Origin of the sequence: Novosphingobium rosa NBRC 15208 (genome assembly GCF_001598555.1) — a bacterium.
Classification (GTDB): Bacteria; Pseudomonadota; Alphaproteobacteria; order Sphingomonadales; family Sphingomonadaceae; genus Novosphingobium; species Novosphingobium rosa.
Window position 1 is genome coordinate 1 of record NZ_BCZE01000032.1, and the last position, 57671, is coordinate 57671.

Genomic DNA, 57671 nt, shown 5'->3' on the forward strand with positions numbered 1-57671 from the left:
ATCTATCCTTCTTCCCCTTCAATTCCCTCCATCCAGCAACCGCCTTGCGATCACCTGCGCCTGGATTTCCCCAGCGCCCTCAAAGATGTTGAGAATACGCGCATCTGCGAGCAGGCGGCTCACGGTATATTCCATCGCGAAACCGTTCCCGCCATGGATTTGCAGCGCGTTGTCCGCCGCCGCCCATGCCACGCGCGCGCCGATCAGCTTGGCCATGCCCGCTTCCAGATCGCAGCGCTTGCCCTCATCCTTGCGGCGCGCCGCGAAATAGGTGAGCTGGCGTGCGCCCATGAGTTCCGCCGCCATCATCGCCAGCTTGTTGGCGACGCGGGGAAACTCGATGATCGAGCGGCCGAACTGCTTGCGGTCCACCGCATAGGCCAGGCCTACGTCCAGCGAGGCCTGGGCCACGCCGATTGCGCGCGCGGCGGTCTGGATGCGGGCGCTTTCGAAGGTGGCCATCAGCTGCTTGAAGCCTTGGCCCTCCACGCCGCCGAGCAAGTTGGCGGCGGGTACGCGGAAGCCATCGAAGCCGATTTCGTACTCCTTCATGCCGCGATAGCCGATCACGCCGATTTCGCCGCCGCTCATGCCCGGGGTGGGGAAGGGGGTGGTTTCGTCGCCGCGCTGTTTCGGGGCGATCAGCATGGAGAGGCCGCTGTAGTTGCGCGTGTCGGGATCGGTACGCACCAGCAGCGTCATCACATCGGCGCGGGCGGCGTGGGTGATCCAGGTCTTGTTGCCGCTCACCACATAATCGCTGCCCGACAGGGAGGCGCGGGTGCGCAGCGAGCCAAGGTCGGAGCCGGTGTCGGGCTCGGTGAAGACGGCGGTGGGTAGGATCTCGGCGCTGGCGATGCGGGGCAGCCAGTGTTGCTTCTGCTCCAGCGTGCCGCCGGTCAGGATGAGTTCCGCCGCGATTTCCGAGCGTGTGGCCAGCGAACCGACGCCGATCCACCCGCGCGACAATTCCTCGGAGACGACGCACATCGCCGTCTTGCCCATGCCCAGCCCGCCGAATTCCTCGGGGATGGTCATGGCGAAGACGCCCATCTCGCCCAGCTCGTTGACCAGCTCGATGGGGATCAGTTCGTCCTTCAGATGCCAGTCATGGGCGAAGGGCGCGACCTTGGCGTTGGAAAGGGCGAAGAACTGGTCGCGGATCAGGGTGAGCGTTTCGTCCAGCCCGCAGTTTTCCAGCGTAGGCCGCCCGCGCGCCTCGACCAGATGGCGGGCGATGGCGGTCTTGATCTCCTGCCTGCCGCCCTCGCGGATCAGGCGGGTGAGGGCCGGGCTGTCCAGCGCGGAGGTGTCCTCGGCCAGATCGGCGGGGCGGATCACCTCGCCCTGGTTCATCGGGATGCCGCCGCGCAATTGCGCGCCATATTCGGCGAAAAGAAGCTGGGTCAGCAGCGTTTCGACCTCGCCGAATTCGCCTTTGGCCTCCAGCACCTGCGCCCATGCGGCGACTTCGCGCAGCATTTCGGCATAGGCGGCATACCAGCCGAAGCCGTGGACGATATGCTGCTCAACATCGGCCAGCTTGCGGTCCACCTTGCCATCGGCCCCGGCGATCCGCGCCTTGACCTGAGGCTGGGCCACGGCCACGAAAGACGCCGCAGCATCCGCCGCTTCGCTCAGCAGGCGGCTGAGATCGGACAGCACCAGAGTCATGCCTTGTCCTCCGCCTGCTTCTTGTTGGCGGCGGCCATGGCCTTGGCGTCCAGCCCGCCCACCAGATTGCCGGTCATCAGCTGGTTATGGGCATGGGCCAGATGGTGCATATGGAACACGCCATCCATCGCCTGTCGTTTGCCGCGCAGATCCTCCACGAAGTTGAAGGCCTGCTTGGTCAGCGCCATGCCGAAACGGTCACGCTCGACCAGCTCGGCGGCGATCTTGGCGACCTCTTCGCGCAGGGTCTCACGCGGGAAAATCTCATTGACCATGCCGAACTGATAGGCGCGCGCGGCGGGCATGCGGCGGCCCAGAAACAGCAGCTCGCGCGCCACACGGGGCGGCAGCTCGAAGGCATGGGCGAAATATTCCACGCCGGGCTGGGCCATGCGCAGCACCGGATCCTGGAAGAAGGCATCCTCCGAGGCCACGATCAGATCGCAGACCCAGGCCAGCATCAGCCCGCCCGCGATGCAGGCGCCCTGCACCATGGCGATCATCGGCTTGGGGATCTCCTGCCAGCGGCGGCACAGGCCCAGATAGCCGTCCTGCTCCAGCACATATTGCCGCTCGGCGCCGCCCTTGTTGAGGTGATCCCACCACATGGTCGTGCGCGTGCGCGGCATATGGCTGTCTTTCTCGGGCGTGCCGATGTCATGGCCCGCCGAGAAATGCTTGCCCTCGCCGCCCAGCACGATGACCTTGACCTCATCGTCCTCCACCGCGCGCTTGAAGGCGTCATCCAACTGGCCGAGCAGGCGATAATTCTGCGCATTGCCCACCTGCGGGCGGTTCAGCATCACCCAGGCCACGCCATCGACGACATTGTAGGTGATGAATTCGGGGGTCTCGCTCATACCTGTTCTCCCGGTTCAGCGCGGCGCCATGCGGATGCCGCCATCAAGGCGGACATCCTCGCCATTCCAATAGTCGTTCTCGATCATGGAGAGCGCCATGGCGGCAAATTCGGGCGGGCGTCCGAAACGCTTGGGGAAGGGCACGCTGGCGGCCAGCGAGGCCTTCACCGCATCGGCGGCGCGCGCCATCAACGGCGTGTCGAAGATGCCGGGCAGGATGCAGTTGACGCGGATGCCGTCATTCATCAGGTCGCGTGCCATGGGCAGGGTCAGGCTGACGATCCCGCCTTTCGAGGCCGCGTAGGCCGCCTGACCGATCTGACCGTCCTCGGCGGCGACGCTGCCGGTGTTGATGATGACGCCGCGCGCGCCATCTTCTTGGGGTTCAAGGTCCAGCATGCCCTTGGCGGCCTTGGCGCAGCAGCGGAAGGTGCCGATGAGGTTGATCTGGATGATCCGCTCGAACTGGTCGGTGGGGAAGGATTTGGTTTCGCCGGTGGCCTTGTCGCGGCCGGCGGTCTTGATGACATTGCCGGTGCCCGCGCAATTGACCAGAATGCGCTCCTGCCCATGGATCTCGCGCGCCTTGGCGAAACCGGCCTCCACCGAGGCTTCATCGGTCACGTCCACCTTGCAGAACAATCCGCCGATGTCGCTGGCGACCTTCTCGCCGGTTTCCTCGTTGAAATCGAACAGGGCGACCTTCACGCCCTTGGCGGCCAGAGCGCGTGCTGTCGCCTCGCCAAGGCCCGAAGCGCCGCCGGTGACAATGGCGCTGACGCTGTTGCTAAGCTGCATGAAATTTCCTCTCAAATCTTGCGCTGGGCGATCACGCCATCGGCGGCGAGCGCATCGAGCGCCTCATCTGCGATGGGCAGCCAGTCGCGCAGAATGTCCAAAGTGTGCTCGCCCACGCGCGGGGGCTGGCGGCGGTAATCGGTGGGCGTGGCGGAGAGCTTGCCGGGATAGGCGACGGTGGGGATCTCCACCCCATCCTCGCGCCGGAAGCGATGCACCGTTTGGCGCGCCTCGATAAAGGGATCGGAAAAGATGTCCTTGATGGTGTTGACCGGGCCTGCCGGCACGCCCTTGGCCTCGAACCGATCGATCAGCGCGTCGCGGTGCTGGTCGCGCACCAGATCCTGCACGATCTGCTCGATGGCATCGCGGTTGATGGTGCGGGCGCGGCTGGTGGCAAAGCGCGGGTCTTCGGCCAGCTGCGGCTGGCCCAGTTCGTTGCACAAAGCGCGGAACTGGCGATCGTTGCCCACGGCGATGATCATGATGCCATCGGCCACCTCGAAGGTCTTGTAGGGCACCACGGTGGGGTGGCGGTTGCCCAGCCGCCCCGGCACAATGTCGCCCACCAGATAGTTCGAGCCCTGATTGGCCAGCATGGAAATCTGCGTGTCGAGCAGCGAAATGTCGATCTGCTGGCCCTCGCCGGTGCGTTCGGCATGGCGCAGCGCGGCCAGGATCGAGACGGTGGCATACATGCCGGTCGACAGATCCGCCATGGCCACGCCGGCGCGCAGCGGGCCGCCCTCGGCCTCGCCGGTGATCGACATGAAGCCGCCCATGCCCTGCGCCACGAAATCATAGCCGCCGCGCTGGGTGTAGGGCCCGGTCTGGCCGAAGCCGGTGATCGAGCAATAGACCGCGCGCGGGTTGAGCGCATGGATCGCCTCGTAATCCAGTCCGTATTTCTTCAGCCCGCCGACCTTGAAATTCTCGACGACGATGTCGGCCTGCTGCGCCAGCTGACGGATCAGCGCGGCGCCATCGGGATGGGCCAGATTGATCGCGGCGGAGCGCTTGTTGCGGTTGGCGCAGAGGTAATAGGCGCTTTCGCCCAGCTCGGGCTCGCCATCGGCGCCGATCAGATTGGGCGGGCCCCAGGCGCGGGTGTCGTCGCCATGGCCGGGCAGCTCGATCTTGATGACGTCCGCGCCGAAATCGGCGAGGATCTGCGTCGACCATGGCCCCGCCAGCACACGGGACAGGTCGAGCACCTTGATGCCGTCAAGCGCGCGCGCCGTCATGGCCGCACCTTGGTGCTGGGGTGGATCGCATAGGGCCTTGCCGGATCGCGCATCTCTCTCCCGTCCCGATTCTGTGTGGGTTGCTCTTGTGCCTTCCGCGATAGCTTGCGCCGCCGGCTAGGGCAAGGTATTTTGCACCTAAGGATACTTTTGATTTTCATATTTTGCGGAGATGGGCGCAAGATTTTCCCGGATTAACGGCGAAATTCAGCTTTCGTGTCTGCTATATTTCTGTACGATGGTGCAAAGATCGCGCAAAAATCATGGCGCGGCAGGAGAGGCCTTTCCCATGAACAAGCCCAACCACACACATCTGGGTCTGCCCGGCCTTGGCGTTGCCCTGTTGGTCAATCTGCTGTTCGCGCTCAATGTCATCGCGATGAAGGTGGTGGTGGATGCCACCTCGCCCTTGCTGTCGGTGGCGGCGCGGATGGGGGTGGTGGCGCTGGTCTGTGCGCCTTTTCTGCGCCTGCCGCCGGGGCGGGTGAAGGCCATCGCGGCCTATGGCATCCTGAATGGCGGGCTGTTCCTGCTGCTGCTCAATCTGGCGCTGCATCTGGCCACCAACGTGGGCGCCTTGGCCATCGTCGGGCAGTTGAGCGTGCCCTTTTCTCTTCTGCTCGGCGCGCTGATCCTCAAGGAGCGGCTTTCGGCCCGGCGCGGCTTCGGCGTTGTGTTGGCTTTCGCGGGGGTGATGGTGCTGGGCTTCGATCCACGCATTGCCGGAGAGCTGCCCGCTGTGCTGGTGATGGCCAGCGCCGCGATGATGTGGGGCGGCGCGGCGCTGATCCAGCGGCGGTTGGGCGGCATTGGGGTGATGACCATTCAGGCGTGGAACGGGCTGATGGGCTTTATGATGCTGGCGCCCTTCGCGCTGCTCTTCGAGCATGACCGCATCCACCGCTTGTTCCATATGCCACCAGTGGCGTTGAGCTGGTTCATCTTCAGCAGCCTTGGCTCGACGGTGGTGGGGCAGGGGGCGCTGGCCTGGTTGCTGCAGCGCTATCCCATCAGCGCGGTGATGCCGCTGATGCTGGCCTCTCCGGTGATGGCGACAGCTTTTGCCGCGCTTTATTTTCATTCGCCGATCACCATCGGCATGGTGGCAGGCGGCAGTCTGGCGCTGGCTGGTGTGGCGATCATCGCGATCGTCAGGGACCGGCCAGCGCCGGAAGCTCAGGCCCTTTCGAAGACGGCAGCCAATCCCTGACCGCCGCCGATGCACATGGTCTCGATGCCATAGCGCCCATCGCGGCGCTGCAACTCGCGCAGCAGATTGGCGAGGATGCGGCCCCCGGTGGCGCCAATCGGATGGCCCAGCGAAATGCCCGAGCCATTAACGTTGAGCAGATCGTGGCGGCTGTCATCCGCGCTCCAATCCCAACCGCGCAGACAGGCCAGAACCTGCGGCGCGAAAGCCTCGTTCAGCTCGACCAGATCGATGTCGGACCATGACAGGCCGGTGCGCGCGAACAGCTTGTTGACCGCGGGAACCGGCCCGATCCCCATGCGCGAGGGATCGCAGCCCGCCGCCGCCCAGCTGTGGAACCAGCCGATCGGCTCCAGCCCCAGTTCGTCCAGCTTATCCTCGGCCACCACCAGACAGGCGGCGCCCGCGTCGTTCTGCTGGCTGGCATTGCCCGCCGTGACCACGCCATCCTTTTCGATGACCGGCAGCTTGGCCAGCGATTCCGCCGTGGCATCCTCGCGAATGCCTTCGTCGCGCGCGAAGATCACCGGATCACCTTTGCGCTGAGGCACGGCGACCGGCACCAGTTCGTCCGCGAATTTGCCTTCCGCCCATGCTGCGGTGGCGCGCTGGTGGCTGCGCGCGGCATAGGCGTCGCACTCTTCACGCGAGATGCCGTAATCTTTTGCCAGATTGTTGGCGGTTTCGATCATGCCGCTGATCACGCCATAGCGCGCGATGGGCTGAGACATCACCCGGCCCCGCGTCAACCGGTCATGGAACTGCGTGGAGCCCGAACGCGCGCCCCAGCGATGATCCATCGAGTAATATTCGACGTTGGACATGCTCTCCACGCCGCCCGCGATCACCACATCGGCGGCGCCGGTCTGGATGCGCATGGCCGCATCGATCACGGCCTGCAGGCCCGAGCCGCAGCGGCGGTCCAGCTGCACGCCGGGGATCGATTCCGGCAGCCCCGCCGCCAGCGCCGACCAGCGCCCGATGCAGGGCGCCTCGCCATTGCCATAACCCTGGGCGAAGACCACATCGTCGATGCGTTCGGGATCGAGCCGCGTGCGCTCCAGCAGCGCCTTGATGACGATGGCGCCCAGATCGCCCGCGGCGATGGACTTCAAAGATCCGCCATATTTGCCGACGGCGGTGCGGATGGGGGCGACGATGGCGGCTCTGCGCATGGGATTGTCCTCTCGCAACTCAGGCGTTTTCGGCCTGACGGATCATCTGCTTGGCGATGATGGTCTGCTGGATCTGGCTGGTGCCTTCATAGATGCGCAGCAGGCGCACATCGCGATAGAAGCGCTCGACCTTGTATTCGGCCATGTAACCGGCGCCGCCGAAGATCTGCACCGCACGGTCGGCGATGCGCCCCACCGCTTCGGAGGCATGATACTTCAGCGCCGAACATTCGAGGCTGACAGGCAGCCCCGCATCGAACTTGGCCGCCACCGACTGCATCAGCGCCTCGGTGGTCAGCATATCGACCTTCATATCGGCCAGCAGCGCCTGCATCAGCTGGAAATCGGCGATGCGCTGGCCGAACTGCTTGCGCTCCATCGCGTAGCCCAGCGCCATGCCGATCAGCCGGTCGCACATGCCCATGGCGACGGCGGCGATATGGATGCGGCCCCGGTCCAGCACCTTCATCGCCGTCTTGAAGCCGCGACCCGGCACGCCGCCGATGATCGCGCTGGCGGGCACCACCACATCCTCAAGGATCACATCGGTGGTGACGGCACCCTTCTGGCCCATCTTCTTGTCGGGCTTGCCAAGGCTGATGCCGGGCGTGTCGGCGGGCAGGATAAAGGCCGAAATGCCGCCCGCGCCCTTGATCGCCGGATCAGTGCGCGCCATCAGCGTGAAGACGGAGGCGCGCGGCGCGTTGGTGATGTAGCGCTTGGTGCCGGTGATGCGGTAGGTCTCGCCATCCTTCACCGCCACGGTGCGCAAGGATGCGGCATCGGACCCGGCGTCGGGCTCGGTCAGGCCGAAGCTGGCGATGGCTTCCCCGGTGGCGAATTTGGGCAGCCATTCGGCCTTTTGCTCGGGCGTGCCGTCCATCACGATGCCCTGGCTGCCGATGCCCACCGTGGTGCCGATCACCGAGCGGAAGACAATCGAGGCGCGGGTCAGCTCGCGGATCAGTCCGGCTTCCTCGGCCATGGAGCAGCCGAGGCCTCCGAACTCCTCGGGCACGGAGATGCCGAAAAGCCCCATCTCGCGCATTTGCTGGATGATTTCGAGCGGCACGGCATCGGCTTCTTCCACCGCGTCTTCGGCGGGGATCAGGCGTTCATCGACGAAGCGGCGGACGGTGTCGCGCAGCATCTGGAAGGTTTCGGCGTCCATGGGGACTCTCCTGTTGGTGCGCGCTTGTCCGGCACTCGGGCTTTGGTTCAGGTGGAAAATTGAACGGTGGCGGCCATGGCCTCGGTGCCGTCGCAGCGCAGGGCGGCGAGGGCGCCGTCGCCCCCGTCGCGCAGCACGATGGAGGGGCCACAGAACAGTGGGGCCTTGGCGCGGAAGCTGAAACCTGTGGGGCTCAAGCCCTTGCGCCGCGCATGGCCGAAGAGGCGCGCGGCGGTGAAGGGGCCGTGCACCACCAGACCGGGATAACCTTCCTCGCCCGTGGCATAGGGCAGGTCGTAATGGATGCGGTGGCTGTTGAAGGTGACCGCAGAGAAGCGGAACAGATCGACCGGAGAGGGTGTCCACACGGCGTCGTCCGGCTGGGGGGCGATGTCGCCGGGGATCACGGCGGGAGTGGCGGCTCCGGCATCGCGATAGACGATGGTCTGGCGTTCGCTCACGCGGATGTCGCCCTGCTGCTCGATGGTGTGCTCCACCTCCAGCAGCACCAGCTCGCCGCTGCGTCCGGCCTTGTGCGTCAGGTCGAGGATGGTGGAGGTGCGGGTGGCGGTTTCACCCAACACCAACGGCGCGCCAAAACGCATCTCGCCTGCCGCGAACATGCGGCGCGGCAGCGAGACCGGCGGCATAAAACCGCCGCGCTTGGGATGACCATCCGGTCCGATCTGATCGGCGGGCGCGACAGGCAGGAAAAAGGCCCAATGCGCCAGAGAGGGCTGCTGCGCCTCCACATCAAGGCTTTCGCCAAGGGCGGCGGCAAAGCGGCGCAGCGCCTGCGCATCCAGCACTTCGCTGCGGCTTTCGCTCTTGCCGATCCAGCTTTGCCAATGGGCGATGTCGCTTGCGGGCAGGGTCATGCCACCAGTCCTTCGTCATGCAGGCGGCCGATGGCGCCGCTGTCCAGCCCCAGCACCTGCGCCAGCACCTCATCGGTGTGCTGGCCGAGGCGGGGGGCAACGGCGACGGCTCCGCGCGCCTCCTGCGCCAGCGTGGCGGCGGGGCCAGCGGTGGGATAGGTCAGCCCGCTGGGATGGCTTAGTGACTGGAACAAAGGGTTTTCGGTGAAGAGCCGGGGGTCTTGCGTCACCGCCTGATGCAGGCTCTGATACGCCCCCCATGTCACGCCTCCGGCATCGAAAGCGGGTTTGAGCGCGGCGCTGTCCCGCGTGGCGAAGGCGGCTTCGAACAGCGGCAGCAGAGCGGCGCGATGCGTGAAGCGCGCGCCTTCGTCACGGGCGAAATTGGTGCCCAGTTGCGTTTCCAGCGCCGCCACCGTCTCGCCCAGATCCAGCACCTTGACCAGCCCCGTCCATTGGCGCGGGGTGATCGCCACCACGATCAGGCGCTTGCCATCCATGGTGAGGAAATCGCGCCCGAACGCGCCAAACAGATCATTGCCCATGCGCGGACGGTCTCCGGCACTCAGCACCTCGGCCACCTGCCCCAGATGCGACAGGCTGGAAGCCGCCAGATCGGAGAGCGGCACGCGGATTTCGGCGCCCTCTCCGGTCAAACGGCGGCGCAGCAAGGCCGAGACAGCGGCAAAACTGGCATAGGCGCCCCCTAGCAGATCCCAGGCGGGCAACACATGGTTGACCGGGCGGTCATCGTCGGCGGGGCCGGTCATCAGCGGCACGCCCACGGCGGCGTTGATGGTGTAATCCACAGCTGGCGAGCCATCGGCCCAGCCCATCACGCGCACGGTGATGATGTCGTCGCGCCGCGCCTTGAGCGCCTCATGGCTGAGGAAGCCCTTAACCGGATAGTTGGTGAGGAAGACCCCGCCCTGCTCGCCGGGCGCGGTGGCCAGAGCGACGGCCAGTTCGCGCCCTTCCGGGCGGGCAAGGTCGATGGCGATGCTTTTCTTGCCCTTGTTCAGCCCCTCCCAATAGAGGCTGTCGCCCGAGGGGGCGAGCGGCCAGCGGCGGAAATCCGGGCCGCCGCCGATGGCGTCGAAGCGGATCACCTCCGCGCCCATCTGCGCCATATGCAGCCCGCAGGAGGGCCCCGCGATAAACGCCGCGCCTTCCACCACGCGCAGGCCTTTGAGAAGATCGTACATCGCGCCTCTCCCTCAGCCCAGTTTCACCAGCGTGCGACCCAGATTGTCGCCGCTGAACAGGCCGTGGAAGGCGTCCAGCGCATGATCGATGCCCTCATGGATGGTTTCGGCCTGACGGATCAGGCCGGCCTTGTGCCAGGCGGTCATATCGGTGAGGAACTGGGCTTCCAGATCCATATGATCCAGCACGATATAGCCCTCCATGCGGATGCTTTTTGTCATCAGCGCGGTGAGGTTTTTCGGCACGGTCGGCGCATCGGTGACATTGTATTGCGAGATCATGCCGCAGATGGCGAAGCGCGCATGCTTGTTGGCGAGCGCCAGCGCGGCCTGCAGATGATCGCCGCCGACATTCTCGAAATTGACGTCGATCCCGGTGACGCCGATGGCTTTCACCGCGCGGGCCAGCGCCTTGGTGAGGTTGGGCTCGGCCTTGTAGTCGATGGCGGCATCGACGCCCAGCACCTCTTCCAGAAAGGCCTTCTTGCGCGGGCCACCCGCGGCGGCGATCACCTTGCAGCCCTTGATGCGCGCGATCTGGCAGGCGATGGAGCCCACCGCGCCCGAAGCGGCCGAGATGAACACCACATCGCCTTCGCGCAATTGGGCGATGCGAAACAGGCCGGCATAGGCCGTCAGCCCGGTAGAGCCGGCGAAGCCCAGATAGGCGGAAGGGGGCAGGGCAGCGGCATCGCGATGCTGCAGGGCCTCGGCCGGGGCATTGAAGACCTCGCGCCAGCCCAGCCGAGAAAAGACCAGATCGCCCGGCTTGAAATCGGGATGCGCCGAGGCGGTGACCTCACCGATGGCGGGGCCTTCCATCGGCGCCTCCAGCACGAAAGGCGGGACATAGCTGGCGGCATCGCTCATGCGCCCGCGCATCGCCGGATCGACGGCCATATACAGGTTGCGCACCTGCACCTCGCCGGGGGCGGGCGGCGGCACATCGCGCGTGACCAGCGCGAAATCTTCGGCAACGGGCGTGCCGACCGGGCGGCGGATCAGTTGAATTTCGCGCGATTGCATCGTTCAATATCCGTTGAGGCGCGCCCAGCGCTCCTGATGGAAGGAGAGATTGCCATAGCTCTGTTCGGCCACGCGGGCGCGCTTGAGGTAGAGCCCGGCATCATGCTCATGCGTCATGCCGATGCCGCCGTGCAGCTGCACCATCTCGCAGGAAATGCGATGGGCCGTCTCATTGGCCATGGCCTTGGCCAGCGAGGCCAGCGACGAGGTTTCCGCATCGCCGGTGTCTATGGCCGTCAGCGCCGCTTCCACCGCCGAGCGGGTAAGCTGCACTTCGCCGAACATCTCGGCGGCGCGATGCTGCAAGGCCTGAAACGAGCCGATCAGCTGGCCGAACTGCACGCGGGTTTTGAGATATTCCAGCGTGGTTTCCAGCGCCTGCTCGGCCAGCCCCAGCAATTCGGCGGCCTGCCCGGCATAGGCGCGATCCAGCAAGGCCGTCAGCAGCCTGCCGCCCTGATGGACCTCGCCCAGCACGGCCCGCGCATCCAGCACCATGCCATCGAAGCGCAGATCGGCGGGGCGGCGCGCATCGATCTGGTCGAGCGCTTCGCGTGTCAGACCGGCAGTCTCGGCGGGGACCAGAAACAGCGTGATCCCATCGGCGGTATCGCTGGCCGGTGCGGAGCGCGCCGCCACGATGAAGAGATCCGCCCCCATGCCATCGGCCACGAAACGCTTGAGGCCATCGAGGCGCCAGCCTTCCGCAGTCTGCGTTGCGGTCATGGCGATGGTGTCTGGCGCATGATGCGCGCCTTCCTCCAGCGCCAGCGTGCCCACCGCCGAGCCATCGGCCAGAGCAGGCAGCCACAGCACTTTTTGCGCTTCCGTCCCGCCCAACACCAGGGCGCTGGCCGCGATCATGCCGCTGCTCAGCAGGGGCAGCGGGGCCAAGGTGCGCGCCAGTTCCTCCAGCACGAAGCCGAGGCTGAAACTGCCGAAATCGCTGCCGCCATAGGCTTCGGGCACGCAAATGCCGGTCCAGCCCATTTGCGCGATTTCACCATAGGCGGCGCGGTCGAAACCGGGGCCTTCGCCCTGTTTGCCGCCGCCGCCATGGTCGTAGAGGCTGCGGATCTGCGTCACCGGCATGCGCTCGCGCGCCCAGCCGGTGACCATGTCCTTCAGCATGATCTGTTCGTCGTTCAGCACCGCCACGGCACTCTCCCCCTCAGCGATCCGGCAGACCCAGCGAGCGTTTCGCCGTGATGTTGTTCTGGATTTCGTAGCTGCCGCCGTAGATCGAGAAGGCCTTGCTGTGCAGCAGCGCGCGCGTCGCCTCCAGCCCGTCCTTCGAATAGCCCTCGCCCGACCAGCCCAGCCCGTCGAAGCCCTGCACCTCGATCATCAGTTCGGCGCGGCGCTGGACGATGCCCGACCACAGGTTCTTCAGCGTGGAGACGCCATTGTTGGGGCCGCCATGGCGGGCCTCCTCGCTCAGGCGGCGCACGGTCTGGAGATAGGCGGCATGGCGCATCGCATTGTGCAGGATGCGCCCGCGCAGCAAGGGATCAGCGATGCGGCCTTCGGGATCGGTGCCCAGCATGGCATGGGCGATGGGGGCCAGCGGCACCACATCGGTCTTGACCTCCGACAGGCTGGCGCGCTCGAACTGCAGCAGGCGCTTGGCGATGGTCCAGCCCTTGTTGAGCTGCCCCACCAGATTGCCCTTGGGCACCTTCACATCGTTGAAGAAGACCTCGCAGAAATGGGTCGAGCCGCTGATCAGCACGATCGGGCGGGCCTCCACGCCGGGCGAGGCCATGTCGATCAGCAGGAAGCTGATGCCGTTATGCTTGACGCTGGTGTCGGTGCGCACCAGCGCGAAGCACCAGCCGGCCTGATCGGCGCCCGAGGTCCAGATCTTCTGGCCCGAAACCAGCCAGTGATCGCCCTTGTCGACACATTTCATCTGCAGCGAGGCCAGATCCGATCCCGCGCCCGGCTCCGAAAAGCCCTGGCACCAGCGCAGCTCATGCCGGGAAATCTTGGGCAGATGTTCGAGCCGTTGCTCTTCCGTGCCGAATTCCAGCAGCGTGGGCCCCAGCATCATCGTGCCGTACGAGCGGATCGGGTTGAACGCCCCGATGGCGGCCAGCTCCTGAGCGATGATCTGCGCCTGCGCTTCGGGCAGCTCGGCGCCGCCATAGCGTTTGGCCCATGTGGGCGTGCCCCAGCCCTTGTCGGCCATGGCCTGACGCCATGTCTGGAAATCGGTGCTGGCCGCGGCAGCGCGGGCGTCACCCTGAAAGATCAGCGGGTTCACCCCCGCCAGTGCGGAAGGGAAATGGGCGGAGAGCCACGCCCGGACCTCTTGTCTGAATTGCTGGTCGTCCATCGCTCCGCCCAGATGTTTGTGTTCGTTTTTGTGGGTCGCGTCGGTGTTGGGAAGGCGGAGGGGAAGTGTGAACATCCGCCCCATGCCTGCCTCATTCCGGCGTAACGGCCATGATGATTCTGTAAGCGAAGCCGGGCTGTCGCGCCAGCTATATTTTGCATCAAGGGGCAAAATTCGTTACGAGGATGAGGTGTTGCTGGTGTGTGAAAATTTCACGGATCGCCACTATTCTGCCATGGCATATAGGATGTGATTTCATTTAAATCATTATGTATCATGTATATGATGGATTTTCCGGGCTTTGCAATTGACACTTGCATCACGCCATCTAACTGTACTGTGGTATAGAATTGATAGGCGACGCCGGCTGGCAAGCGCCACATTGGAGAGGCTATGATGATGGCCAGACACGGCACCGAGCAGGACGATTGCGTGCTCTTCGCGGTGGAGCATGGCATTGGTCGGATCACGCTGAACCGGCCTGACCGGCTCAATGCTCTCTCACTGGCGATGCATCACCGGCTTTCGGCGATTCTGGACGAGATCGAACGGCGCAATGACCTGCGCGTGCTGCTGCTGATCGGTGCCGGGCGCGCCTTCTGCGCCGGGCAGGATCTGAGCGAAAGGCCTGTCGAGCAGACCGGCGCCCCGCTCGATCTGGGGGAAAGCCTTGAGCTGCGTTACAACCCGCTGGTCCGCCGCTTGATGGCGGTGAACGTGCCGCTGCTCTGCGCCGTCAATGGCGTTGCGGCGGGCGCGGGGGCAGGGCTGGCACTGCTGGCCGATATGGTGATTGCGGCGGAGTCGGCGCGTTTGATCCTCTCCTTCACGCGGATCGGCCTGATGCCGGACTGCGGCGTCAGCTGGCTGCTGCCCCGTCTGATCGGCCAGCCGCGTGCCCTGGGCATGGCGCTGACCGGCGATGCCATTCCCGCGCGACAGGCCGAGGCATGGGGCATGATCTGGCAGGCCGTGCCCGATGCGGCGTTCAGCAGCACCGTGGAGGCCATGCTGCAGACCTTGGCGCAGGCCCCGACTCAAGCCCTGATGGCCACGCGCCACGCCATGCGCGGCGCATGGCTGCGCGATCTGGACGCCCAGCTCGAACTGGAGCGCGACGAACAGCGTCGCCTTGGCCTGACCGAAGATTACCGCGAAGGCGTCAGCGCCTTTCGGGACAAGCGGCAGCCGCAGTTTCGCGCGCGTTGACTTGGGGATAATTTTGCACGATTGTGCAATTATCAGGATCCCGCGCCGAGATACGGCCCGCTGCGATCAAGGGAGAGTTCCAGTGACCGACCAAAGCGTGGCCGATGGCCCGACCTATCCGCGCGGGCCCATGGCATGGCTGACCGTGGCGGTGCTGTTCCTGCTCTATATCCGCTCGCTGGCGGACCGCTATCTGATGGCGCTGATGGTCGAGCCGATCAAGAAGGGGCTGCATCTCACCGATACGCAGTTCAGCCTGCTGCAGGGGCCCGCTTTTGCGGTGTTCTATTGCCTCTGCGCCATTCCGGTGGGGCTGATGCTGGACCGCTATCGGCGACGCATGGTGCTGTTCGTCTGCATTCTGGTGTGGAGCGCGGGCGCCGGGGCCTGCGGGTTCGCCGGAGCCTTCGTCATGCTGATGGCGGCGCGTGCGCTGGTCGGCGCGGGCGAGGCGGGCTACACCACCGGCGCCTATTCGATCATCGGCGACAGCTTTCCGCCTTCGCGCCTGTCGCTGGCGATGGCGGTTTTTGTGATGGGTGGCCTGATGGGGGCGGGGATCGTCTTCCTGCTAGGCGGCCCGCTGGTGGGCGTGGTGCTGGAGGGCGGCATCGCCCACTGGCCTTTCATGAGCCATTTCGCGCCGTGGCAGCAGGCTTTCGTCATCACCGGCATCCCCGGCATGGCCTTCGCCTTTCTGGTCTTCCTCTTCCCCGAACCCGCCCGCCATCGCCAGCCGGCAGGCTCCGCTTTGGGGGGGTATCGCGAGGCGCTGAACTTTATCCTTACCTATCCGCGTTGCTTCAGCGGCATCATCTTCGGCATCGGTTTCGTCTACACCGTGACCATCGCGCTGCAGATCTGGAGCCCCACCTTTCTGGCCCGTCTCCACGGCTGGAAACCGGGGCAGATCGGCATCGCGATGGGCGTGGCGCAACTGCTCGCCGCGCTCAGCCTGCCCTTGCATGGCTGGGTGGTGGACCGGCTCTACAATGCCGGTTATCGCGATGCCCATCTGCGCTGGTGCCTGATTTCGCTGACGGTGGCCGCGCCTCTGGCGGTGGCGGCCTATCTGGTGAGCAATCCCTGGGCCACGGTGGTGCTGTTCGGCCTGTTCATGACCTGCATCCATTCCGGTTCCTCGATGGGCCCGGCCTCGGTGCAACTGGTGACGCCTGCGGCCCTGCGCGGCCGCGTGACGGCGATTTTCGTGCTGCTGACCGGACTGATCGGCATGGGGCTGGGCACGTTTCTGGTCGGCTTCATGACCGACAGGCTGTTCGGCGATCCGCTCAAGGTGGGTGTTTCCATGGTGGTGCTGGTGGTGGGCGGACTGATTCTTGCCGGGGGCTTTTTCATCCATGGCTGTGCCGGTGTCCGCCGTCTGATCGCCGCGCGCGAGGGTTGAGGGGGGCGGCTGTCTCAGGAAAGCGCGTGATTTCAGCGATTGTGCATGACTATGCAGAATTGCATTGACGTGCAGAATTCATCGGCTTAGAAATTCTGCAACGCGGGGCAGAAAGTGGGGCGGTTGACCTTGCATGTTCCGATGGGAGGTTGGGATGCGAATTCACACCATATCTTTGCTTTTGGCCGGCTCGGCGCTCAGCGCAGCCATTCCTCTTGCGGCCCATGCGCAGGATGCGCAGCCGGACGCCGCGCAGCAGAAGGCCGATGCTGAAAAGAAACGCGATGCCGACATCATCGTCACCGGCACGCGCATTGTGCGCAACGGTTATACGGCGCCCACGCCGGTGACTGTGGCTTCGGCGGAAGACCTGAACAAGTCCACGCCCACGAGCATCCCCGATGCTCTGAACAAATTGCCGAATTTCCAGAATTCACTGGGGCCGGGCAAGTCGGCGAACAATTTCTCCGCCGTCCCGATCCATGGCAATATTCTCAATCTGCGCGGCTTGGGCACGCCCACAGCCAACCCTAAGGGGCCGTTGCGCACGCTGATCATGGTCGATGGCGTGCGCGTCTCGCCCACCGAATACATTGGCACGGTCGATACCAATGTCATTCCCAATCTGCTGGTGCAGCGCGTCGATGTGGTGACGGGCGGCGCCTCGGCGGCCTGGGGTTCCGATGCCGTGGCCGGCGTTGTCAATTTCGTGCTGGACAAGAATTTCGTCGGGCTCAAGGGCAATGCCCAGGCCGGTGTGGCCCAGCGCGGCGACAATGCCAACCAGCGTATCGGCCTGGCCTATGGCGCCAAATTCGCCGAGGGCCGTGGCCATATTCTGGTCAGCACCGAATATTACAAGAATGACGGCATGTATCGCGATGCCCGCAAGGCCGGTCGCAACAGCCTGGGTTGGGTGGGGTCGACGGTGGGTTGCACCAACACCACCAGCGATCCCACGGCCTGTTCGCCGGGCGGCACGCTCAACCCTTACAAGATCGCCAGCAATGTGGTGATTTCGTCAGCCTATGAAACCGGCAAGCTCTATGCCGCGGGCAATCCGTACAATGGCTATCGCCTGAATGCGAATGGCACGGTGCAACCCTTCAACACCGGCACGGCGACCGGCTCGCCCGGCATCCAGCTGGGCGGTGACGGCTATACGATCCCGGCGCATACGTCGGCGATCTCGCCATCGAAGACGTTTCAGAACTTTGGTCGCCTCAGCTTCGATTTCAGCGACAAGCTCAGCGTCTATACGCAGCTGATCTATTCGCGCGCCGAGGTCGATTATGATGCCATGGCCAACACGCTGGTGCAGGGCAGCCCCACCGCGCTGATCTATCAGGGCAATCCCTATCTGCCCGCCAATCTGGCGGCCACGCTGGCGCCCGGCGGCTCGATCGGCATTTCGGCCTATTATTCCGATCAGCGCACCCATGTGCATGAGACCACCGATTTCATCCAGTCCACCAGCGGCGTGGAAGGCAAGATCGGCGATTGGAAGGTCAAGGCCGATTACACGCATGCCCAATCGACGCACAATATGGCCCAGTCCGGCCTGTGGGACTGGAAGAAGTTCTTTGCCGCTGTCGATGTCGTTTCGGTCAATGGCACGCCGACCTGCCGCGTGCTGACCGATCCCAGCGTGGCCGCGCAATATGCGGGATGCCAGCCGATCAACCTGTTCGCGGGCGCGCCCTCGCAGTCGAGCCCGGCGGGTTACGCCTATGCCACCGGCACGTCGCGTTATCGCGCTCGGTTCAACCATGACTCGGTGACCGCCAGCATCAGTGGCAGCCCCTTCAGCCTGCCTGCGGGCCCGGTTGATATCGTGCTGGGCGGCGAATATCGCAAACAGTCGATGACCCTGACCAGCAATGCCGATCCGGCGACGCTGGCCACCGCCGCGCAGCGCAGCGCCTATTTCGCCGGAGAACGCGGCGTGCAGGCTGCCTCGCTGTACTACTGGCTGACCAATGTCGGCGTGGCCAGCGGCAGTCTGGATGTGAAGGAAGGCTTCGGCGAAATCGCGGTGCCGGTGCTGAAAGACGCGCCGCTGGCGCAGAAGCTGGATCTGAACGGCGCCTTCCGCGTCACCGATTATTCCACGTCGGGCGCGGTCACGACCTGGAAGGTGGGCGGCACCTGGAAGCCGGTGTCTGACTTCCTGCTGCGTGCCACCTATTCGCGCGATATTCGTGCGCCCAATCTCTATGAACTCTATCGCGGGGACACCAGCGGCATCGGCATCGTGCTGGATCCGGTGTCGGGCCTCAATCAGAATGCTTCGACCGTCAGTGGCGGTAACCGTAACCTGAAGCCCGAAAAGTCCAAGACCCTGACGGTGGGCGGTGTGTTTACGCCGCATTTCATGCCCGGCTTCTCGATGTCGATCGACTATTACAAGATCGATATGACCGATGCCATCGACTCGCTGACCGCACAGCAGATCCTCGATCTGTGCGGCACGGGGGGCACGGCTCCGCAATGCGCGCTGATCCAGCGGCCTTCGGCGGGGGCTTTCCCCTCGTTGGTGCGGATCACAGAATCGAACATCTCCTACCTGAAGACCTCGGGCGTGGATTTCGATGCCAGCTATCGCAGCACGCTGGGCAAGGGCCTGCTGGGCGTTCGCCTTTACGCCAACTATCTCGATAAGTTCGACACGCAGCTTTATGCGGGCCAGCCGGTCATTCACTATGCGGGCGCGAATGTGGTCGGGTCGAACCCGGTGGCCTATCCGCACTGGCGCGGTTCGCTTCAGCTCGATTACATGATCGGCGCGGTCGGCGTGAACCTGTCGGAGCAACTGATCGGTGGCATGGGGCGCTATCTCAATGCTTCGGCGCCCAGCCTGTCGAACTTCGTCAATGGTTCGGTGCCTGCCTATGTCTACACCGATTTCTCGGTGCGGGCACGGATCAAGCAGAACAACAGTGGCTATCTCGAAGTCTTCGGCACCATCAACAATCTGTTCGACATCGATCCGCCGATCATTCCGGGCATTACGCCGGGCGTGAATCTGGCCACCAACATCTCGACCTATGACATGGTTGGCCGCGCCTTCACTGCGGGCGTTCGCTTCAAGTTCTGATGTTTTGACCCTTTTCCGGGGGGAGGTCGGCCGCGTTCATCTCCGGATGCACGCGGCCGACGCTTATGGGAGAATGACGATGCCGCACTGGCGATCCCTGCTCTTTGCCCCTGCCGACAATGAAGAGCGCTGCCGCAAGGCCGCCGCTGCGGGCGCCGATGCGGTGATCCTCGATCTGGAGGATGGCGTTGCCGCAGGCGGCAAGCCCGCCGCGCGGCAGGCGCTGGCCGAAGGCGCTCAGCAGGCGAGGTCGCAAGGTGTCGGCGTGGTGGTGCGGATCAACGCGCCCTGGTTGCTGGCGGTGGAGGATCTGCGCGCGGCGGTGGCGGTGGGGGCCGATGCGCTGATGGTGCCCAAGGCCGAAGATCCGCATCGGCTGGCGACGCTGGCGCAGATCGCCGCTGAGCTGAAGCGGGAGAGCATGCCTCTGATCGCGCTGGTCGAAAGCCCGCGCGGGGTGGCTCAGGCGCATGCTCTGGCGGCGCTGCCCGGGGTGATCGGGCTGGCTCTGGGCACCGAGGATTTCAGTCTGGACATGGCCGTGGAGCCCTCCGGAACCGTGCTGGACTGGCCTGCGCGGCAGATCGCGCTGGCGGCCGCCTGTTCCGGCGCGATGGCGCTGGCCGTGCCTTTGTCGATCGCCCGCTTCCGTGAGGAAGAGGCCTATCGCGATGCCGCGCAGCAGGCAGCAGCCTATGGTGTGAACGGTGCGATCTGCATCCATCCCAGGCAGGTGGCGATTGCCAACAAGGTCTTCGGCCTGAGCGAAGCCGAACGCGCCGAGGCCGAGCAGATTCTCAAGGCATGGGAAGCGGCGCGGGCGCAGGGTCTTTCGGTGATCCAGCTCGACGGGCGGATGATTGACCTGCCGGTGGCGGAGCGCGCCAGAAAGCTGCTGGCGCGCGCCTGAAAGCGCTCACTCCGTCCTGATCCACACGCCTTTGGTCTGGAGATAGGCATCGATGTGCTCGCTGCCGCCTTCGCGTCCGAAGCCGCTCATCTTGTAGCCGCCGAAGGGCACGGCGGGGTCCATCGCGAAATAGTGGTTCACCCAGACCGAGCCCGCGCGGATGCGTTTCACCGCGGCCATTGCCTTGTTGATGTCCTTCGTCCAGACGCCCCCGGCCAGACCGAAACGGCTGCTGTTGGCGCGGGCGATCACCTCGTCAAAGCTGTCGAAGGGCATGATCGAGGCGACGGGGCCGAAAATCTCCTCGCAGGCGATGCGCATGTCGTCGGCCACATCGGCATAGACGGTGGGCTCCACCCAATAGCCCTTGTCGAGCCCGCCTTCGGTGACGCGCGCGCCGCCCGTCACCAGCCGAGCGCCCTGTTGCGGACCGAGTGCCAGATAACCGGCCACCCGCTCATACTGCCGCTGCGACACCAGCGGTCCGATCTGGGTGGAAGGATCGAGGCTGAGACCGATTTTCAACCCCTGCGCGAAGCTGGCCAGACGGGCGACCACCTCGTCATAGACCGGCCTTTCCACGAACAGCCGCGTGCCCGCCGCGCAGACCTGCCCGCTGTTGTTGAACACGCCCATGGCCGCAGCGGGGATGGCCGCATCCAGATCGGCATCGGCGAAGATGATGTTGGGCGATTTGCCGCCCAGCTCCATCGAGACCTTCTTGAACGTCCGCGCCGAAGCCTCGACGATGCGCTGCCCCGTAGGGCCCGATCCGGTGAAGGCGATCTTGTCGACATCGGGATGGGCGGACAGCGCCGCGCCCGTGGCCCCCGCGCCGGTCACCACATTGACCACGCCGGGCGGCACGCCGGCCTCATGGCACAATTCGGCGAAGCGCAGCGCCGAAAGCCCGGCATCTTCCGCCGGTTTGAGCACCACCGTGCAGCCGGTGGCCAGCACCGGGCCGATCTTCCACGCCGCGCTGAACAGCGGGCCGTTCCAGGGGATGATCGCCCCCACCACGCCGACCGGTTCACGCAGCGTGTAGGACAGCAGTTCGACCGGGAAACTGTTGCCCAAAGTCTGGCCATGGATCGCGCTGGCCACCCCGGCGAAATGCCGCAGCGAGCGTTGCAACATGCCGCGCAGGCCCTTGGAGGCGGTGATCGGGCGGCCCATTTCCAGCGTATCCAGCATGGCCAGATCGTCGAATTCGGCATCGACCAGTTCGGCCAGACGCAGCAGCAGCGCTTGCCGTTCCGCCGGTTTGAAGCGGCTCCAAGGGCCTTCGAAGGCGGCGCGGGAGGCTTTGACCGCGCGGTCTACATCCGCTTCGCCCGCCAGCGCCAGTTCGGCCACCAGTTCGCCAGTGGAGGCGCTGAAGCTTTTGAAGGTTTCGCCCGATCGGGCCTCCACCGCCTGGCCGTCGATCAGCAGTTTCTTGCGTCCGTCGCCAAGCCAGGCAGGACGAAAACCGGCGATGCTGCTGTAGTCGGTCATTGGGGCAAATCCTCTCGGCTCTTTGCGCTTTGGTGGCATATTTCTGCACTTGAGGTCAATAATAAACGCGAGATCAGGGCTACCTTCCGCCATGCCGATCCGCTACCAACGCACAGCATGAGTGATGAAAAACCCCTCTCCCGCGCCAAGCGCGAGCTGCTGCTGGCCGCCGAGCGCCTGTTTGCCGCGCGCGGCATCGAAGCGGTCTCGCTGAGGGAGATCGCCGAGGCTGCCGGATCGCGCAACAACAACGCCGTGCAATATCACTTTGCCGGTCGCGAAGGTCTGATGGCGGCGATCTATGCGATGCGCGTGGCCGATATGGAAGACGCGCGCCAGACCATGTTGGCCAAAGCCGAAGCAGAAGGGCGGCTGGGCGACAGTCTGGTGCTGCTGCAGATCCTGTGCCTGCCGCATCTGGCGTTGCGGGCGGAGGATGGCAGCCATCCCTATGCCGGGTTTCTGGCGCATTATGTGATGCGCCACTGGCAGGCGCCTGCCTCCGAACTCGGCGCGGCGGGTGTCGGCCCGGCGCAGCAAAAGGTGCTGCGCCTGATCGCCGCCACGCTGGGCGATGTGCCGCCGGCGCTGGCCCGGTCGCGCAGCATGCTGGCCCTGCTGTTGTTTCTCAACGCCTTGCTGCGCTGGGATCATATCGACCGCAACCGCGAGGGCCTGACCGCCGCCACCATGTTGGGCGATGCGCTGTACAGCGCGCACGCCGCCCTGCGCCAAAGCCCAAGCGGCGAAGGGCCCTTGTTCTTCGCCGCGATGCTGGAAAGCTAATCGCGCCCCAGATCGAAGGTTACGGAATGCAGCGTGCCGCCGAAACGGCTCTGCGCCACGGTGTAGGCCGGGTCCACGGCGCTGATCGTGTCCTGCCCGATATCGAAGGTTTCGGTGTGTGAGATGACCTGCGCGAAGCTGCGCTCGATCCGGCCTTGCGCGGCTTCCTTGCCGTCCACCAGCAGGCTCACCATGCCGCCGCTGGTCGGCTTGTCCTGATCGAGCAGCAGGCGCATCTCCACCCGATGGCGGCCTGACGACAGCGCGGCGGGCGCCACCACGCGGGTGATATGCGCGGGGGTAAGGTTGAAGGTGAAGACCGGCCTGCCATGCTCCAGATGCAGGCTGTAGCCGCCGAAACGGCCGCCCTGAGCCACGATCACGCCCTGCTCGCCGCTCTTGACCGACATGTCGGCCGTGATGCGGAAAGAGTGGCCCACCGTGGCGGGGGCGGCGCTTTCGGCGATGCCGGTCATCGGCATGGTGTAGGTGAAATGGCGGCGATCCCGGTTGAGATCGGGGCGGCCAACTTGCCCGCCTTCGCTCGAATGGATCGGCAGGATTTTCGCCTTGGCGGCCTCGGCCCAGAATTCGGCCTTCATGCGCTCCAGCCGGGCGGGGTCTTCCGCGGCGAGGTCATGGGCCTCACTGAAATCCTTGTCGATGTTGTAGAGTTCCCACTTGCGCTTTTCGACCGCGATGCGCGGCGGGGGCGTGCGCTCCCATGGGGTGGCCATGGGCGTGGTCGCCGCCACCCAGCCATCCTTGTAGAGGCTGAGGTTCTCGGCCATGGCGAAGACCTGCGTGGTGCGGCGCGAGGGGGCGTCGGGCGCCTCGAAGGTGTAGCGCGCGCTGATCCCGGTGACGGGCTGCTGCGGCACGCCGTTGAACACATCGGGCACCGTGACCCCGGCTACATCGAGCAGTGTGGGCATGATGTCGCTGACATGCATGAACTGGCTGCGCACCGCGCCCGCATCCCTGATATGATGCGGCCACTCCACCACCATGCCGTTGCGCAGCCCCCCGAAATGCGAACCATAGCGCTTCGACCACTGGAAGGGCGCATTCATGGCCCAGCCCCAGCCGCCGGGGTAAAGGTTGTAGGCCGCTTTCGTGCCGATCTCGTCACGATGGGCGATGGAGCGGGCGAGGTCTTCCTTCACCCCCGTCAGCGCGGATTGTTCGTAGAGTTTGCCGTCGAAGCTGCCCTCGGCGCTGGCGCCATTGTCGCCCTGAATGTAGACGATAAGCGTGTTGTCGTACTCGCCGCTGTCCTTCAGGCTCTGGATGACGCGGCCCACCTGATCGTCGGCATAGGAAAGCGCGGCGGCATAGGCTTCCATATAGCGGGCATAGAGCTTCTGCTGATCGGGTGAGAGGCTGTCCCAGCGCGGCAGCGTGGAGGGCCGGGGAGATGGCTCGGTGTTGGCGGGAATCACGCCTTGCGCCTTTTCGCGGGCGAAGATTTCGTCGCGCAGCACGTCCCAGCCCTTGTCGAAGCGGCCCTTGAATTTGGCGCGCCATTCGGCTGGCGCATGGTTGGGGGCATGGGCCGCGCCGGTGGCGTAATAGACGAAGAAGGGGCGGTCCGGGGCCTGCGCCTTTTGCTCGGCGATCCAGCGAATGGCGTGATCGGCCAGATCATGTTCGAGGTGATAGCCGGGCTGGTTGGCGGGCGCTGGCACGGCGCGCGTGTTCTCGACCAGCGAGGGTTCGAAGGCGCTGGTGTCGGCGCCCAGGAAGCCATAGTAATAGTCGAAGCCAAGGCCGGTGGGCCAGCGATCATAAGGCCCGCTGGCGCTCATCTCCCATTCGGGCGTGATGTGCGATTTGCCGAACATGGCGGTGGCATAGCCCCCGCTGCGCAGCAGGGCGGGCAGGGCGGCGGCGCTCTTGGGGATGGTGCTGTTGTAGCCCTCATAGCCGGTGGCCCAATTGGCGACATAGCCCATGCCCACGGCCTGCGGATTGCGCCCCGTGAGCAGCGCGGCGCGGGTGGGCGAGCAGATCGCCGTGGTGTGAAAACGGTTGTAGCGCAGCCCTTCGCGGGCCAGCGCATCGAAGGTGGCGGTGGGCACCGGCCCGCCAAAGGCGCTGGAGGCGCCAAAGCCCACATCGTCGGTCATGATCAGCAGGATGTTGGGCGCGCCCCTGGCGGCATGCACTTGCTGCGGCCAGGCGGGCGGGGAGGAGTCTTGCGGGGTCAGGCCATAGACGCGCGGTGCTTCAGGCGCCTGCGCCAGAGCGGGCGCCACAGTCGTCAGGGCCAGCACGGCGAGGATCACCGGCAGGCAGGATCGCAGAGGCTTGCGGCGCATCGTTTCCGTCTCCCGCAAGGGCATCCGATGCGCCCTTGTCGGGAGACAGAGTATGGTTCTTAAAATTGCACGTCAATATAAATTACATCACGTGACTTAAATCTAGAGCAGCTGGGTTTTTGGCAGTTGCACCACCATCCCGTCCATCGCCGCGCCGACCGGAATCTGGCAGGACAGGCGGCTGCCGGGCTGGGGATCGGCGGCGAACTCCATCATCTCGGTTTCATCGGCGGCGGCGGGGGTGAGGCGCGCCAGCCAGTCCTGCGGGATCACCACCTGACAGGTGGCGCAGGCGCAGGCCCCGCCGCAATCGGCCAGAATGCCGCGCAACCCGTTCTTGATGGCGCCTTCCATCAGGGTCCAGCCCTCGGGCACGTCCACGATCTGGTCGGTGCCGTCGGCCAGGCGGTAGTTGATTGTGGCCATGGGCTCAGTCCTTCACGATCTGCAGCGCGCGTTCCGGGCAGGCGCGTACGGCGCGGCCCGCCAGCTGTTCCTGCTCGGGCGGGATGGGGATGTCGCCGGGGAGGATATAGCCCTCGTCATCCAGCTCGAAGAGGTTCGGGGCCAGCACCCAGCAGCGGGCATGGCCGGCGCATTTGTCGCGATCCGCCTTGACGATCATGGTCATGCCTCCTCTCAGCTCCAGTCCAGCACCAGATTTTCCACGCCGAAGACGAAGCCGCCGTAGGTGATCGGCGCGGTCCCATCCTTGATGCGGAAAGGCGGGATGCGGGCGAACCATTCCTGCAGCGCGATGATCAGCTCGCGCCGCGCCAGATGCGATCCCAGGCAGCGGTGCGGGCCATAGGCGAAGGCGGTGTGGCGGTTGTCCTCACGGTTGAAATCGACGGTTTCGGGGTCGGGAAATTCGGCCGGATCGCGGCTGGAGGCCATCGAGGGGCAGGAGACCAGATCGCCCTTGCGGATCGGGCAGCCGCTCAGCTCCACATCGCGGGTGGCGGTGCGGATGGGGGTGACGCTGGGGAAGGCGCGCAGCATTTCCTCCACGGCGCTGGGCATGATGTCCGGGTTGTCGCGCAGCTCCTGCTGGCGGTCGGGGTTGCGGGCGAGGTAATAGAGGTCGAGCCCGATGGCGGTGGCCACCGTATCGAGCCCGCCGATGAACAGCAGCACCGCGATGGAGCGGATTTCCTGATCGTTCAGGGGGCGGCCCTCCAGCTCGGCCTGCACGAGGAAGGTCATGAAATCCTCGCCGGGCTCGGTCTTGCGCTTGGCGATCATGCCGTCGAGGAAGCCGAGGATCTTGTGCGCGGCGGCGGTGCGCTCGGCGGGGCCCATATGCAGCAGCTCGTTGGCCCAGCCGACGAATTCCATCAGCCGGTCATCGGGAATGCCCAGGAAGGCGAGGAACACGCTGACCGCCAGCGGGAAGGCGAATTCGGTCATGATTTCGGCGCTGGTGCCGCGCGCCTTCAAACCCTCGATCAGCTCCACGGCCTTGGCGGTGACGAAGGGCTCCAGCGCGGCGATGCGCTTGGGCGACATCAGCGGGTTGAGCATCGAGCGGTATTTGCCATGCTCGGGTGGGTCGAGTTCGAGGGGGATCACCGGCCAGTCCTCGCCAATCGCCGAGGAAAAGATGCGGCGGTAGGAGGAAAAGGTGGTGCCGTCCTGCAGGACGGTGCGCTGGTCTTCCGCCGAGGTGACGATCCAGGCGCCTTGCCCGTCGCGCGTGGTTTCGGGCGAATAGAAGACCGAGGGGCCTTCGTGCAGCTTGCCCACGGCGGCGAAAGGGTCGCCGAAAGGGGTGGGGCGCATCTCGGGCGATTTGTAGAGGTTGAAGCTGCCCACGCATTCGGGCGGGACATGAGCGGGCACATTCGGCCCCTTGTTTGGCGACTGGCTGGCCACGGCAATCCTCCATTTTCATCTTATAGAGCGCAGCAACAAAACTGCACATGAGTGCTAGATACAACAGATGTTTTATCTGTACAACGCCTGTTTTATCTGCTGGTGTCGGCGTCACCATGAATGAGCTTGCCCTGCCCCCCAGCGCCAATGATCTGCGCCGCGCCGAAGTGATCGCCTGCGCGGCGGAATTGCTGGTGGAAGGCGGAATGGGCGCGATCACGGTGCGCAACATCGCGCGGCGCATGGCTTGCTCCACCACCGTTGTCAGCCATCATTTCCGCAACAAGGATGAGGTGGTGCTGGAGACCTATCGCCATGTGAATGCGCGGGCGGCGGCGTTGCGCGATGCGGCGCTCTCCAACCGGGCCTATACGGCGGTGCGGGCGCTGGAGGAGCTGCTGCCGATCAGCGACGCCCAGCGCGACAATTGGTCGGCCTGGCTGCATTTTTGGAGCGCGGCGCTGCACAATCCGGCGCTGGCGGCGGAGCATGCGCGCGGCCTGCAACAGACGGTGGGGCGGGTGCTGGATTATCTGCGCTCGATCGGCATGGATGATGCGCAGGCGCGGGGAGCGGCGCAGGCGATCGGCAATGCGCTGTATGGCATTGCGATTCAGGCGCTGTTCGACCGCGACCATTGGGACGAGGCAAGGTTGAGGCGGGAGTTCCGCCGCACCACCACCTATGCGCTGGGGCCCGATATTGCGGGACGGCAGATCTAGCACCCGCTGCAAAGCAGCCTTAAAAAACGGCGTGCCAAAACCAACACCGTCGATCAAGCGCACGCTTGGTGGTAGGCCTATTCCCCTTCCAAAAACGCCTTCACATCCTCGATAAAGGTCGAGAGCCGGTCATGGTGCAACCAATGGCTGGCCTGAGCATATTCGATCAGCCGCGCATCTCGGAAATGCCTGATGCGGCCATCCTTGCCAGGGTTGGGCATAAAGGTGTTGCTGCCGTGGAAGAACAGGACGGGGCAGGTGATAGCCTCCCACATGGCGATCACCTCGGCTTCGGGGAAATCCAGCAAAGACCAGATGTTGAGGCGCGGATCGAATTTCCAGCTGAAGGTGCCGTCTTCGTTCCGCCGCAGCGCGTGGTGCGTGAGATGGCGCACCTGATCGTCGGTGAGGTAGGGGTTCTTGTCACGCATGCGTGAGAAGGCGGCTTCCTCGCCGGGGTAGCGGCGCGGGGCGCGTTGCGGCGCCTGCTGGTGCCGGTCGATCCAGCCGCGCACGCGGGCGGCGTAGGGGTGGATCCTGCTGAGTGAATTGCGGCCGGGGGCAAGCGTCAGCCCCTCGATGTTGATGTAGCGCGCCACCTTTTCGGGATAGAGCCCGGCATAGCGCGTGGTGACGATGGCGCCGAGCGAATGGGCGCAGATGGTGACCGTCTCCTGTCCCAGCGCCTCGACCAGATTGGCGAAATCGAGCAGGAGGGAGGCCAGTGTGTAATCGGAATCGGGGGACCAGTCGCTGTCGCCATGGCCGCGCAGGTCCGGGCAGATGACCCGCCAGTGGGTGGAGAATTCGCGGGCGATCCAGTCCATCGAGCGGGCATGGTCGAAGCCGCCATGCTGCAGGATCAGCACCGGCGCGTCAGGATCTCCCCATTCGAGATAATGCAACTGCAGCGACTGGCTGACGATATGGCGCGAGCGGGGTTGGGTGGCATCCGGCATGGAGCGATGTTGGGAAAAGCGCAGGCCTGCGTCAACGGCTTTGGCGGCAGGTCTGGGCGATGGCCTCGATCACGGCGGGGTGAAAGGGGGCGGGCAGATCGTGGCCCATGCCCGCGACGATGAGGAAGCGCGCGTCAGGAATGGCGCTGGCCGTATCCTGACCGTGGGGCGGGGGGAACAGCGGATCGGCGCTGCCGTGGATCACCAACGCAGGGGCTGTGATGGTGGCCAGCCGGGGGCGGCGGTCGCCGTCCATGGCGATGGCGGCCATCTGGCGGGCGGTGGCGCTGGCTTGCCAGCCCCGGCGCAATTCGGCCAGTGCCAGCGCATGGTGCTCGGCCTCGTCAAAGGGGGGCGCTGGGGCGGCGATGCGCCTTGCGAAGGCCAGCCGATGGGCGAGGAAACCGGCTTCGTCGCGATGTGGATCAGGCGCGGGGCCCATCAGCATGGCCAGCACCTCGGGCGCTGGCGGGGGGAGGGAGGGATTGCCCGAACTGGCCATGATCGAGGTGAGCGACAGCACGCGCGGCGGCCACTGGCTGGCCATGATCTGCGCGATCATCCCGCCCATCGAGCGGCCCACGATATGCGCCTGCGCGACCCCCAAAGCGTCGAGCAGGCCGATCGCATCGCCTGCCATATCGGTCAGCGTGTAAGGCAGGCCGATGGGGCGGCCCGCCATCATGGCGACGAAATCGGGCGCGGGGGCGTCGATGTGCGTGGAAAGGCCGGAATCGCGGTTGTCGAAGCGGATAACGCGCAGGCCATGTGCGGCAAGCGCCGTGCAGAAGCTTTCCGTCCAGCGGATCATTTGTGTGCCCAGGCCGGCGATCAGCAGCAGGGCCGGGGCATCGGCATCGCCAAAGCTGTCATAGGCCAGATCAAGGTCTTGCACGCGTGCAAAAGGCATGGCGCTTAATCCTGCGCGGCGGGCCGGGCGAGATGGAGCAGATGCTCGCGCAGATCCTGCGGCCATGCGGCGGTCTCTTGCGCCAGAGCGGCGAGGTCATCGGCAAAGAGGGCGCGGCTGGCGGCTTCGAAACCGGGGTAGTCCCCCGCCAGGGCCGACATAAAGCGATAGGCGCGTTCGCGGGCGAGGCGGGTTTCGGTGCGGCCCTCATCGGCCTTGCGCGCGTGATCGACAAGGCGGCGCAGGGCTTGGGACGCGCCGCCCGGTTGCAGCGCCAGCCAGTCCCAGTGGCGGGGCAGCAGCGTGACCTCGCGCGCCACCACGCCCAGCCTGGGGCGCCCTCGCTTGCGCGCCTCGGGCGCAGGCCCCTGCCATGCGGCGAGGCGCGAGATGATTTGCGCTGTGCTGCCGCGCAGGTCGATGTCGATCTGGGAGCCGGTGGCATCGTCGAAGATCAGGATGGCGGCGGTCGCGGTGGCGATCTGCGCGTTCACCGAAAGCGCCACATCGGCCAGATCGCCCGAGGCCAGCCTTTGGGCGCCCATAAAGGCGGTGCAGCGGGTGGCGAGCGGATGATCTGTCGGCTGTTCCATTAGGCCGGGTTAAAATATTGCATCTTGCGAGTCAATATATCCGGGTAATATATGGCTCACTCTGATCGATGCGAGGAAGGCCCCATGAAAGGACAAGACCGACGCGAGGCGCTGGCCGCCTATAAGGAACGCAAGGTGGAGGCGGGGATTTACGCTTTGCGTTGCGCGCCCACGGGAGAAATCTGGATCGGCAGGGCGCCCGATCTCGGCACGATCCAGAACCGGCTGTGGTTCACGCTGCGTCAGGGTGGCAACCCGCATCGCTCGCTTCAGGAGGCGTGGAACCGCCATGGCGCTGAGGCTTTCGCCTTCGAGGTGGTGGAGCGGATCAAGGAAGAAGATCTGGAGTTTGGCCGGGACCGGGCCCTGAAAAGCCGCCAGACCCACTGGCTGGCGGCGTGGGGCGGGATGGCGATCTGAAGCCGCATAGCCCTCTCACGCGCGCATGGCGGACCAGGCATTGCCGTTGAAGGCCGCTCAGGTTGCAGCCCTTACGACTTCGCGCTAGTGAAAAGTTTGAGAGTGCTTCGCAATTGCATTGCGGACATCGCAGGCAGACGGTTCAGGGCATAAACGGCGCGTGACGCAGAAGGGCAAAGCGCTGGAATTCTTCCTCTCCCATCGCGGGGGGCTGGTGCGCTATGCCCATGGTATTCTGCGCGATTCCGCCCATGCCGAGGATGTGGTGCAGGATGCCTGGCTGCGTTTCAGCGCGCTTCCGGGGCCGCAGGCTGCGCCTGAGGAGCCGGTCGGCTATCTTTATCGCATCGTGCGCAATCTGGCGATCGATGTCACCCGTCGCCTCGGCCGTGAAGGGCGTTATCTGGTGCCTGTGGCGGATCATCCCGTGGCCGAAGCGGTGGACGACAGCCCCGCCCCCGATGCCACCGCCGAGGCGCGCGACGATCTGCGCGTGATGTGCGCCGCCATGGACGAACTGCCCGAGCGCACGAGGATCGCGCTGGAAATGCACCGTTTTGGTGAGGTGAAGCTCAAGGATATCGCCGCGCATCTGGGCATTTCGGTGGGGCTGGCCCATGCGCTGGTGGCTGATGGGCTGGAGCATTGCCGGGAGCGGCTATGTCGCCGTTGACCATGGTGCCCGATGCTTTTCTGAAAATCTTCCCCACTGCCAACGTCTCTTTCCCGGAAGACGCAGGCTTGGAGGCGTGGCATGGATAAAGTCCGGACATCCTATCGTGCCAGCGCCTGGCTGATCGCCCTGCAGGAGGCGCCTGACGACGCCGATTTGCGCGCCGCCTTTGCCCTCTGGCTGGAGCAGGACCCGGCCCATCGTCAGGACTGGCGGGAGATGCTGCACACCCATGCGCTGATGGGCCTGATCGAGCCTGCGCATGCCGAGCAATGGGAGCATTGGACGCAGAGCAAGCCTGCGCCCCGCCATGGTTTGCCGCCATGGCGCTGGGCGGCGGTGGCCGCGATGGCGGCTTGTGTGATGTTGGCCTTTGCGCCTCAGGCGATGCTGCGCTGGCGCTCCAGCGTCTCCACCGCCACCGCCGAGCAGCGGTTGGTGGCTCTGCGCGATGGCAGCCGGGTTAGGCTGGCGCCGGAAAGCGCGATCGCCATCGATGAAGCCTCGGGCGAGCGCCATATCCGTCTGCTCAAGGGCGAGGCCTTTTTCGAGGTGGCGCATGATGCGCGCCATCCTTTCCGCGTTTCCGCGCGAGGCACGGAGGCGGTGGACATCGGCACCGCTTTCGATCTGCGACTGACCGCCCATGGCGCAGCGCTGGAGGTGCGCGAGGGCGAGGTGCGGGTGAACCATGCCCATGGCGCCAGCCCGGTTCATGCGGGTGGCTGGCTGCATCTGGGCGATGATGGCGTGCTGGCTCAAGGGCAACGACCGGCCACCCAGATCGGGGCGTGGCAGGATGGCCAGATCATTGCGCGGGATCAGCCGGTGAGCGATGTCGTGGATGCGATCACCCCCTATTTTCATGGCATTGTTCTGCTGCGTGGCGCAAGCCTGCGGCGGCAGCCTCTGACCGGCGTCTATCGCGCCGCCGATCCCGTTGGCGCCCTGCGCGCCGTGGCTGAGGGGCAGGGCGCCCGGTTCTATCAGATCACCCCATGGGTGCTGGTGATCGCCGGGGATTGATACGAAAAGGCGCTCATGCCCCAAATTTTCTGAAAATTGCCAAGCCTCCCAACGTCAGTTGCTGAAATGATGCTTTTGCGACGCGTTTGCAAAATTTCGCAACGACACTTGAGGATTACACGGCAATGGTACGGTCTATCGGATGCGGGATGCAGCGGCGTATGGCGGCATGGCTCTGGACGGCGATGCTGACGCCTTCGGTTCTGGCCCAACCGGCTCTGGCGCAGGCGGGGGTTCAGCCGCAAGCAGCGGGTTTCGCCATTCCACCCCAACCGCTGGCCGACGCAATCACGCTGTTTGGTCAGCAATCGGGCATGCAGGTCTCGGTGCATGGCGATCTGGTGCGGGGCCGGGCCTCGCCGGGGGTGAGCGGTCGGCTGGCGCCGGCGGATGCGCTCTCGCGCCTGCTGGCCGGAACCGGGCTGACCTTCCGCCTGCTGCCTGACCGCACGGTGACGCTGGAACCGGCGCCCCAGACCAGCGGGCAGGCGGTGCAACTCGGCCCGGTGCAGGTGCAGGGCAGCGAGCAAAACGGCTCTCTGGCCATCACCGACACGCCCCGCACCGATCGCGCCGCCACGGACCGCAGCCACAGCTATGCCGCCCGCGCCGCCACGGTGGCGGGCAAGGAGGCGCAGGATCTGCGCGAGATTCCCCAATCCGTCAGCATCGTCACCCGGCAGCGGATGGACGATCAGAACATGATCACGCTGGAACAGGCCCTGCGCCAGACCACCGGCGTCACCGCCATTCCCTATGGCGATGGCTGGGCCTATTATCAGGTGCGCGGCTATGCGGCGGAGGTGCAGTATGACGGCATCCCCGCCAACAGTGCCGTGCAGTACCAGACCCAGTTCGACCTGGGCATGTATGACCGGATCGAGCTGCTGCGCGGCCCCTCCGGCTTGTTGCAGGGCAGCGGTCAGCCTTCCGGCACCATCAATCTGGTGCGCAAGCGCCCGCATGATACGTTCGGCTGGTCGGGTGATCTGATGGCGGGCAGCTGGGCCAATTTCCATGGCGATCTGGATGTGACGGGCCCGCTCGACAAAAATGGAGCGGTCCGGGCGCGGTTTGTCGCCTCGGGCGAGACGCGCGGCTATTTCACCGACCAGGAGCATCAAAAACATGCCATGCTCTATGGCATCGTCGAAGCCGATCTGACGCCGTCCACCACGCTGACTGTTTCGGGCAGTTGGCAGAATTCCCGGCAGGCGCCGCTCGATTACGGGCAGTCGACCTATATCAATGGTCAGGTGCTGAATGCGCCGCGCTCGGCGTTTTTCGGCACGAGCTGGTCGCGCAGCATCACCCATACGCGCGATGCCTATGCCTCCGTCGATCAGGATCTGGGGAATGGGTGGAAGGCGAGGGCCAGCCTCGATTACCGTCAGCAGCGGTTGACCGGACCCTATGGCTATATCGACGGGCCGGTGAATCCGGACAACAGCGCCGCCTATGCCCTGCAGAACCAGTATGTGCTCAACACATGGTTCGGATCGGATGCCAGTGTCAGCGGCCCGGTGGAACTGCTGGGGCGGACGCATAAGCTGCTGTTCGGGGTTAATTATGCCTGGCAGGGCGCGCTCAGCTATTCCGGTTTTCAGGATGTGGCGGTCGCCAATGTCTACAACATCACCCTGCCGGAGGTGGACGTGCCCCTCACCAGCGGATCGGACACCCACACCGAGCAGTTCGGCGCCTATGCGCAAGGGCGCTTCAGCCTGCTCGATCCGTTGACCCTGGTGGCGGGCGTGCGCGTCACCGATTACCGCGCGAAGGAGCGTGACGGCGTGGGCCGCTTCGGCGATTTCTACGCGACCTCGCGCAGCACCGGCCATGTGACGCCCACCGCCGGGCTGATCTATGACGCCACGCGGCAGATCAGCCTCTATGGCAGCTATGCCAGCATTTTCGTGCCGCAGGCCAATCTGGTGTTCGGCGGCGGCACGCTGAAACCGCGCACCGGCGAGCAGTTCGAGATCGGCGCCAAGGGCAGCTTTCTGGGCGGCGCGCTGACGGCCTCCGCCGCGCTGTTCAACATCATCGACCGCAACCGCGCCTATGCCGATGCGGCGCATCCCACCTATTACATCGCGGCGGGCAAGGCGCGCAGCCGCGGCGCGGAGGCCGAAATCAACGGCGAACCCCTGCCGGGCTGGAGCCTCTTTGCAGGCTACACCTATCTGGACACCAAATTCCTCGATGACAGCACCTATCAGGGGTTGCTCTATGACGCGGAGGAGCCCAAGCACACCTTCAAGCTGTGGAGCACCTATCGCTTCGGCCCGCTGGAGAAGCGCGGCTTCCAGATCGGCGGCGGCGTGCGGGCGATGAGCTCCACCACGCGCGGTGGTCCGGTGCAGGGGGCCTATGCGGTGGTGGATGCGCAGGTGGGGTATCGCCTGAACCGGCAATGGTCGCTGACGGTTTCGGTGAACAATCTGCTGGACAAGACCTATTACGCCCGCGTGCCCAACAGCTATTTCGGCATCTATGGCGAACCGCGCAGCGTGATGGTGGCGTTGCGGAAAGGGTTTTGACGCATTGGCGCCGGTGGAGCGTTGGCGCGCTTCGTTTCGGCGCCACCTGCCTTGCATCGGGAGACGTCCTGGGAGCGCGAGGGGTAAGCCCCTCGCATTTCTCTTTTGCTTTTATTAGACTGGCTCGGTGCCTTTCTCCCTCCCCACCACCGCCACCGCTCCCTTTTGCCCGTCGCAAGTGCGCGGTAGCGTGCCTGTGCCCTCCGATGGTGGTTGGCGCAAACGCCTGATCCGCTCGGCGGGGCCGGGGTTGCTGGTGGCGGTCGGCTATATGGACCCGGGCAATTGGGCCACGGATATCGAGGCCGGGTCGCGCTATGGCTATGATCTGCTGTTCGTGGTGCTGCTGTGCGGAGCAGCGGCGATCTTTCTGCAATGGCTGGCGGCAAGGCTGGGCATCGTGGGCCGCCGCGATCTGGCGCAGATGGCGCGCGAGCAGTACAGCCGCCGCGCCTGCCTGACGCTCTGGGCGCTGGCCGAGCTGGCGATCATCGCCACCGATGTGGCCGAGGTGCTGGGGGCGGCGCTGGCCTTCAACCTGCTGCTGGGCGTGCCGCTGTGGGCCGGCGTGCTGCTGACGGGGCTGGATACGGTGATCGTGCTGAGCCTGAAGGGGCACGGTTTCCGCCAGCTGGAGGCGATCGTGCTGGGGCTGATCCTCACCATTGCCGCCTGCTTTGCCGCGCAGCTGGCGATTGCCCCGCCCGATGCCGCGGGCCTGCTGCATGGGGCGGTGCCCAGTCTGGCCGCTCTGGGCCAGCCCCATGCGCTCTATCTGGCGGTGGGCATTCTGGGGGCGACGGTGATGCCGCACAACCTCTATCTGCACAGCAGCGTGGTGCAGACGCGCCAATCCACCCGCGTGGATGAGGGTGAGACAAGGCAGGCGCTGCGTTTCGCCACGGCCGATACGGTGGTGTCTCTGGCGTTGGCGACCTTCGTGAACGCCGCGATCCTGTGTCTGGCCGCCTCCACCTTTCATGCCCATGGCTTTGCTCAGGTGGCCGAGATCGAGGATGCCTACCGCCTGCTCACCCCGATCACCGGGGCGGGGGCGGCGACGCTGCTGTTCGGGATCGCGCTCTTCGCCTCGGGGCAGAGCGCCACCTTTACCGGAACGGTGGCCGGGCAGGTGGTGCTGGAGGGTTTCCTGAACCTGACGATCCCCTGCTGGCAGCGGCGGATCATCACGCGCGGGCTGGCGCTGATCCCGGCGCTGGCGGGCGTGCTGTGGCTGGGCGACCATGCGGTGGGGCGGCTGCTGGTGCTGACCCAGGTGGTGCTGTCGCTGCAACTGCCGTTTGCGATCTGGCCGCTGATCCGCTTTACCGCCGACCGCAGCATTATGGGAAGCTTTGCCAGCGGGGCGGCGGTTCAGGCGCTGGCCTGGGGGCTGTTCGTGCTGATCGCCGCCGCCAATCTGTGGTTGGTGTGGAACTGGCTGGTTTGAGGATCAGCGCTCGATCACTTCGCTGAACTGCATGATCGGCGTGATGTCGGTGTAATGGGCCACATCGGCCAGAATTTCCGCCGCATGGGGGGCGAAAGCCGCCTGAAACGCCTCCAGCGAGGGGCTGAAGATATGGCACATGCCCACGAAAGGCGCGGCGCTGCCGGGGGCGCCTCCGGCCAGACCCTTGTCGATCTCATAGCCCAGACAGGCCGCGCCGAGGCGCTGCCGGATCATCGGCATATGGCTCTCGCGGTAATAGGCATGATCGAAGTTTTTGCCGCTGTCTGCGGGGTAGAACACGCTGACCTTGATCACGGATGACGCTCCTCTCCGGGGTTATTGGCGCAGGATATCATGGCGATGGCGGCGATCATACTGGCCGAAGGGCCATAATCGGCTGTCCCTTCCGATATTGGAATTTATATTCTAGAAAAACGGCGCTTACAGACTACAGGATTCGGGAGATCTGCCTTGATTGATCGTCGCACCCTGCTGGCCGCCACCGCGACCGGCATCGCCACCATGGCCGCGCCTGCCGCGCGCGCTGCCAGACCGGCCAGCCCGTATTTCCCCAAAGGCTTCCTGTGGGGCGCCGCCACCGCCGCGCATCAGGTGGAGGGCAACAACACCAACAGCTGCGTCTGGGCGATGGAGCACGCCCATCCCACCGTCTATGCCGAACCCTCGGGCGATGCGGCGAACAGCTTCATGCTATGGCGCACGGACCTGGATCTGGTGAAGGCCATGGGGCTGAACTCCTATCGTTTCAGCCTCGAATGGGCGCGGATCGAACCGGCCAAGGGTGAGTTTTCCATCGCCATGCTCGATCATTACAAGGCGATGACCGCGGGCTGCCGCGAACGCGGGCTGACGCCGCTGGTGACCTTCAATCATTTCTCCACGCCCGTCTGGTTCGCGGCGCAGGGCGGCTGGGCCAACCCCGAGGCGCCCCCGCTGTTCGCGCGCTATTGCGAGCATGCCGCACGGCATCTGGCCGCGGAGATCGGCTATGCCACCACGCTCAACGAGCCCAATCTGAGCGGTCTGCTGGACATCGTGCTGCCCGGCGATATCGGCAAGCGCCTGCTCGATGCCGACCGCCAGATGCAGGAGGCCGCCGCCCGTGAGCATGGCGTGGCGCGTTTCCTGCCGGGCAATCCGCTCTATGTCGCCGATCCGCAGGTGGTGCAGGCCGGGCTGCTGGCGGGCCACAAGGCCGGGCGCGAGGCGATCAAGAGCGTGCGCCCCGATCTGCCGGTCGGCGTCAGCCTCGCCATCATCGATGATCAGGCGGCGGGCAGGAACAGCCTGCGCGATGCCATGCGCGCGAAGCTCTATCGCCCGTGGCTGGAGGCGGCGCGCGGCAATGATTTCGTCGGCGTGCAGAATTACGAGCGTTCGATCTGGACCGATACGGGCCGCTTGCCCGCGCCCAAGGGCGCGGAGCTGAACGATGCGGGTTCGGAGATCTATCCGCCCTCACTGGCGGGCGCGGTGCGCTATGCCCATGACGTCAGCGGCGTGCCGGTGATCGTCACCGAACATGGGCTGAATTCCGCCGATGATGCCAAGCGCGTCCGTCTGATCCCTGCCGCGCTGGCGGGGCTGAAGCGCGCCATGGAGGATGGCGTGCCGGTGCTGGGCTATATGCACTGGTCGCTGATCGACAATTTCGAATGGGTCTTCGGCTACAAGCCGCAATTCGGCCTGCACACGCTGGACCGCAAGACCTTCACCCGCACGCCCAAGCCCTCCGCCAGGGTGCTGGGCGACATCGCGCGGGCCAATGCGCTGCCGGGGTGACTGATGGTGAGGCTGCTGATTGCGCTAAAGGCTCCGCGCGATCAGCAGCTTCATGATCTCATTGGTGCCGCCATAGATGCGCGTGACGCGGGCATCGCGATAGGCCTGAGCGATGGGATATTCATTCATATAACCATAGCCGCCGAAGAGCTGCAGGCAGCGGTCGGCGATCTTGCCATGCAGCTCGGTCAGCCAGTACTTCGCCATGGAGGCGGTGGCATTGTCCAGCCGCCCTTCCAGATGCTCGGCCACGCAATGGTTGACGAAGGCCTTGCCGACACAGGCCTCGGTCTTCATCTCGGCCAGCGCGAACTGGGTGGTCTGGAAGTCGAGGATGGCCTGGCCGAAAGCCTTGCGCTCCTTCACATAATCCAGCGTGATGCCAAGAATATGCTCGATGGCGGCCATGGATTGCACGGCCAGGATCAGGCGCTCCTGAGGCAGCTTTTCCATCAGCTGATAGAAGCCGCGCCCTTCCTCCTCGCCCAGCAGGCAGTCGGTGGGAACGCGCATATCCTGAAAGAACAGCTCTGACGTGTCCGAGGCCGGGCGGCCGATCTTGTCGAGATTGCGCCCACGCGCGAAGCCCGGCGTGCCCCGCGCATCGACCGCCAGCAGCGAGATGCCCCGCGCGCCCGCCGCCGGATCGGTCTTCACCACCACCAGCACCACATCGGCGTTCTGCCCATTGGTGATGAAGGTCTTGGCGCCATTGACGATGTAATGCCCGCCCTCGCGCCGGGCGGTGGTCCGGATGCCCTGCAGGTCGGAGCCCGCGCCTGGCTCGGTCATGGCGATGGCCCCGATGGCCGCGCCGCTGGCCATGGCAGGCAGCCAGCGCTGTTTCAACGCCGGTGAGCCATAGCTCTCCAGATAGGGGCCGACGATGGCATTGTGCAGCGTGACATCCCACCCCTCGAAGCCACGGCGGCCCAGCTCCTCGATCAGCACCACCTCGTGGCGGAAGTCTCCACCGGCGCCGCCATGGGCCTGCGCCGTGCAGAGCCCCAGCAGGCCCTGCCGTCCCGCCAGCGCCCAGAAACCGCGCGAGACGATGCCTGCCTCGCGAAACCCGTCGATCACCTCGGGCGTGGCATGCCGGTCGAGGAAGCGGCCCACACTGTCGCGGAAGTGGGCGATCTCTTCATCCTGAAGCGGCAGGCAATCGGGAAAGTCGAGACGGTGCATGGGTGTTCCTCCGGCCTGCCGTGCGGGTTCAGCGCCCTTGCCACGCGGGCTTGCGCTTCTGGGTAAAGGCCAGCGGCCCTTCCACGGCATCCTCGGAGGATAGCAGGGTCTGCATGGCGGGAAAGTCCCACTGCGCCGCCATCGCCTCGGCCAGCGGCAGGGACAGTGACCTTAACACCGACTCCTTGGTCGCCCGTACCGACAGGGGCCCGCATTCCAGCAGCTGGGCGGCCCATCCGCGCGCTGCGGTCAGCACGTCGCCCTGTGCCACCTCATTGACGAAACCCAGCGCCAAGCCTTCGGTCGCGGAAACGCGCCGCCCGGTCAGCAGCATGCCCATCGCCTGCTTCAGGCCGATCTGTTGCGGCAGGCGTTGCAGCCCGCCCGCCAGCGCGGCCAGACCCACGCGCACCTCGGGCAGGGCGAAGACCGCCCTGCTGTCGGCGACCAGCAGATCGCAGGCCAGCGCCAGTTCGAAGCCGCCGCCCATCGCCACGCCATTGACGGCGGCGATCACCGGCTTGGGGCAATCGAAGCGCGCGGTCAGCCCGCCAAAGCCCTTGGGCGGGGTGGTGAGCCCGCCGCCCGCCGCCTGCTGTTTCAGATCATGCCCGGCGCAGAAGGCTTTTTCCCCCGCGCCGGTCAGAATGGCCACCCATTGGCTGTCATCCTCGGCGAAAGCGTCGAAAATCGCCTCCAGTTCGATATGCGCCTGCGCGTTGAGGGCATTATGCGCCTCGGGCCGGTTGATGGTGACGATGGTGAGCGGCCCTTCGCGCTCGACCGTGGCATAGGTCCAGGTCATGCTGTCTGCCTTTATTTCGCGGCCATGCGGATGGCGCCGTCCAGCCGGATGACCTCGCCGTTCAGCATGGGATTGGCGATGATCGCTTCGGTCAGTTTCGCGAATTCGGCGGGCTGGCCAAGGCGGCTGGGGAAGGGCACCTGTTTGCCCAGCGAATCCAGCACATCCTCCGCCAACACGCTGAGCACCGGGGTCCAGAAGATGCCCGGCGCTATGGTGTTGACGCGGATGCCATAGCGGGCGAATTCGCGCGCGATCGGCAGCGCCATGCTGACGATCCCGCCCTTGGAGGCGGCATAGGCCGGCTGGCCGATCTGCCCGTCGAAGGCCGCGACGCTGGCGGTGTTGATGATGATGCCACGCTCGCCATCCGCGTTCAGCGGATCGGCATCATGGATCGCCGCCGCAAATTGCGAGAGGACATTGAACGAGCCGATCAGGTTGATGGTGATGATCCTGGCGAAATCGGCGAGCGGCAGGGGCTTGCCATCGCGGCTGATGACCTTGCCCGGCGGGCCGATCCCGGCGCAATTGACCAGAATGCGCGCCTTGCCATGCAGGCCTTCCGCCTCGCTCAGGGCATGGCCAACGGCGGCCTCGTCGGTGACATTGACGGGGGCGAAATGCCCGCCCAACTCACGCGCCTTGGCCATGCCCAGTTCGGCGTTGAGATCGAAGATCGTCACCTTCGCGCCGCGCGCCGCGAGCATCTCGGCGGTCGCCGCGCCCAGCCCTGATGCGCCGCCGGTGACGATGGCCGCCAGCCCTTGAATATCCATGATTTTACCTCCTGAATGTTACGGGATCAGCACGGCTTTCACGCAATCCCCGCGATGCTGCGCCGCGACGGCCTCGTTGATCGAAGCCAGAGGGAAGCGGCGGATCAGCCGGTCGAAGGGGAAATGCCCGGCGCGGTAGAGCGCGACCAGTTCGGGAATGAAGCTTTGCAGATCGCTGTCGCCCTCCACGATGCCGATGATGCGGTGGCCATGGGTGATGAGCCCTGCCAGATTGACGCTGATTGTGCTGTCGGCCCGGGGCGGCACGCCGACCAGCCCCAGCATGCCATGGCTCGACAGGCTGGCCAGAGCGGCCTCCACCACCTCCACGCGGCCGCTGCTTTCCAGCGCGGCATCCACGCCATCGGGCAGGATGGCGCGGATGGCTTCGGCGATGTCGATGCCCGTGGGGTCGATCACCTCGGTCGCGCCCAGCTCCAGCGCCAGAGTGCGGCGCGCGGCCATGGGCTCGATCAGGAGGATGCGCGAACACCCCCGGTGCTTCGCCGCCATCACTCCGGCCAGCCCCACCGGCCCGCCGCCGAACACAGCGATGGTGCTGCCCGCCCGGCAGTCCATCGAGCGCAGCACCGCCCCCGCGCCGGTCTGCAAGCCGCAACCCAGCGGGCCGAGGATGGCCAGATCCTCTCCGGCGTCCACCTTCACCACATTGCGCCGGTCGGCCAAAGCATGGCTGGCGAAGGAGGACTGGCCGAAAAACGCGCCCGCAACCGGCGCGGCGCCGTCATGGAGCGGGGTGGTGCCGTCGGGCCGGGCACCGGCATAGTTGCGGGGAACGAACTCGCGGCAATAGGAGGGCAGATGGTCCGCGCAGCGCGGGCACTGGCCGCAGCTGGCAAAGCCCAGCACCACCGTGTCGCCCGGGGCAAGATCGGTGATATGGGCGCCCACGGCCTCCACCACGCCCGCGCCCTCATGGCCCAGCACGGCGGGCAGGGGGAAGGGGATGAACTGGTCGCGGAAGACCAAGTCGGTGTGGCACAGGCCCACGCCAGCGATGCGTACCAGCACCTCATGCGGGCCGGGCTGTTCCAGATCCAGCCTCTGGATTGTGAAATCGCTGTGAGGGGCCGTGGCGACGGCGGCGGTGATCTGCAAGATTTGCTCCTTCAGCCTGCGGTGTAGCCGCCATCGACGACATGTTCGGCCCCGGTGATAAAGCGGGACTCGTCGCTGGCAAGGAAGGCGACGAGCGGGGCGACATCCATCGCCTGCCCCAGCCGCCCCATCGGGATCATGGCGGACCATGCTTCCAGCAGTACCTCGGGCGGGATCGGCTTGCCGTGTTCGTCCAGTGGCGGGGCCCAGTCCGCGCCGAGGTTGGTCTGCACCGGGCCGGGCAGCACGCAGTTCACCCGCACGCCCGTCTTGGCCCATTCCAGCGCGGCGGCGCGCGAGAGGGCCCGCACCGCGCCCTTCGAGGCGCTGTAGGCGGCAAAGGCCGCGCCCGCCACCATGCCATAGACCGAGGAAATGTTGATGATCGAGGCGCCCGCCGCGCCCTTGGCACCCCCGTCTTTCAGGATGGTCTCCTGCATCAGCGGAAAGGCGGTCTGCATGCCGATGAACACGCTTTCCACATTGATGCTGTATTGCCGCCGCAGATGGTCGAGCGGGGCCTGTGCGAAAGGCGCGGTCATCATCACCCCCGCATTGTTGACCAGCACATCCAGTCTGCCGAAGCGTTCGGTGATGGCCTTGGCCCCGGCCTCCCAGCTTTCGGGCGAGGTGACATTGTGGTCGAGCACCAGCGGATCGCCGCCGATCAGGGCGGCGGTTTCCCGGGCGCCCTTGCTGTCGATATCGCCGATCACCACCTCCGCGCCAGCGGCGGCCAAAGCCTGAGCGGTGGCCCGCCCGATGCCCGAACCGGCGCCCGTGACCCAGGCCACCTTGCCGGAAAGCTGTGCTGCGGCACTCATCATGCGTCTCCCATATAGGCCAGCGGGTGGCGCGCTTGCGCCAGCTGCGGCAACCAGCTCCAGGCCCGGTCGCAATAGACTTCAAAAGCGGCGGGGAAGCGGTCGGGCTGGTCCAGCGTGCCCGCCTTGATAAAGCTGATCCCCGGCGCGGCGTCGGCGCGCGAGCGGATCGGCGAGCCGCAGGCGCCGCAGAACAGGCGATGCACCACCTGCCCGCTGTCGCCTGTATCGGCATATTCGCTTGTTTCGCCCTGCTGGGTGAAGGCGGCATCCGCCACGCCCCAGACCACCGAGAAAGGCGCGCCCGACTGGCGCTGGCAGTTGCGGCAGTGGCAGATGCCGACCATCAGCGGGTCGCCCGCAACGGTGTAGTGGATCTGCCCGCAGAGGCAGGCGCCCTTATGCGTTTCGCTCATCATTGTGTCCTAGATTGCCATGACCACGCTTTTGGGTTCCAGATAGGCGTCCAGCCCCTCGATGCCGTTTTCGCGGCCCAGGCCGGAGCTTTTCATGCCGCCGAAGGGAAAGGCCGGATCGGCCAGCATGATGCAGTTGGTGAAGACCGTGCCCGCCTCCAGCTGCGCGGCGGCGTGATGGGCCAGAGAAAGATCGCGCGTCCAGAGATGGGCGGCGAGGCCGTAGGCGCTGTCATTGGCCAGCGCGATGGCCTCCTCCACCTCGTCGAAGGGGGTGACGGCCAGCACCGGGCCGAAGACCTCCTCACGGGCGATTTCGGCGCTGGGGGGCACATCGCGCAGCACGGTGGGGGCGAGGTAATGGCCGGTGCCGGGCAGGGGGCTGCCTGCGCCGACGGCGGCGATCCCCGAGGCCTGCGCCCGCTGAACCAGCGCGGAGACGCGCTGATGCTGGCGCGCGCTGATCAGGGGGCCAAGCTGGCTCTTGCGGTCGGCGCTGGGGCCGATCTGCTGGCTGGCGGCAATTTGCGCCAGCCCATCCAGCACCTCCTCATAGATCGAGCGATGCACATAGGCGCGCGTCCCGGCATAGCAGACCTGCCCGGAGTTGAAGAAACAGCCCATCGCCGCCTGGGGAATGGCGGTCTTCAGATCGGCATCCGCAAACAGGATCGAGGGGGACTTTCCGCCCAGTTCCAGCGTGACCCGCTTGAAATCGGGAATGCTGGCGGCAAGGATCGCCTGCCCCGTCAGCGTGGAGCCGGTGAAGGCCACCTTGGCCACGCCCTTGTGGCTGGTCAGCGCCGCTCCGGTGCCGCCGTCGCCGGTCAGCACAGTGAAGACCCCAGGCGGAAAGCCGACCTGCCGCGCCAGTTCGGCGAGGCGCAGCGCGGATAAAGGTGTTTCCGCCGCCGGTTTCAGCACCAGCGTGCAGCCTGCCGCCAGCGCCGGGGCGATCTTCCACATGGCCAGCACCAGAGGGAAGTTCCATGGCGTGATCGCCGCCACCACGCCCACCGGTTCACGCCTTGTGTAGACATGGAAGGCGCCCGGCGTGGCCGCAAGCGTGCCCGCCCGCCCGGCGATCTTGCCCGGCCATCCGGCATAGGAGCGCAACCAGCCGATCGCGGCGGGAATGTCCACCGTTTCGGCGATGGCGACCGGCTTGCCGGTGTCCAGCGCCTCCAGCGCGGCGAGGCGGGGCAGGTCGGCCTCCATCGCATCGGCCAGACGGTGCAGCAGGCGCTCGCGGGCCAGAGGGGCCAGATCGCGCCATGCCGGATCGCGCAGGGCGCGCTGCGCAGCATCCACCGCAGCATCGACCGCCGCCGCGCCTGCCAGCGGCACTTGCGCGAAGGTCTGCGCGAGGCAGGGGTCTTCCAGCGCATAGGCGCCCTCGCCGGGCAGCAGTGTGTCGCCGCTGCGCAGGCGCAGGTCGGGCAGGGGAAGATCGGCAAAGCCTGGCTGCATGGGGTTCAGATCCTGACGCGTTTGCGAAAATCGCTGGGCGCCACGCCGGAAAACTGGCGGAAGGCGCGGGTGAAATGGCTCTGGCTGGTAAAGCCCAGACTTTCGGCGATGAAGGCGATGGAGAGGTCGGTCTGGTGCAGCATCTGCTGCGCCTTATCGAGCCTTGTCTTCATCACATATTGATGCGGCGAGAGGCCTGTCGCCTTGCGGAACACGCGGCAGAAATGCGAGGGCGTGAGCCCCGCCACCGCCGACATCTCCTCCAGCGAATGCTGCGCCTCCGGGTTCCGCAGGATGGTGTTCATCACATGATGGATGCGGTAGGCCGAAAAGGCCGAAGTCGGGATTTCCGAGGCCGAAACCGAATTGGCGCCGCGCAGGATATGCGCCTTGAGGGCATTGACCAGAGCCCCGATATAGACCTCGCGCTCGCTGCTGGGCGGGGCGTAGAGTTCGCTCAGCACCTGCCGGGTCAGCGCCGCGCCCAGCGGGTCGAAGAAGGCGAAGCGCATCTGGCGAAACTGGTCGGCGGCGGGCGCGTTGCGCAGTTGGTCGGACGAGACCGAGAGCGTTACCACATCCAGTTCTCCATCGATCAGCCAGCCCGTCTGCTGCCCCGCCGGCACGATGGTGGCGCAGCCCGGCATGGAGACGCTTTCGCTCCATCCGCCGTTCAGCCAGGTGCGGTTGTGCTGCTGCCCGGCGATATGCATGGTGTAGAGCGGTTCGGGCAGGGCGGGCACATCGTAGGAGCCGATGAACTGGCGCCAGCGCGACAATTGCCAGCCATCGGTCTTGGACCCCAGCTGCATGTCCGGCCCGCGCCCGATGGCGTCGGAGATGATCGCCTCGTTCGTGCCAGCCGGATGGTATGGTGCATCGGTGTGCATCTGTTCTCTCCCGTCAGCGCGGCGTCACAGCGGCTGCAGCTTCATGTCGAGGTTCTTGAGCCCGTTGATGAAGTTCGACCGGAACCGGCGCGGCGGGGAGAGCAGTTCGAAGCTCTTGACCCGCTCTGCCAGCAAGTGAAACGCCACGCGCAATTGCATTTCCGCCAGCCGCGACCCCACGCAGACGTGTTGCCCGCTGCCGAAGCCCAGATGCTGGATGTTCCCGCGCGCGATGTCAAAGGAGTCTGGGTTGACGAAGACGGTTTCGTCGCGGTTGGCGGCGGTGTACCACATGACCACCTTGTCGCCTTTGGCGATCTGTTTGCCGCCAAGCTGGGTGTCCTGCGTGGCCGTGCGGCGCATATGCATCACCGGGCTGGCGTGGCGCACCATTTCGCGCACGGCGGTCTTGAGCAGGTCGGGGGTGGCGCGCAACTGCTCCCATTGCTCGGGATGGGCGGCGAAATTGACCATGGTGTGGCTCAGCGAGTTGCGGGTGGTTTCATTGGCGCCCACAAAGGCCAGGATCATATTGCCCAGAAAATCGCGGTAAGGCACCGGTTTTCCATCGATTTCGGCATTGGCCAGCAGGCTTGCCAGATCCGGGCCGGGGTTCTGGCGACGTTCGTCGAACAGGCGCTGGGTAAGGGCGAAAAAGCTGGTGAGGACTTGCGCCATGGCTTCCGAGCTTTGGCGGAAATCGGGGTCGTCCTCGCCGACGAAGGCGTTGGTCCAGTCGTAGAGATCGTGCCAGCCGATCTCAGGGGGCAGGTCGAACAGTTCGCAAAGGGTCATCAGGGGCAGAGGCGCGGAGAGAGCCTGCACCATATCCACACCTTCACCCAGCGGGATCGCATCGAGCAGCATGCGGCAACGCTGGGTGATGCGTTCCTCGATCCCCGCCAGACGCGCGGGCGAGACGGCGGGCATCATCAGCTTGCGATAGGCGGTGTGAACCGGCGGATCGATCGAGATGAAGGGGATGCCGATGGCGCTTTCGCCCGCGCCGGTCAGGCCCACCTCGTTTTCGTTGAAGATGCGGTGGCCGCCCATCTCATGCGCCGAAGAGAAGAGGGCGGGTTGGCGCGAGACCTCCACGATGTCGGCGTAGCGCAGCACCGCCCAGAAGCCGGGGCCGTCGCTTTCGGGGTTCCAGTAGACGCCCTCTTCGCGCCGCAATTGCGCAAAAAGCTCATGCGGCACGGCATTGACGTAGAGGTCTGGATTCTTGAGATCGGGCATGGTGGACCGCTCCGGCTCAGAAGGTCACGCGGGCGCTGACGCCGTAGGTGCGCGGGGTGGAGGGCACGAGGTAATTGTAGGGGAAGCCCGCGCCGCGCAAGTCCAGCCCATAGGCATAGACCTTGGCGTTGAAGGCATTGTTGACCCAGCCGCGCAGCTGATAGCGGCCATGCTTCCACACCAGCTGGGCGTTGACCTTGGCATAGCCGGCCTGCTGCAACTCGCTGTTCTGATTGGCGGCAGAGGCATTGAGCAGGTTGAAGGGCGTGAAATAGACATGCCCCGTATAGGCCAGATTGGGCGAGAAGGTTACTTCGTCTCCCGCGCCGCGATAAAGCGTCCAGTCCATGCCCGCCTGAGCGGTGAAATGGGGTGCGAAGGGCAGATCCTGCCCGGCCAGATTGACGCCTTGCAGCGTCAGCTCCTTATATTTGGCATGCAGCACGCCCACCGAGCCGTTGAAGGCCAGCGTGGGCATCACGCGCCAGCTTGCCTCCAGTTCCGCGCCATAGATTTCCGATTTGGGCGCATTGACCAGCACCGCCACCGGGCCGGGCAGCGTGTTCTGCAGCTGCTGGTTGGTGTAATCGTAATAGAAACCGGCGGTGGAGAAGGTGATGGCGCGATCGAAAAGATGGCCTTTCAAGCCAACTTCATAGGCGTTGACCCGCTCTGGCGAGACATAATTGATCCCGGTCTGCGATGTATAGGCCCCGCCATTGAACGCGCCCGAGCGATAACCCCGGTTGTAGCTGGCGTAGGCAAGAAGCCCCCCGTCGAATTTGTAGCTGAGCGCGGCGCGGCCCGTCAAAGCGCTGTTGCTGCCGCGCAGGCCGAAGCGTGCATTGGGGTCATAGGCGCAGCCTGCCGCATTGTAGCAGGGCACGGTGGTGGCCAGCGGGGTTTCCGGCGTACCGCCCAGAATGCCGCCGGCATAGAGATAGGCATAGCCATCGCCGTAATGCGATTTGTCCCAGGTTTCGCGCAGGCCCAGGGTCAGGGTCAGGCGCGGGGCGATCTCGTAATCGCCTTGCAGGAAGGCGGCCAGCGAGAAGCGGTTCTGCTGGTAATGCTGGAAGAAGCCGCCGGGCGTGAGATTGGTGGTTGCCGAGACAGGCACCACGCCGATGTTGAAATCATTGTCGGTGATCGTGCGGTCCCAGCCATAGAACACACCGCCGACGAGTTTCAACTTGCCGGATTCGTAGTTGAGGCGGGTTTCTTCGGTGAACTGGCGGAATTTGGAATGCCAGTTGATGTAAAGGCCGGGATAGCCATTGGCGGCGGCATAGGCGCCATCCTCGGGCGTGCCATCGGATTGCGCGCCCATGTTGAGGCGGCCGCCGTCGTAAGAGGTGATCGAGGTTACCGTCAGGCCGGGTTTGATTTCATAGGCGATGTTGGCCATCACGCCCCAGGCGCTGGTGCGAAAGCGCCCCACATTGCCCATGTTGACGGTGAAGAAATCCAGCCCCTTGCGTGCCGATGCATCGCCGAAAATGGCAGAGCCAGTGGGCTGGTCGCGCCCGGCATAGGCGCGGATCTTGATGTCCAGCCCGCTGCCGGTGGGGCGATAGCGCAGGGACATCCGGCCTTGCAGCGTGTCCTGACTGTCCGGATCGGGCGAACCGGGATGGATATTCTTGATCTGCCCGTCGCCCTTCACGTAATTGACCGCGGCGCGGATGCCCAGTTGGTTGTCGTCGAAGGTGGTTTCCACCGCGCCCTGCGCCGTGAAGGTGTTGAAATTGCCATAGCCGACATCGGCATAGCCGTTGGAGCCTTCCAGCTTGGGGCCTTTGGTGATGAAATTGATCGCTCCGCCGGTGGTGTTGCGCCCGAACAGCGTGCCTTGCGGGCCGCGCAGCACCTCGGCGCGGTCGAGGTCGAACAGGCCCATGCCATGGCTGGCGCGCGCCGCCAGATAGACGTCGTCCATATAGACGCCGACCGGCGAGACCTGGTTGGAGTTGTATTCATTGGCGACCGAAATGCCGCGCATGGAGAAATTGGGCTGGGCCGCGCCGAAATTGGTGCTGACCTGAAGATTGGGCACCACCTGCGACAAGGCAACCGAATTGGTGACGCCCTTGGTGGCCAGAGCCGCGCCACCCACTGCCGAAATGGCCAGCGGAACGGACAGCACAGATTCCGAACGGCGCTGCGCCGTCACCACGATCTCGCCATCCGAGGGCGTGTTGGCCTGCGCGGCCGGCTGGTCCTCGGCCAGTGCCGGACTTGCTAGGGCGATCAACGAAACTGTCGCCAGAATACGGAGGCAATCATTCACACCAATGGGCATTTTCCGTCTCCCTCAGCCTTGTCGACCATCGCCGCCTTTTCGCTTGTTCGAAGGCGGTCGAGGGCCGTGGCTGTTGAGCCTTGTCTAGCCGTCCTGCCGCGTGCTGGCTTTAGCCTCACCTGCTTTGCTTTTTGACATTTCGTGCCTTGCCCTTGCGCCGGCGGGGCTTGGGCTGCTTCACCGGGGCTGCAACGCCAGAATAAAAGAGATGGAGAGGTTCCTTGCAGCATCCCCGCCACCATGCCGCAGCAAAGCCGGAAAGAATCGCCTGCCTCTGCGCTGAAACCGGCGCGAAACAGACCTATGCCGATCTGGAAGGCGCCGCCAACCGGGGGGCGCATCTGCTGCGCAGCATAGGCCTGCAGCGCGGCGATGTGATGGCGGTGATGCTGGACAATGAACCGGCGGTTTTCGCCATTGGCTGGGCGGCGGAACGGTCAGGGCTTTATCTCACCAGCGTCTCCACCAAATTGAGCATCGCCGATGCCGCCTATATCCTCAATGATTGCGGGGCGCGAGTGCTGGTTGTCTCGGACCGGCTGGACGCGATGGGCGCGCAGATCGTGGCGGCCTGCCCGGGCGTGACGCTGTACCGGGTCAGTGATTGGCAAAGAGCCTGCGCCGATCAGCCTGCCACGCCGATCCTCGATGAGAGCCCGGGGGCCGATATGCTCTATTCCTCGGGCACCACGGGGCGACCCAAGGGGATCAAGCCGCCTCTGCCCGAGGGTGCGCTGGGCGAGGAGACTGCCCTGATGCGCATGGGCGCGGGGCTCTATGGCATGGATGGCGAGATGGTCTATCTTTCGACCTCGCCGCTTTACCATGCCGCGCCGCTGCGCTGGGCGATGACGGTGCAGCGCTTTGGCGGCACGGTGCTGATCATGCCGCGCTTCGATGCCGAAACCGCGCTGGCGCTGATCGAACAGCACGGGGTGACGCATGGCACATGGGTGCCCACGCATTTCGTGCGGCTGCTCAAGCTGCCGGAGGCGGTGCGGGGGCGTTACGATCTCTCGTCCCAGCGCGCGGCGATCCATGCCGGGGCGCCATGCCCTGTTGCCGTCAAGCAGGCGATGATCGACTGGTGGGGGCCGATCATCGAGGAATATTATTCCGGCACGGAAATGTGCGGCATCACCGCTTTGTCCGCCGCGCAGTGGCTGGAGCGGCCGGGATCGGTGGGCAGAGCGGTGCTGGGCACGATCCGCATTCTCGATGATGAGGGCGTGGCATGTCCGGCGGGGCAGGTGGGCAACATCTACTTCGCCGATGGCCCGGCATTTGAATATCACAACGATCCGGCCAAGACGGCGGCAGCGCATAACAGCCAGGGCTGGGCGACGCTGGGCGATATCGGCCGGCTGGACGAGGACGGATTTCTGTTCCTGACCGACCGCAAGAACTTCATGATTATCTCGGGTGGCGTCAACATCTACCCTCAGGAGATCGAGAATGTTCTGATTTCCCACCCCGATGTCGCCGATGTGGCGGTGATCGGCGTGCCGGATGAAGAGTTGGGCGAAACCGTGCTGGCCGTGGTGCAGCCGGTCGAGGGTGTGGCAGGCGATCAGCGCCTTGCCGAAGCCTTGCGTGTCTATGCCCGCAACGGGCTTGGCGGGGTCAAGACGCCGAGGCATTTCGAATTCCGTCATGATCCGCTGCGTGAGCCGACCGGCAAGCTGCTGAAAGCCAAATTGATCGCCGAATTCAAGGCGCGGGGTTCAGTCCCCGGCTAACAGCCGGGCGTTTTTCGCCACCACATCCAGCAGCCAGTCCATGGTGACGCGGATGCGCTGCAGCCCATGCGTGTCCTTATGCGTCACCAGCCAGAAGCTGCGGGTGATGCGCTGCTGCGGCAGCACGCGCACCAGCGCCGGATCGGAATCGCCGATAAAGCAGGGCAGCACGCCCACGCCGACATGCGAGGTCAGCAGGATATGCTGCGCCAGAATGGAGGTCGATCGCAGGCTGGCCGCCAGATTGCTGTCGATGTCGCGCAGGTAATTGAGTTCGGGCGCATAAACCAGTTCGGGCACATAGCCGACCAACTGGTGCCCGCTGCGCAGGTCGGCAGGCGAAAGAATGGGCTTGTGGCGATCGAGATAATCCCGGCTGGCATAAAGCCGCAGCGCATAGTTGGACAATTTGCGCGCCACCAGCGGCCCGGTTTTCGGGCGCGAGAGCAGCACGGCAATATCGGCCTCGCGCCGCGATGGGCTGAGGAACCCGTTGGAAGCCACCAGATCGACCGTCAGCCCGGGATAGCGCGCGGCAAAATCGCCCAGATGCCGCGCCACCACCCAGCTGCCGAAGCCTTCCGACACGCTGATGCGCACCGTGCCGCTGGGGCCAGCCTGCGCATTGGCCTTGTCCCGCGCATTGTCCAGCTCGCTGGTGGCCATGGACATGCGCTCCACCACCTCCAGCAGCTTTTCGCCCGCCGGGGTCAGCACCTGTCCCTCGCGGGTCTGTTCGAACAGCGTGGCGCCCATCTGGCTTTCCAGACGGCGCAGCCGCCGCCCGATGGTGGTGGCGTCCATGCCCATGATCCGCCCGGCGCGCGCCAGCTGCCCGGTGCGCGCAATCGCCAGAAAAGCCTGAAAATCGCTCCAGTCCATTGCCTGCATAATTGCAGGTCTAGCGAGCATTCTTGCCTGTTGCCAGTATTTTTTGGCCCTATAGACTTCACCCAAAGTCAGACTCTGGGAAGGATTTTGGACATGCGTTTCATCGATCACCTGATCGTCGGCGGTGCTGGCGGGAATCCGGCTCGCAAGGCGTCGGTCTTCAACCCCTCGACCGGCCAGGTGCAGGCCGAAGTGGCGCTGGGCGATGCCGCCCTGCTGGACAGGGCCGTGCAGGCCGCTCTGGCCGCGCAGCCCGCCTGGGCCGCCACCAACCCGCAGCGCCGCGCCCGCGTGATGTTCGAGTTCAAGCGGCTGGTCGAGGCCAATATGCAGGACCTGGCCGAACTGCTCGCCACCGAGCATGGCAAGGTCACCGCCGACGCCAAGGGCGATATCCAGCGCGGGCTTGAGGTGATCGAATTCGCCTGCGGCATCCCCCATGCGCTCAAGGGCGAGTTCACCAATGGCGCCGGGCCGGGCATCGATGTCTATTCGATGCGTCAGCCCGTCGGCATCGGCGCGGGGATCACGCCTTTCAACTTCCCCGCCATGATCCCGATGTGGATGTTCGGCGTGGCCATCGCCTGTGGCAATGCCTTTATCCTCAAGCCTTCCGAGCGCGACCCTTCCGTCCCCGTGCGCCTTGTCGAGCTGATGCTTGAGGCTGGCGCGCCAGAGGGCATCCTGCAATGCGTGCATGGCGACAAGGAGATGGTGGACGCCATCCTCGACCACCCCGCCATCGGCGCGATCAGCTTCGTGGGCTCATCCGACATCGCCAATTACGTCTATCAGCGCGGCGCGGCCAACGGCAAGCGCGTGCAGGCGATGGGCGGGGCCAAGAACCACGGCATCATCATGCCCGATGCCGACATCGACCGCGCGGTGAACGATCTGGTCGGCGCGGCCTTCGGCTCGGCGGGCGAGCGCTGCATGGCGTTGCCGGTGGTGGTGCCCGTTGGCGAAGGCACGGCTGAAAAGCTGATCGACAAGCTGATCCCCGAGATCACCGCGCTCAATGTCGGCACCAGCCTCGATCCTTCGGCGCATTATGGGCCGGTGGTCACCGCGGAACACAAGGCGCGGGTCGAAGACTGGATCGGCACATGCGAGGCCGAAGGCGGCAAGATCCTGATCGACGGACGCGGCTTCACCCCGCAGGGGCTGGAGGGCGGCTTCTATGTCGGCCCCACGCTGATCGACCATGTGACGCCCGATATGGACAGCTATCACAACGAGATCTTCGGCCCCGTGCTGCAGATCGTGCGCGCGCCCGATTTCGAGACGGCGCTCAGCCTGCCCAGCAAGCATCAATATGGCAATGGCGTGGCGATCTTCACCCGCAACGGCCATGCCGCGCGTGAATTCGCCGCGCGGGTGAACGTGGGCATGGTGGGCATCAACGTGCCGATCCCGGTGCCGGTGGCCTATCACACCTTCGGCGGCTGGAAGCGCTCCGCCTTCGGCGACACCAACCAGCACGGCATGGAAGGCGTGAAGTTCTGGACCAAGGTGAAGACCATCACGGCGCGCTGGCCCGACAGCACGCCCGAGGGTGGCAACGCCTTCATCATCCCCACCATGGGTTGATGGGGAAGCCGGACCGATGACCGACGCTTTCGCGCTGAATGAAGACCAGCGCTCGATCCAGGAGGCCGCGGCGCGTTTCACCGCCTCGGCCCTCACCCCCCACGCCGCGCAATGGGACGAGGACCACAGCTTCCCGCGTGAGGCGGTCAGCGCGGCGGGCGAGATGGGTTTCGGCGCGATTTATGTCAGCGAGGCGGGCGGCGGCATCGGTCTGGGCCGTCTGGACGCGGCTCTGGTGATCGAGGCGATGGCCTATGGTTGCCCGACCACGGCGGCCTTCATCTCGATCCACAATATGGCGACATGGATGATCGACCGCTTCGGCAATGAGGCGTTGAAAGCGCGGCATCTGCCGGGGCTGGTCGGCATGCAGACGCTGGCCTCCTATTGCCTGACCGAGCCGGGTTCCGGGTCGGACGCCGCCGCGCTGCGCACCACGGCGCGGCGCGATGGCGATGATTATGTCCTGAATGGCAGCAAACAGTTCATCACTGGCGCGGGGGTGAACGATGTCTATGTCATCATGGTGCGCACCGGAGAGGCCGGGGCCAGAGGCATTTCCTGCTTTCTGGTGGAAAAGGGCATGCCGGGGCTCTCCTTTGGCGCGCCGGAGAAGAAGCTGGGCTGGAACGCCTCGCCCACGGCGCAGGTGATCCTCGAGGATGTGCGCGTGCCCGCCGGCAACATGCTGGGCGTGGAGGGCGACGGCTTCAAGATCGCCATGGCCGGGATCGACGGCGGGCGCGTCAACATCGGCGCCTGCTCGCTGGGCGGGGCGCAGCGCTGCCTGGACGAGGCGATCGCCTACACCAAGGAGCGCAGGCAGTTCGGCCAGCCCATCGCCGATTTTCAGAACACCCAGTTCCAGCTGGCCGATATGGCCACCGAACTGGCCGCCGCGCGCACGCTGCTCTACACCGCCGCCAGCAAGGTGAGCGCGGGCGCGCCCGACAAGACCGCCTATGCGGCCATGGCCAAGCGTTTCGCCACCGACACCGGCTCCAGCGTGGTGGACCGCGCTTTGCAGATGCTGGGCGGCTATGGCTATCTGAAGGATTATCCCATCGAACGCTTCTGGCGCGATTTGCGTGTTCACCGCATCCTTGAAGGCACCAATGAGGTGATGCGCCTGATCGTGGCGCGGGATCTGCTGAAATGAGCGCGGAACTGCTGACCCGCACAGAGGGCGCGGCGGGCGTCCTTTCGCTCAACCGCCCGCGCGCGATCCATGCCCTGACGCTGGAGATGGTGCGCGCCATGACCGAGGCGCTGCTGGCGTGGCGCGACGATCCCGCCGTGCATCTGGTGCTGATCGACCATGCTGTCGATCCGGGCGGCGCCCCCAAGCTGTCGCGCGGCTTTTGCTCGGGCGGCGACATCACCCTGCTGCGCCATTCCGCGCTGGAGGATGGCGGCGAGGAAGGGCGGCGGTTCTTCTTCGAGGAATACCGCCTCAACCATCTGCTCTTTACGTATCCCAAGCCGGTGATCGCCTTTATGGATGGCATCACCATGGGCGGTGGCGTGGGGATCAGCCAACCGGCGCGGCTGCGCGTGGCGACGCAGAACACCCGTTTCGCCATGCCGGAAAGCGGGATCGGCCTGTTCCCCGATGTCGGCGGGGGCTGGTATCTCTCGCGGTTGCAGGGGCGGCTTGGTCAATATCTGGCGCTGACCGGGGCGCGGCTGGATGGCGCGGAATGCCTGTGGGCCGGCCTTGCCACCCACTACCTGCCCGCCGCCAGCCTGCCCGATGCCAAGGCGCGGATCATCGTGGGTGAGGCGCCCGCGGCGGTGTTGCAGGCTCTGGCCATCACGCCGCCCGCGCCGGCTCTTGCCGAACATGCCCCGGACATCGCGCGCCTCTTTGCCAGCGACACGCTGGAGGGGATCATCGCCGCGCTGGAACAGGATTGCGGCGCCTTCGCCGCGCAAACCCTGACCACCATCGGCACCAAAAGCCCCACCACCTGCAAGGTTTCGCTGCGGCAACTGGCGCAGAGCCTGACCCTGCCTGATTTCGCCGCCAATATGGCGATGGAATATCGCATCGGCAGCCGCGTGCTGATGCTGCCCGATTTCGTCGAGGGGGTGCGCGCGGTGATCGTCGAAAAGGACAATGCCCCGGCATGGAGCCCCGCCACACCCGAAGCGGTGAGCGAGGCCATGCTGGATGCGATCTTCGCCGCTCTCCCCGCATCACAGGAATGGACCCCGCTATGAGTTATGAAACGATCCTTGTTGAACGCAAGGGCGCGGTGAGCCTGATCACGCTCAACCGGCCCAAGGCGCTCAATGCCTTAAATTCTCAGGTCTGCGCCGAGCTGGTCTCCGCCTTCGCCGCTTTCGAGGCCGATGATACGCAGGGCTGCGCCGTGCTGACCGGCAGCGGCGAAAAGGCCTTCGCGGCGGGCGCCGACATCAAGGAAATGGTCGACAAACAGGCCGCCGATTTCTTCCTTGAGGACTTCTTTGCCGACTGGAACGCGAAGCTGGTGCGCACCACGCGCAAGCCCTGGATCGCGGCGGTCAATGGCTTTGCGCTGGGCGGCGGCTGCGAACTGGCGATGATGGCCGATTTCATCATCGCTTCCGACACCGCCAAATTCGGCCAGCCCGAGATCAAGTTGGGCGTGGCGCCGGGCATGGGCGGGTCACAGCGTCTGGCCCGCGCCGTGGGCAAGGCCAAGGCGATGGACATGTGCCTGACGGGCCGCATGATGGACGCCGCCGAGGCGGAACGCGGCGGGCTGGTGGCGCGCGTGGTGCCGCTGGCGGATCTGCTGGATGAGGCGTTGAAGGCGGCGGAGACCATCGCCAGCATGCCGCGCATGGCGGCGATGGCGAATAAGGAGATGGTCAACATCGCCTTTGAAACCACGCTGGATCAGGGCCTGTTGCAGGAACGCCGCCTGTTCCAGATCCTCACCGCTTCGCAGGACAAGGCCGAGGGCATGAGCGCCTTCGTGGAAAAGCGTCAAGCCAACTGGACGGGGCGTTAAGCCTCGCGACTTTAAGGAGAGGTCATCATGAAGATCGCCATCATCGGTCTGGGCAATATGGGCGGCGGCATGGCCGCGAACCTTGTGAAAGCGGGCCATCAGGTGCAGGCCTTCGATCTGGCCGAGCCCGCGCTGGAACGCGCCCGCGCCAATGGCTGCGCGTGCTTCGCCACGGTGCGCGAGGCGGTGGCCGGGGTGGAAGCGGTGGTCACCATGCTGCCCAATGGCGCCATCGTGCGCGCGGTCTATGGCAATGATGTGATCGGCCATGCGCCTGCCGGGGCGCTGCTGCTCGATTGCTCCACCATCGATGTCGCCAGTGCGCGCGATGTCGCGGCGCAGGCCGAGGCTGCGGGCTATCGCATGGTCGATGCGCCGGTTTCGGGCGGGATCGCGGCGGCCAATGGCGGCACGCTGACCTTCATGGTCGGCGGCACGGATGAGGCTTTCGCGGCGGCGGAACCGATCCTGAGCAACATGGGCAAAGCGGTGATCCATGCCGGGGCCAGCGGTGCGGGACAGGCCGCGAAAATCTGCAACAACATGCTGCTGGGCGCGTCCATGGTGGCGACCTGCGAGACCTTCAAACTGGCCGAGCGGCTGGGGCTCGATCTCCAGACCTTTTACGACATTTCCTCCAAGGCCTCGGGCCAGTGCTGGTCGATGACCTCCTATTGCCCCGTGCCCGGCGTGGGTCCGCAGACCCCTGCCGACAATGGCTATCAGGGCGGTTTCGCCACCGCGCTGATGCTCAAGGATCTCACCCTGGCCATGGCGGCGGCGCAGGAGGCGGGAGCGCCGGTGCCGATGGGGCATCTGGCTCAGGAACTCTATGCCGCTTTCGATGCGCAGGGGCAGGGCGGCGCGGATTTCTCCGCCATCATCAAGACGCTCTGACAGGGACCGGCTGCCGGGGGATCAGCGAGGCCGAAATCCCCCGGCCAGCACATGCACCAGATCCGCCGCAATTGTTGCCGGCGTTTCGGCCCCCTGCGGATTGTGCCAGCGTGCGGGCCAGTTCAGCGCGCCTGCCAGGGCAAATGCCAGCATCTTGGGATCGACGGGCGCGATCGAGCCATCCTCGATCCCGTCGCGGATCAGCTGGCGCATGGCGCTGTCGATCTGGCGCTTGAGCGCGTGAAACTGCTGACGGCTTTCCGGGCTCAGCGCCTCGTCGCTGGTTCGGACCACGCAGCGCCCGAAATCATCCATGTTGATTTCCGCATAGCGGGTGAGGAAGGCGATCAGCCGGTCGATCCCCTGTCCGGGGCGCTGGCGTGAGGCCTCCGCCGCCTCCAGCAATTGCGACAGGCCTATCGTCACACACTCGAACAGCACCTGATCCTTGTTGCCCAGATAGTGGTAGATCGTGGGCTTGGAGACCCCCAGCCGCGCCGCCACATCGTCGAGCGAGGTCTGGTGAAACCCCCTTTCGTTGAACATCTGCACCGCCGCGCGCAGCACCGCATCGCGCTTGGCCTGGCGCGCGCTGCTGCGCTGTTGCGGGGTCTGAAAGGGGGAGGGAGGGCTTTCCAAAAATGACTCCTGCAAAATCGCCCGACAGGCGCGAGGGAAGGCTTGACACGAAACCAGCCCGAAGACAATCTACTCACCAGTAGAAAATAGA

Annotated in this window: 51 protein-coding genes; 19 read left to right on the plus strand and 32 right to left on the minus strand. The window is 65.4% G+C overall.

Features of this window, described 5'->3' with window-relative positions; translation table 11 throughout:
- Positions 1–18: 18 nt before the first annotated feature.
- From SR3_RS13190 to SR3_RS13205, 4 genes are read right to left on the minus strand one after another with little or no spacing between them, the layout of a single operon-like run.
- The gene (locus SR3_RS13190) at positions 19–1674 is read right to left on the minus strand and encodes an acyl-CoA dehydrogenase family protein (RefSeq protein ID WP_068086605.1); all 1656 of its coding nucleotides are present in this window, start codon (positions 1672–1674) and stop codon (positions 19–21) included.
- Complete coding sequence (locus tag SR3_RS13195; protein WP_068086608.1) at positions 1671–2534, minus strand: enoyl-CoA hydratase; 864 nt, start codon at positions 2532–2534, stop codon at positions 1671–1673. The genes SR3_RS13190 and SR3_RS13195 overlap by 4 nt, the downstream gene beginning before the upstream one ends.
- Before the next feature lie 15 nt (positions 2535–2549).
- A complete protein-coding gene (locus SR3_RS13200) occupies positions 2550–3332 on the minus strand; it encodes an SDR family NAD(P)-dependent oxidoreductase (protein ID WP_068086610.1) in 783 nt (260 codons plus the stop codon).
- 11 nt (positions 3333–3343) lie between these two features.
- Positions 3344–4576: a CaiB/BaiF CoA transferase family protein gene (locus SR3_RS13205; protein ID WP_068086612.1), complete on the minus strand. Its 1233-nt coding sequence runs from the start codon at positions 4574–4576 to the stop codon at positions 3344–3346.
- Positions 4577–4865: 289 nt separating this feature from the next.
- On the opposite strand from SR3_RS13205, the gene SR3_RS13210 reads away from it, so the two are divergent.
- Entirely contained in the window at positions 4866–5786 is a 921-nt protein-coding gene (locus tag SR3_RS13210; protein WP_068086614.1) for a DMT family transporter, read from the plus strand.
- Here SR3_RS13210 and SR3_RS13215 read toward each other — a convergent pair.
- From SR3_RS13215 to SR3_RS13245, 7 genes are read right to left on the minus strand one after another with little or no spacing between them, the layout of a single operon-like run.
- Positions 5753–6961: an acetyl-CoA C-acetyltransferase gene (locus tag SR3_RS13215; RefSeq protein ID WP_068086748.1), complete on the minus strand. Its 1209-nt coding sequence runs from the start codon at positions 6959–6961 to the stop codon at positions 5753–5755. The genes SR3_RS13210 and SR3_RS13215 overlap by 34 nt on opposite strands.
- 19 nt (positions 6962–6980) lie before the next feature.
- Positions 6981–8132, minus strand: coding sequence for an acyl-CoA dehydrogenase family protein (locus SR3_RS13220; protein WP_068086617.1), 1152 nt, complete (start codon positions 8130–8132; stop codon positions 6981–6983).
- A gap of 47 nt (positions 8133–8179) precedes the next feature.
- Positions 8180–9010 (minus strand): FAS1-like dehydratase domain-containing protein, encoded by an 831-nt coding sequence (locus SR3_RS13225; protein ID WP_068086620.1) that lies wholly within the window; start codon positions 9008–9010, stop codon positions 8180–8182.
- Positions 9007–10215 (minus strand): CoA transferase, encoded by a 1209-nt coding sequence (locus tag SR3_RS13230; protein WP_068086623.1) that lies wholly within the window; start codon positions 10213–10215, stop codon positions 9007–9009. The genes SR3_RS13225 and SR3_RS13230 overlap by 4 nt, the downstream gene beginning before the upstream one ends.
- A gap of 12 nt (positions 10216–10227) precedes the next feature.
- Positions 10228–11241 carry an NADP-dependent oxidoreductase gene (locus SR3_RS13235; protein ID WP_068086625.1) on the minus strand — a complete coding sequence of 338 codons (1014 nt, stop codon included), beginning with the start codon at positions 11239–11241 and terminating at the stop codon, positions 10228–10230.
- Positions 11242–11244: 3 nt separating this feature from the next.
- Positions 11245–12399: an acyl-CoA dehydrogenase family protein gene (locus tag SR3_RS13240; RefSeq protein ID WP_068086628.1), complete on the minus strand. Its 1155-nt coding sequence runs from the start codon at positions 12397–12399 to the stop codon at positions 11245–11247.
- Between the two features lie 13 nt (positions 12400–12412).
- Positions 12413–13579, minus strand: a complete 1167-nt coding sequence (locus tag SR3_RS13245) for an acyl-CoA dehydrogenase family protein (RefSeq protein ID WP_068086751.1) — start codon at positions 13577–13579, stop codon at positions 12413–12415.
- A 393-nt stretch (positions 13580–13972) separates the two neighbouring features.
- Between SR3_RS13245 and SR3_RS13250 the strand changes: the two genes are divergently transcribed.
- From SR3_RS13250 to SR3_RS13265, 4 genes are all read left to right on the plus strand, one after another.
- Positions 13973–14788, plus strand: coding sequence for an enoyl-CoA hydratase-related protein (locus SR3_RS13250; protein ID WP_245653903.1), 816 nt, complete (start codon positions 13973–13975; stop codon positions 14786–14788).
- 82 nt (positions 14789–14870) lie between these two features.
- Positions 14871–16196: an MFS transporter gene (locus SR3_RS13255; protein WP_157098834.1), complete on the plus strand. Its 1326-nt coding sequence runs from the start codon at positions 14871–14873 to the stop codon at positions 16194–16196.
- Between the two features lie 154 nt (positions 16197–16350).
- A complete protein-coding gene (locus tag SR3_RS13260) occupies positions 16351–19293 on the plus strand; it encodes a TonB-dependent receptor domain-containing protein (protein ID WP_068086634.1) in 2943 nt (980 codons plus the stop codon).
- Between the two features lie 79 nt (positions 19294–19372).
- Complete coding sequence (locus SR3_RS13265; protein WP_169805632.1) at positions 19373–20203, plus strand: HpcH/HpaI aldolase/citrate lyase family protein; 831 nt, start codon at positions 19373–19375, stop codon at positions 20201–20203.
- Between the two features lie 6 nt (positions 20204–20209).
- On the opposite strand, the gene SR3_RS13270 is transcribed toward SR3_RS13265, so the two are convergent.
- Positions 20210–21703 (minus strand): aldehyde dehydrogenase family protein, encoded by a 1494-nt coding sequence (locus tag SR3_RS13270; protein WP_068086641.1) that lies wholly within the window; start codon positions 21701–21703, stop codon positions 20210–20212.
- Between the two features lie 117 nt (positions 21704–21820).
- On the opposite strand from SR3_RS13270, the gene SR3_RS13275 reads away from it, so the two are divergent.
- A complete protein-coding gene (locus SR3_RS13275) occupies positions 21821–22489 on the plus strand; it encodes a TetR/AcrR family transcriptional regulator (RefSeq protein WP_068086643.1) in 669 nt (222 codons plus the stop codon).
- Here the strand turns inward: SR3_RS13275 and SR3_RS13280 are convergent.
- From SR3_RS13280 to SR3_RS13295, 4 genes are all read right to left on the minus strand, one after another.
- Positions 22486–24810, minus strand: a complete 2325-nt coding sequence (locus SR3_RS13280) for a sulfatase-like hydrolase/transferase (protein WP_157098835.1) — start codon at positions 24808–24810, stop codon at positions 22486–22488. The genes SR3_RS13275 and SR3_RS13280 overlap by 4 nt on opposite strands.
- Before the next feature lie 102 nt (positions 24811–24912).
- On the minus strand, positions 24913–25236 hold the full coding sequence (locus tag SR3_RS13285) for a 2Fe-2S iron-sulfur cluster-binding protein (protein ID WP_068086649.1): 324 nt from the start codon (positions 25234–25236) through the stop codon (positions 24913–24915).
- Positions 25237–25240: 4 nt separating this feature from the next.
- Positions 25241–25441, minus strand: coding sequence for a ferredoxin (locus SR3_RS13290; RefSeq protein ID WP_245653904.1), 201 nt, complete (start codon positions 25439–25441; stop codon positions 25241–25243).
- Between the two features lie 8 nt (positions 25442–25449).
- Positions 25450–26652 carry a cytochrome P450 gene (locus SR3_RS13295; protein WP_068086758.1) on the minus strand — a complete coding sequence of 401 codons (1203 nt, stop codon included), beginning with the start codon at positions 26650–26652 and terminating at the stop codon, positions 25450–25452.
- A gap of 149 nt (positions 26653–26801) precedes the next feature.
- On the opposite strand from SR3_RS13295, the gene SR3_RS13300 reads away from it, so the two are divergent.
- Complete coding sequence (locus SR3_RS13300) at positions 26802–27407, plus strand: TetR/AcrR family transcriptional regulator (RefSeq protein ID WP_068086652.1); 606 nt, start codon at positions 26802–26804, stop codon at positions 27405–27407.
- Positions 27408–27484: 77 nt separating this feature from the next.
- Here the strand turns inward: SR3_RS13300 and SR3_RS13305 are convergent, their stop codons facing one another.
- From SR3_RS13305 to SR3_RS13315, 3 genes are read right to left on the minus strand one after another with little or no spacing between them, the layout of a single operon-like run.
- A complete protein-coding gene (locus SR3_RS13305) occupies positions 27485–28366 on the minus strand; it encodes an alpha/beta fold hydrolase (protein ID WP_068086655.1) in 882 nt (293 codons plus the stop codon).
- A gap of 31 nt (positions 28367–28397) precedes the next feature.
- Positions 28398–29276 (minus strand): alpha/beta fold hydrolase, encoded by an 879-nt coding sequence (locus SR3_RS13310; protein ID WP_068086656.1) that lies wholly within the window; start codon positions 29274–29276, stop codon positions 28398–28400.
- Between the two features lie 5 nt (positions 29277–29281).
- Positions 29282–29869: a DUF2239 family protein gene (locus SR3_RS13315; protein WP_068086659.1), complete on the minus strand. Its 588-nt coding sequence runs from the start codon at positions 29867–29869 to the stop codon at positions 29282–29284.
- An 84-nt stretch (positions 29870–29953) separates the two neighbouring features.
- Between SR3_RS13315 and SR3_RS13320 the strand changes: the two genes are divergently transcribed.
- From SR3_RS13320 to SR3_RS13340, 5 genes are all read left to right on the plus strand, one after another.
- Complete coding sequence (locus SR3_RS13320) at positions 29954–30289, plus strand: GIY-YIG nuclease family protein (protein WP_068086661.1); 336 nt, start codon at positions 29954–29956, stop codon at positions 30287–30289.
- A 160-nt stretch (positions 30290–30449) separates the two neighbouring features.
- Positions 30450–30962, plus strand: a complete 513-nt coding sequence (locus tag SR3_RS13325; protein WP_068086666.1) for a sigma-70 family RNA polymerase sigma factor — start codon at positions 30450–30452, stop codon at positions 30960–30962.
- Between the two features lie 81 nt (positions 30963–31043).
- Positions 31044–31988: a FecR family protein gene (locus SR3_RS13330; RefSeq protein WP_068086669.1), complete on the plus strand. Its 945-nt coding sequence runs from the start codon at positions 31044–31046 to the stop codon at positions 31986–31988.
- 149 nt (positions 31989–32137) lie between these two features.
- A complete protein-coding gene (locus SR3_RS13335; RefSeq protein ID WP_169805633.1) occupies positions 32138–34531 on the plus strand; it encodes a TonB-dependent siderophore receptor in 2394 nt (797 codons plus the stop codon).
- Positions 34532–34658: 127 nt separating this feature from the next.
- Positions 34659–35981, plus strand: a complete 1323-nt coding sequence (locus SR3_RS13340) for an Nramp family divalent metal transporter (protein ID WP_068086676.1) — start codon at positions 34659–34661, stop codon at positions 35979–35981.
- Positions 35982–35984: 3 nt separating this feature from the next.
- Here the strand turns inward: SR3_RS13340 and SR3_RS13345 are convergent, their stop codons facing one another.
- Positions 35985–36299 carry an EthD family reductase gene (locus SR3_RS13345; protein ID WP_068086678.1) on the minus strand — a complete coding sequence of 105 codons (315 nt, stop codon included), beginning with the start codon at positions 36297–36299 and terminating at the stop codon, positions 35985–35987.
- A 156-nt stretch (positions 36300–36455) separates the two neighbouring features.
- Between SR3_RS13345 and SR3_RS13350 the strand changes: the two genes are divergently transcribed.
- Positions 36456–37787 (plus strand): family 1 glycosylhydrolase, encoded by a 1332-nt coding sequence (locus SR3_RS13350; protein ID WP_068086681.1) that lies wholly within the window; start codon positions 36456–36458, stop codon positions 37785–37787.
- Between the two features lie 24 nt (positions 37788–37811).
- Here SR3_RS13350 and SR3_RS13355 read toward each other — a convergent pair whose 3' ends face one another.
- From SR3_RS13355 to SR3_RS13400, 10 genes are read right to left on the minus strand one after another with little or no spacing between them, the layout of a single operon-like run.
- On the minus strand, positions 37812–38975 hold the full coding sequence (locus SR3_RS13355) for an acyl-CoA dehydrogenase family protein (RefSeq protein ID WP_068086683.1): 1164 nt from the start codon (positions 38973–38975) through the stop codon (positions 37812–37814).
- A 28-nt stretch (positions 38976–39003) separates the two neighbouring features.
- The gene (locus tag SR3_RS13360; protein WP_068086688.1) at positions 39004–39780 is read right to left on the minus strand and encodes an enoyl-CoA hydratase-related protein; all 777 of its coding nucleotides are present in this window, start codon (positions 39778–39780) and stop codon (positions 39004–39006) included.
- An 11-nt stretch (positions 39781–39791) separates the two neighbouring features.
- Positions 39792–40559, minus strand: a complete 768-nt coding sequence (locus SR3_RS13365; RefSeq protein ID WP_068086691.1) for an SDR family NAD(P)-dependent oxidoreductase — start codon at positions 40557–40559, stop codon at positions 39792–39794.
- An 18-nt stretch (positions 40560–40577) separates the two neighbouring features.
- The gene (locus SR3_RS13370) at positions 40578–41678 is read right to left on the minus strand and encodes an NAD(P)-dependent alcohol dehydrogenase (protein ID WP_068086694.1); all 1101 of its coding nucleotides are present in this window, start codon (positions 41676–41678) and stop codon (positions 40578–40580) included.
- An 11-nt stretch (positions 41679–41689) separates the two neighbouring features.
- Positions 41690–42502, minus strand: a complete 813-nt coding sequence (locus tag SR3_RS13375) for an SDR family NAD(P)-dependent oxidoreductase (protein WP_068086696.1) — start codon at positions 42500–42502, stop codon at positions 41690–41692.
- Positions 42502–42918 carry a GFA family protein gene (locus SR3_RS13380; RefSeq protein WP_245653905.1) on the minus strand — a complete coding sequence of 139 codons (417 nt, stop codon included), beginning with the start codon at positions 42916–42918 and terminating at the stop codon, positions 42502–42504. The genes SR3_RS13375 and SR3_RS13380 overlap by 1 nt, the downstream gene beginning before the upstream one ends.
- 9 nt (positions 42919–42927) lie before the next feature.
- Positions 42928–44388 carry an aldehyde dehydrogenase family protein gene (locus SR3_RS13385; protein WP_068086703.1) on the minus strand — a complete coding sequence of 487 codons (1461 nt, stop codon included), beginning with the start codon at positions 44386–44388 and terminating at the stop codon, positions 42928–42930.
- Between the two features lie 5 nt (positions 44389–44393).
- Positions 44394–45278: a helix-turn-helix domain-containing protein gene (locus SR3_RS13390; protein WP_068086706.1), complete on the minus strand. Its 885-nt coding sequence runs from the start codon at positions 45276–45278 to the stop codon at positions 44394–44396.
- A 24-nt stretch (positions 45279–45302) separates the two neighbouring features.
- Positions 45303–46520 (minus strand): cytochrome P450, encoded by a 1218-nt coding sequence (locus SR3_RS13395; protein WP_068086708.1) that lies wholly within the window; start codon positions 46518–46520, stop codon positions 45303–45305.
- Between the two features lie 16 nt (positions 46521–46536).
- On the minus strand, positions 46537–48774 hold the full coding sequence (locus SR3_RS13400) for a TonB-dependent receptor (RefSeq protein ID WP_245653906.1): 2238 nt from the start codon (positions 48772–48774) through the stop codon (positions 46537–46539).
- 269 nt (positions 48775–49043) lie between these two features.
- On the opposite strand from SR3_RS13400, the gene SR3_RS13405 reads away from it, so the two are divergent.
- Entirely contained in the window at positions 49044–50561 is a 1518-nt protein-coding gene (locus SR3_RS13405) for an acyl-CoA synthetase (RefSeq protein ID WP_068086714.1), read from the plus strand.
- Here the strand turns inward: SR3_RS13405 and SR3_RS13410 are convergent.
- Positions 50547–51452, minus strand: coding sequence for a LysR family transcriptional regulator (locus SR3_RS13410; RefSeq protein WP_068086717.1), 906 nt, complete (start codon positions 51450–51452; stop codon positions 50547–50549). The genes SR3_RS13405 and SR3_RS13410 overlap by 15 nt on opposite strands.
- 93 nt (positions 51453–51545) lie before the next feature.
- Between SR3_RS13410 and SR3_RS13415 the strand changes: the two genes are divergently transcribed.
- Genes SR3_RS13415 through mmsB form a run of 5 tightly spaced genes read left to right on the plus strand, consistent with a single transcriptional unit; the run spans position 51546 to position 56941 of the window.
- Positions 51546–53042, plus strand: coding sequence for a CoA-acylating methylmalonate-semialdehyde dehydrogenase (locus SR3_RS13415; protein ID WP_068086720.1), 1497 nt, complete (start codon positions 51546–51548; stop codon positions 53040–53042).
- A gap of 16 nt (positions 53043–53058) precedes the next feature.
- Complete coding sequence (locus tag SR3_RS13420) at positions 53059–54201, plus strand: acyl-CoA dehydrogenase family protein (protein WP_068086723.1); 1143 nt, start codon at positions 53059–53061, stop codon at positions 54199–54201.
- Positions 54198–55265 (plus strand): enoyl-CoA hydratase/isomerase family protein, encoded by a 1068-nt coding sequence (locus SR3_RS13425; RefSeq protein ID WP_068086725.1) that lies wholly within the window; start codon positions 54198–54200, stop codon positions 55263–55265. The genes SR3_RS13420 and SR3_RS13425 overlap by 4 nt, the downstream gene beginning before the upstream one ends.
- Positions 55262–56044 (plus strand): enoyl-CoA hydratase-related protein, encoded by a 783-nt coding sequence (locus SR3_RS13430; RefSeq protein WP_068086727.1) that lies wholly within the window; start codon positions 55262–55264, stop codon positions 56042–56044. Before SR3_RS13425 ends, SR3_RS13430 begins: the two co-directional genes overlap by 4 nt.
- Before the next feature lie 27 nt (positions 56045–56071).
- Positions 56072–56941 carry a 3-hydroxyisobutyrate dehydrogenase gene (mmsB, locus tag SR3_RS13435; protein WP_068086729.1) on the plus strand — a complete coding sequence of 290 codons (870 nt, stop codon included), beginning with the start codon at positions 56072–56074 and terminating at the stop codon, positions 56939–56941.
- A gap of 21 nt (positions 56942–56962) precedes the next feature.
- On the opposite strand, the gene SR3_RS13440 is transcribed toward mmsB, so the two are convergent.
- Entirely contained in the window at positions 56963–57580 is a 618-nt protein-coding gene (locus SR3_RS13440; protein ID WP_068086732.1) for a TetR/AcrR family transcriptional regulator, read from the minus strand.
- Positions 57581–57671 lie beyond the last annotated feature (91 nt).

Excerpts from the sequence above, each read along its gene's own strand:
- SR3_RS13190 (WP_068086605.1), bottom strand. The coding sequence starts at position 1,674 with ATGACTCTGGTGCTGTCCGATCTCAGCCGCCTGCTGAGCGAAGCGGCG.
- SR3_RS13195 (WP_068086608.1), bottom strand. The coding sequence starts at position 2,534 with ATGAGCGAGACCCCCGAATTCATCACCTACAATGTCGTCGATGGCGTG.
- SR3_RS13200 (WP_068086610.1), bottom strand. The coding sequence starts at position 3,332 with ATGCAGCTTAGCAACAGCGTCAGCGCCATTGTCACCGGCGGCGCTTCG.
- SR3_RS13205 (WP_068086612.1), bottom strand. The coding sequence starts at position 4,576 with ATGACGGCGCGCGCGCTTGACGGCATCAAGGTGCTCGACCTGTCCCGT.
- SR3_RS13210 (WP_068086614.1), top strand. The coding sequence starts at position 4,866 with ATGAACAAGCCCAACCACACACATCTGGGTCTGCCCGGCCTTGGCGTT.
- SR3_RS13215 (WP_068086748.1), bottom strand. The coding sequence starts at position 6,961 with ATGCGCAGAGCCGCCATCGTCGCCCCCATCCGCACCGCCGTCGGCAAA.
- SR3_RS13220 (WP_068086617.1), bottom strand. The coding sequence starts at position 8,132 with ATGGACGCCGAAACCTTCCAGATGCTGCGCGACACCGTCCGCCGCTTC.
- SR3_RS13225 (WP_068086620.1), bottom strand. The coding sequence starts at position 9,010 with ATGACCCTGCCCGCAAGCGACATCGCCCATTGGCAAAGCTGGATCGGC.
- SR3_RS13230 (WP_068086623.1), bottom strand. The coding sequence starts at position 10,215 with ATGTACGATCTTCTCAAAGGCCTGCGCGTGGTGGAAGGCGCGGCGTTT.
- SR3_RS13235 (WP_068086625.1), bottom strand. The coding sequence starts at position 11,241 with ATGCAATCGCGCGAAATTCAACTGATCCGCCGCCCGGTCGGCACGCCC.
- SR3_RS13245 (WP_068086751.1), bottom strand. The coding sequence starts at position 13,579 with ATGGACGACCAGCAATTCAGACAAGAGGTCCGGGCGTGGCTCTCCGCC.
- SR3_RS13250 (WP_245653903.1), top strand. The coding sequence starts at position 13,973 with ATGATGATGGCCAGACACGGCACCGAGCAGGACGATTGCGTGCTCTTC.
- SR3_RS13260 (WP_068086634.1), top strand. The coding sequence starts at position 16,351 with ATGCGAATTCACACCATATCTTTGCTTTTGGCCGGCTCGGCGCTCAGC.
- SR3_RS13265 (WP_169805632.1), top strand. The coding sequence starts at position 19,373 with ATGCCGCACTGGCGATCCCTGCTCTTTGCCCCTGCCGACAATGAAGAG.
- SR3_RS13270 (WP_068086641.1), bottom strand. The coding sequence starts at position 21,703 with ATGACCGACTACAGCAGCATCGCCGGTTTTCGTCCTGCCTGGCTTGGC.
- SR3_RS13275 (WP_068086643.1), top strand. The coding sequence starts at position 21,821 with ATGAGTGATGAAAAACCCCTCTCCCGCGCCAAGCGCGAGCTGCTGCTG.
- SR3_RS13280 (WP_157098835.1), bottom strand. The coding sequence starts at position 24,810 with ATGCGCCGCAAGCCTCTGCGATCCTGCCTGCCGGTGATCCTCGCCGTG.
- SR3_RS13285 (WP_068086649.1), bottom strand. The coding sequence starts at position 25,236 with ATGGCCACAATCAACTACCGCCTGGCCGACGGCACCGACCAGATCGTG.
- SR3_RS13290 (WP_245653904.1), bottom strand. The coding sequence starts at position 25,441 with ATGACCATGATCGTCAAGGCGGATCGCGACAAATGCGCCGGCCATGCC.
- SR3_RS13300 (WP_068086652.1), top strand. The coding sequence starts at position 26,802 with ATGAATGAGCTTGCCCTGCCCCCCAGCGCCAATGATCTGCGCCGCGCC.
- SR3_RS13305 (WP_068086655.1), bottom strand. The coding sequence starts at position 28,366 with ATGCCGGATGCCACCCAACCCCGCTCGCGCCATATCGTCAGCCAGTCG.
- SR3_RS13310 (WP_068086656.1), bottom strand. The coding sequence starts at position 29,276 with ATGCCTTTTGCACGCGTGCAAGACCTTGATCTGGCCTATGACAGCTTT.
- SR3_RS13315 (WP_068086659.1), bottom strand. The coding sequence starts at position 29,869 with ATGGAACAGCCGACAGATCATCCGCTCGCCACCCGCTGCACCGCCTTT.
- SR3_RS13320 (WP_068086661.1), top strand. The coding sequence starts at position 29,954 with ATGAAAGGACAAGACCGACGCGAGGCGCTGGCCGCCTATAAGGAACGC.
- SR3_RS13330 (WP_068086669.1), top strand. The coding sequence starts at position 31,044 with ATGGATAAAGTCCGGACATCCTATCGTGCCAGCGCCTGGCTGATCGCC.
- SR3_RS13335 (WP_169805633.1), top strand. The coding sequence starts at position 32,138 with ATGCAGCGGCGTATGGCGGCATGGCTCTGGACGGCGATGCTGACGCCT.
- SR3_RS13355 (WP_068086683.1), bottom strand. The coding sequence starts at position 38,975 with ATGCACCGTCTCGACTTTCCCGATTGCCTGCCGCTTCAGGATGAAGAG.
- SR3_RS13360 (WP_068086688.1), bottom strand. The coding sequence starts at position 39,780 with ATGACCTGGACCTATGCCACGGTCGAGCGCGAAGGGCCGCTCACCATC.
- SR3_RS13365 (WP_068086691.1), bottom strand. The coding sequence starts at position 40,559 with ATGGATATTCAAGGGCTGGCGGCCATCGTCACCGGCGGCGCATCAGGG.
- SR3_RS13375 (WP_068086696.1), bottom strand. The coding sequence starts at position 42,502 with ATGAGTGCCGCAGCACAGCTTTCCGGCAAGGTGGCCTGGGTCACGGGC.
- SR3_RS13380 (WP_245653905.1), bottom strand. The coding sequence starts at position 42,918 with ATGAGCGAAACGCATAAGGGCGCCTGCCTCTGCGGGCAGATCCACTAC.
- SR3_RS13385 (WP_068086703.1), bottom strand. The coding sequence starts at position 44,388 with ATGCAGCCAGGCTTTGCCGATCTTCCCCTGCCCGACCTGCGCCTGCGC.
- SR3_RS13390 (WP_068086706.1), bottom strand. The coding sequence starts at position 45,278 with ATGCACACCGATGCACCATACCATCCGGCTGGCACGAACGAGGCGATC.
- SR3_RS13395 (WP_068086708.1), bottom strand. The coding sequence starts at position 46,520 with ATGCCCGATCTCAAGAATCCAGACCTCTACGTCAATGCCGTGCCGCAT.
- SR3_RS13410 (WP_068086717.1), bottom strand. The coding sequence starts at position 51,452 with ATGCAGGCAATGGACTGGAGCGATTTTCAGGCTTTTCTGGCGATTGCG.
- SR3_RS13415 (WP_068086720.1), top strand. The coding sequence starts at position 51,546 with ATGCGTTTCATCGATCACCTGATCGTCGGCGGTGCTGGCGGGAATCCG.
- SR3_RS13420 (WP_068086723.1), top strand. The coding sequence starts at position 53,059 with ATGACCGACGCTTTCGCGCTGAATGAAGACCAGCGCTCGATCCAGGAG.
- SR3_RS13425 (WP_068086725.1), top strand. The coding sequence starts at position 54,198 with ATGAGCGCGGAACTGCTGACCCGCACAGAGGGCGCGGCGGGCGTCCTT.
- SR3_RS13430 (WP_068086727.1), top strand. The coding sequence starts at position 55,262 with ATGAGTTATGAAACGATCCTTGTTGAACGCAAGGGCGCGGTGAGCCTG.
- mmsB (WP_068086729.1), top strand. The coding sequence starts at position 56,072 with ATGAAGATCGCCATCATCGGTCTGGGCAATATGGGCGGCGGCATGGCC.